40 protein-coding genes and 2 pseudogenes (1 of these 42 running past the window's edge) are annotated in these 57,671 nt (G+C 48.5%); 35 read left to right on the top strand and 7 right to left on the bottom strand.

Annotated features, from left to right (window positions below; genetic code table 11):
* From CIK99_RS06945 to CIK99_RS06835, 22 genes are all read left to right on the top strand, one after another.
* On the top strand, positions 1–1,027 hold the 3' portion of the coding sequence (locus tag CIK99_RS06945) for an MFS transporter (RefSeq protein WP_094380810.1). Its footprint begins 134 nt before the window's first position; the window shows 1,027 of its 1,161 coding nt (coding positions 135–1,161); the start codon falls outside the window, past its left edge; its stop codon occupies positions 1,025–1,027.
* A gap of 7 nt (positions 1,028–1,034) precedes the next feature.
* Positions 1,035–1,910 (top strand): carbohydrate kinase, encoded by an 876-nt coding sequence (locus CIK99_RS06940; protein WP_094380809.1) that lies wholly within the window; start codon positions 1,035–1,037, stop codon positions 1,908–1,910.
* 163 nt (positions 1,911–2,073) lie between these two features.
* Entirely contained in the window at positions 2,074–2,391 is a 318-nt protein-coding gene (locus CIK99_RS06935; protein ID WP_094380808.1) for a helix-turn-helix domain-containing protein, read from the top strand.
* A gap of 14 nt (positions 2,392–2,405) precedes the next feature.
* Entirely contained in the window at positions 2,406–3,653 is a 1,248-nt protein-coding gene (locus CIK99_RS06930) for a type II toxin-antitoxin system HipA family toxin (RefSeq protein ID WP_158215933.1), read from the top strand.
* A gap of 355 nt (positions 3,654–4,008) precedes the next feature.
* On the top strand, positions 4,009–5,346 hold the full coding sequence (locus CIK99_RS06925) for a hypothetical protein (protein ID WP_371590995.1): 1,338 nt from the start codon (positions 4,009–4,011) through the stop codon (positions 5,344–5,346).
* A gap of 220 nt (positions 5,347–5,566) precedes the next feature.
* Complete coding sequence (locus CIK99_RS06920) at positions 5,567–6,835, top strand: imelysin family protein (protein ID WP_094380806.1); 1,269 nt, start codon at positions 5,567–5,569, stop codon at positions 6,833–6,835.
* Between the two features lie 6 nt (positions 6,836–6,841).
* A complete protein-coding gene (locus tag CIK99_RS06915) occupies positions 6,842–8,509 on the top strand; it encodes a di-heme oxidoredictase family protein (RefSeq protein ID WP_094380858.1) in 1,668 nt (555 codons plus the stop codon).
* Positions 8,510–8,529: 20 nt separating this feature from the next.
* Positions 8,530–9,753 carry a cytochrome c biogenesis protein CcsA gene (ccsA, locus tag CIK99_RS06910; RefSeq protein ID WP_094380805.1) on the top strand — a complete coding sequence of 408 codons (1,224 nt, stop codon included), beginning with the start codon at positions 8,530–8,532 and terminating at the stop codon, positions 9,751–9,753.
* A gap of 302 nt (positions 9,754–10,055) precedes the next feature.
* The gene (locus CIK99_RS06905; RefSeq protein WP_094380857.1) at positions 10,056–10,565 is read left to right on the top strand and encodes an NUDIX domain-containing protein; all 510 of its coding nucleotides are present in this window, start codon (positions 10,056–10,058) and stop codon (positions 10,563–10,565) included.
* Positions 10,566–11,423: 858 nt separating this feature from the next.
* Entirely contained in the window at positions 11,424–13,154 is a 1,731-nt protein-coding gene (locus CIK99_RS06900; protein ID WP_094380856.1) for an ATP-binding protein, read from the top strand.
* A 17-nt stretch (positions 13,155–13,171) separates the two neighbouring features.
* Complete coding sequence (locus tag CIK99_RS06895) at positions 13,172–14,167, top strand: hypothetical protein (protein WP_094380804.1); 996 nt, start codon at positions 13,172–13,174, stop codon at positions 14,165–14,167.
* Positions 14,157–18,044 carry a DEAD/DEAH box helicase family protein gene (locus CIK99_RS06890; RefSeq protein ID WP_094380803.1) on the top strand — a complete coding sequence of 1,296 codons (3,888 nt, stop codon included), beginning with the start codon at positions 14,157–14,159 and terminating at the stop codon, positions 18,042–18,044. The genes CIK99_RS06895 and CIK99_RS06890 overlap by 11 nt, the downstream gene beginning before the upstream one ends.
* Before the next feature lie 10 nt (positions 18,045–18,054).
* On the top strand, positions 18,055–18,480 hold the full coding sequence (locus CIK99_RS06885; RefSeq protein WP_094380802.1) for a hypothetical protein: 426 nt from the start codon (positions 18,055–18,057) through the stop codon (positions 18,478–18,480).
* Between the two features lie 239 nt (positions 18,481–18,719).
* Positions 18,720–19,112: a hypothetical protein gene (locus CIK99_RS06875; RefSeq protein ID WP_094380800.1), complete on the top strand. Its 393-nt coding sequence runs from the start codon at positions 18,720–18,722 to the stop codon at positions 19,110–19,112.
* 2 nt (positions 19,113–19,114) lie between these two features.
* Positions 19,115–20,038, top strand: a complete 924-nt coding sequence (locus tag CIK99_RS06870; protein ID WP_094380799.1) for a DUF262 domain-containing protein — start codon at positions 19,115–19,117, stop codon at positions 20,036–20,038.
* Between the two features lie 116 nt (positions 20,039–20,154).
* Entirely contained in the window at positions 20,155–20,415 is a 261-nt protein-coding gene (locus CIK99_RS06865; protein ID WP_094380798.1) for a hypothetical protein, read from the top strand.
* Positions 20,416–20,436: 21 nt separating this feature from the next.
* On the top strand, positions 20,437–20,676 hold the full coding sequence (locus CIK99_RS06860; RefSeq protein WP_094380797.1) for a hypothetical protein: 240 nt from the start codon (positions 20,437–20,439) through the stop codon (positions 20,674–20,676).
* A gap of 216 nt (positions 20,677–20,892) precedes the next feature.
* The gene (locus CIK99_RS06855; protein ID WP_094380796.1) at positions 20,893–24,822 is read left to right on the top strand and encodes a response regulator; all 3,930 of its coding nucleotides are present in this window, start codon (positions 20,893–20,895) and stop codon (positions 24,820–24,822) included.
* Positions 24,823–24,980: 158 nt separating this feature from the next.
* Complete coding sequence (locus tag CIK99_RS06850; protein ID WP_094380795.1) at positions 24,981–26,162, top strand: glycoside hydrolase family 5 protein; 1,182 nt, start codon at positions 24,981–24,983, stop codon at positions 26,160–26,162.
* A gap of 16 nt (positions 26,163–26,178) precedes the next feature.
* Positions 26,179–29,358: a SusC/RagA family TonB-linked outer membrane protein gene (locus CIK99_RS06845; protein ID WP_094380794.1), complete on the top strand. Its 3,180-nt coding sequence runs from the start codon at positions 26,179–26,181 to the stop codon at positions 29,356–29,358.
* A 39-nt stretch (positions 29,359–29,397) separates the two neighbouring features.
* Entirely contained in the window at positions 29,398–31,155 is a 1,758-nt protein-coding gene (locus CIK99_RS06840) for a SusD/RagB family nutrient-binding outer membrane lipoprotein (protein ID WP_094380793.1), read from the top strand.
* A gap of 72 nt (positions 31,156–31,227) precedes the next feature.
* Complete coding sequence (locus CIK99_RS06835; protein WP_094380792.1) at positions 31,228–32,238, top strand: hypothetical protein; 1,011 nt, start codon at positions 31,228–31,230, stop codon at positions 32,236–32,238.
* A gap of 260 nt (positions 32,239–32,498) precedes the next feature.
* Here the strand turns inward: CIK99_RS06835 and CIK99_RS06830 are convergent, their stop codons facing one another.
* The 3 genes from CIK99_RS06830 to CIK99_RS06820 all read right to left on the bottom strand — a co-directional run bounded on the left by CIK99_RS06830 (position 32,499) and on the right by CIK99_RS06820 (position 35,603).
* Positions 32,499–33,947 (bottom strand): family 43 glycosylhydrolase, encoded by a 1,449-nt coding sequence (locus CIK99_RS06830; protein WP_094380791.1) that lies wholly within the window; start codon positions 33,945–33,947, stop codon positions 32,499–32,501.
* Positions 33,948–33,951: 4 nt separating this feature from the next.
* The gene (locus CIK99_RS06825) at positions 33,952–34,644 is read right to left on the bottom strand and encodes an acetylxylan esterase (protein WP_094380790.1); all 693 of its coding nucleotides are present in this window, start codon (positions 34,642–34,644) and stop codon (positions 33,952–33,954) included.
* Positions 34,645–34,742: 98 nt separating this feature from the next.
* Complete coding sequence (locus CIK99_RS06820; protein ID WP_094380855.1) at positions 34,743–35,603, bottom strand: AraC family transcriptional regulator; 861 nt, start codon at positions 35,601–35,603, stop codon at positions 34,743–34,745.
* Between the two features lie 204 nt (positions 35,604–35,807).
* Between CIK99_RS06820 and CIK99_RS06815 the strand changes: the two genes are divergently transcribed.
* From CIK99_RS06815 to CIK99_RS06770, 10 genes and pseudogenes are all read left to right on the top strand, one after another.
* Positions 35,808–36,743, top strand: coding sequence for an aldo/keto reductase (locus CIK99_RS06815; protein ID WP_094380789.1), 936 nt, complete (start codon positions 35,808–35,810; stop codon positions 36,741–36,743).
* A gap of 28 nt (positions 36,744–36,771) precedes the next feature.
* On the top strand, positions 36,772–37,659 hold the full coding sequence (locus CIK99_RS06810; protein ID WP_094380788.1) for an amidohydrolase family protein: 888 nt from the start codon (positions 36,772–36,774) through the stop codon (positions 37,657–37,659).
* 5 nt (positions 37,660–37,664) lie between these two features.
* Positions 37,665–38,684: a zinc-binding alcohol dehydrogenase family protein gene (locus tag CIK99_RS06805; RefSeq protein ID WP_094380787.1), complete on the top strand. Its 1,020-nt coding sequence runs from the start codon at positions 37,665–37,667 to the stop codon at positions 38,682–38,684.
* Positions 38,685–38,733: 49 nt separating this feature from the next.
* A pseudogene (locus tag CIK99_RS06800) lies at positions 38,734–38,994 on the top strand (L-fucose:H+ symporter permease); the annotation flags it as partial.
* A gap of 15 nt (positions 38,995–39,009) precedes the next feature.
* On the top strand, positions 39,010–41,301 hold the full coding sequence (locus tag CIK99_RS06795) for a TIM-barrel domain-containing protein (RefSeq protein WP_094380786.1): 2,292 nt from the start codon (positions 39,010–39,012) through the stop codon (positions 41,299–41,301).
* Positions 41,302–41,303: 2 nt separating this feature from the next.
* Positions 41,304–43,169: a glycoside hydrolase family 97 protein gene (locus CIK99_RS06790; RefSeq protein WP_094380785.1), complete on the top strand. Its 1,866-nt coding sequence runs from the start codon at positions 41,304–41,306 to the stop codon at positions 43,167–43,169.
* A 7-nt stretch (positions 43,170–43,176) separates the two neighbouring features.
* Positions 43,177–43,521 (top strand): L-rhamnose mutarotase, encoded by a 345-nt coding sequence (locus tag CIK99_RS06785; protein WP_094380784.1) that lies wholly within the window; start codon positions 43,177–43,179, stop codon positions 43,519–43,521.
* Between the two features lie 96 nt (positions 43,522–43,617).
* Positions 43,618–44,203, top strand: a pseudogene (locus tag CIK99_RS06780) (alpha-L-fucosidase); the annotation flags it as partial.
* 223 nt (positions 44,204–44,426) lie between these two features.
* Entirely contained in the window at positions 44,427–46,733 is a 2,307-nt protein-coding gene (locus CIK99_RS06775) for a glycoside hydrolase family 2 TIM barrel-domain containing protein (RefSeq protein WP_094380782.1), read from the top strand.
* Entirely contained in the window at positions 46,730–49,705 is a 2,976-nt protein-coding gene (locus tag CIK99_RS06770; protein WP_094380781.1) for a glycoside hydrolase family 2 TIM barrel-domain containing protein, read from the top strand. Before CIK99_RS06775 ends, CIK99_RS06770 begins: the two co-directional genes overlap by 4 nt.
* A 121-nt stretch (positions 49,706–49,826) precedes the next feature.
* On the opposite strand, the gene CIK99_RS06765 is transcribed toward CIK99_RS06770, so the two are convergent.
* Both CIK99_RS06765 and CIK99_RS06760 read right to left on the bottom strand, forming a co-directional pair.
* Positions 49,827–52,214, bottom strand: coding sequence for a beta-L-arabinofuranosidase domain-containing protein (locus CIK99_RS06765; protein ID WP_094380780.1), 2,388 nt, complete (start codon positions 52,212–52,214; stop codon positions 49,827–49,829).
* A gap of 194 nt (positions 52,215–52,408) precedes the next feature.
* On the bottom strand, positions 52,409–54,289 hold the full coding sequence (locus CIK99_RS06760) for a M13-type metalloendopeptidase (protein ID WP_158215932.1): 1,881 nt from the start codon (positions 54,287–54,289) through the stop codon (positions 52,409–52,411).
* A 533-nt stretch (positions 54,290–54,822) separates the two neighbouring features.
* Between CIK99_RS06760 and CIK99_RS06755 the strand changes: the two genes are divergently transcribed.
* Positions 54,823–55,143, top strand: a complete 321-nt coding sequence (locus CIK99_RS06755; protein WP_094380778.1) for a transposase — start codon at positions 54,823–54,825, stop codon at positions 55,141–55,143.
* Positions 55,144–55,187: 44 nt separating this feature from the next.
* On the opposite strand, the gene CIK99_RS15295 is transcribed toward CIK99_RS06755, so the two are convergent.
* A complete protein-coding gene (locus tag CIK99_RS15295; protein ID WP_158215931.1) occupies positions 55,188–55,331 on the bottom strand; it encodes a hypothetical protein in 144 nt (47 codons plus the stop codon).
* A gap of 91 nt (positions 55,332–55,422) precedes the next feature.
* Between CIK99_RS15295 and CIK99_RS06750 the strand changes: the two genes are divergently transcribed.
* Entirely contained in the window at positions 55,423–55,641 is a 219-nt protein-coding gene (locus CIK99_RS06750; RefSeq protein ID WP_158215930.1) for an integrase core domain-containing protein, read from the top strand.
* A 368-nt stretch (positions 55,642–56,009) separates the two neighbouring features.
* Positions 56,010–57,389 (top strand): arginine deiminase family protein, encoded by a 1,380-nt coding sequence (locus CIK99_RS06745; protein WP_144007926.1) that lies wholly within the window; start codon positions 56,010–56,012, stop codon positions 57,387–57,389.
* A gap of 7 nt (positions 57,390–57,396) precedes the next feature.
* Here the strand turns inward: CIK99_RS06745 and CIK99_RS15290 are convergent, their stop codons facing one another.
* Entirely contained in the window at positions 57,397–57,561 is a 165-nt protein-coding gene (locus CIK99_RS15290) for a hypothetical protein (RefSeq protein ID WP_158215929.1), read from the bottom strand.
* Between the last annotated feature and the right edge of the window lie 110 nt (positions 57,562–57,671).

Below are 57,671 nucleotides of genomic sequence, written 5' to 3'. Positions count from 1 at the left end.
ACTACCGTCGTTGGTATTCTTTTGGTTCCTGATATTCTCGGTGCCCACAGGAATGTTGATGAACCGCATAGGCCGCAAGAAGACGGTCCTTCTCTCCCTGATAGTGACAGTTGTATCACTTCTGTTGCCATTGTTTGGTGAGAACTTCCCCCTCATGCTAGTGTCCTTCTCTCTTCTCGGCATCGGCAACGCCTTAATGCAGACATCCCTCAATCCCCTGGTGTCTTCAGTAATCCAGGGCAACCTTGCCTCTACGTTGACCTTCGGCCAGTTTGTCAAGGCGATCGCCTCTTTCCTGGCTCCTTATATCGCGATGTGGGGTGCGCTTGCCACCATCCCGAGTTTCGGTATGGGCTGGCGTATCCTTTTCCCCATATACATGGTGATAGGCATCCTTGCCTCACTTCTTCTAGCCTCCACACCTATCAACGAGCCTGCGCCCGAGGGCAAGGCATCCTCTTTTGTTGACTGTGTTAAGTTGCTCTCCCGCCCCATCGTCCTTCTTTCCTTCATAGGCATCATGTGTCATGTTGGAATAGACGTGGGTACCAACACCACCGCGCCTAAGATATTGATGGAGCGCCATGAGATGACTCTCAACGACGCCGCCTTCGCCACCTCGCTTTATTTCATCTTCCGTACCATCGGCTGCTTGACAGGCTCGTTCTTCCTGCGTGTGATGAGCAACCGCCTGTTCTTCATCATCAGTGTCGTGATGATGGCACTCTCGATGATAGGTCTTGCCTTTGGCACGTCGAAGGAGATACTCTATGTCGCCATCGCCCTCGTTGGCTACGGTAACTCCAACATCTTCTCACTGGTGTTCACCCAGGCACTGCTCTCCGACAAGTCGCGTCAGAACGAAATCAGCGGCCTTATGATTATGGGACTTTTCGGCGGAACCGTCTTCCCGTTGTTCATGGGCTTCGCCAGCGATGCCATGGGTCAGGCAGGAGCAGTGGCAGTAATGGCACTTGGTGTCATCTACCTCTTCACTTACATATCGAAAATAAAAACATCTAAATAACGTATATATGGACAACAGAATAATAGTAGGATTAGGCGAGGCACTATGGGACTGCCTCCCCGAAGGAAGAAAGATTGGCGGTGCACCAGCCAACTTCGCTTATCATGCGTCGCAGTTTGGTTTTGACTCTTATGCGGTAAGTGCCGTGGGCAACGACCCATTGGGCGACGAGACAATAGAGGCTTTGAAATCCAATGGCCTGAAACTCGAGATGCCACGCGTGGATTTCCCCACCGGCCAAGTGCAGGTGACACTTGACGAAGACGGTGTTGCCACCTACGACATCAAGGAAGGTTCGGCATGGGACAACATTCCGTTCACTCCTGAGATAGAGGCGTTGGCAAAGCAGTGCCGTGCCGTGTGCTTCGGTTCATTGGCACAGCGCAACAAGGTTTCGCGCGACACCATCTATCGTTTCCTCGATGCCACCCCTAAGGACTGCATGCGTATCTTCGACATCAACCTCCGTCAGAACTTCTACTCCAAAGAGATTATCCAGGAGTCGCTGAAACGTGCCAATGTGATGAAGATAAACGACGAGGAACTGGTCATCATCGGTCGGATGTTTGGCTATCCAGGGATGGATTTCGAGAACAAGTGCTGGCTCATCCTCGGCAAGTACAATCTCGACATGCTCGTGCTCACCTGCGGTGTCAACGGCAGTTATGTCTTCTCCAAGGGAGCCATGAGTTATCTTGAGACCCCGAAGGTGGAAGTTGCCGATACAGTAGGAGCCGGCGACTCGTTCACCGGTTCATTTGTTGCCTCCGTCCTTGCAGGTCAACCCATTGCTGAGGCTCACCGCATCGGTGTTAATGTAAGTGCTTATGTCTGCACTCAGAATGGTGCTATGCCAGTGATTCCCGAGGAATTGAAGAAATAACAATTGTAATTGTTTTATTGATAAAGCCTGTCGTATTATTATTACGGCAGGCTTTTGTCGTATATAAGTGGCACATTATTTGAATTAATTACAAAACGTATAATTTGTGATATTTTAACGCAAAACATTTGGTATTACGGATTATATTTCATACTTTTGCACCATGAATTTGATTTATGGAGATACCAATGCGCAGATTATCTCACGAATGGGGAGTAACTGCAAGCGTTATCGCATTGCCGCCAATCTCACACAACAGGAATTGGCTGACAATGCGGGTGTAGGCATTGCCACAGTAAAAAACTTCGAGAATGGAAAGTTGCGTAATGTAACCCTAGAATCCTTGTTGAGGATTATGAGGGCTATTGGCATTTTAGAACAAATCGAGGGAGTGCTCCCCGAGTTACCCCTGTCGCCATTTGAAATGGAGGACATACAAAAGAAACTAAAGGGGAAGCAAAGGCAGAGAGTCAAACATTAAGGAAAGGGATGAGTATGAATAACGTTTTGAAAATCACACTATGGGGGTATGATGTTGGAAGATTGGTATGGGACGACAAGGAGAGAAGAGCGTTTTTTAGCTTCTCGCCGTCGTTCCTGTCAACTGGATATGACATTGCCCCATTGACTGCATCTATCAGCAAACCGTATCTTCGTCAAGGTGGAATATACAAGGGCAACATACAACAGAAGATATATAAAGGGTTGCCGGAATTTCTTGCAGACTCGCTACCTGACCGCTGGGGTGAAAGTCTTATTTCAAGATGGCAGCATGAAAATATGCCCGACGTGAAATTCACTCCAGTTGATGCATTGGCGTTTATGGGTAAGCGTGCTATGGGGGCGCTGGAGTTTGAACCATGTTTCGACCAATGGGGTGCTCCGGTAGATTTGGAATTGTCCTGTCTTTATAAGATAGCAGATGATATTCTCAACGAAAGGTCAGTGGCGGTGGATAATCTGAATAGTGCAAGTATGCAGAGTCTGTATCTCGTTGGTACATCAGCCGGAGGTATGCAGCCCAAGGCAATTATTGCCATCAACGAGGATGACGGCACAGTGAAATCCGGGCAAGTCCACCTTGAGGGCAATTTTAAGTATTTTATTTTAAAATTTGACAGAGTCGGGCATTTTCCATATACTCTAATGGAAAAGACTTATTATGATATGGCTTTGGCGTGTGGAATAAAGATGATGCCATCAAGGCTGATTACTATAGATGGGCATAGCCATTTTATCACTGAGCGTTTTGACAGGGTTGGAAATGACAAATTGCATATCCAGACACTTGCTGCCTTATCTCCTGACGCAGATTGTTATGAGGACTTGATGAAGACTGCCCGTCTGTTGAGAATACCGGACAACGAGCTGACGGGAATCTTCCGCATAGCCGCATTTAATGTTTTTGCGGCAAACGTTGACGATCATAACAAGAACTTCTCATTCTTGATGGGAAGAGATGGACATTGGCATTTTGCTCCTGCATACGACTTGAACTTTACGATAGATTTGCATGGTTCGCCTCTGTATCATCGCCATGAATTGACGTTATGCGGCAAAGACAGGAAAATCACCCGTGACGATATTCTCAGGTTTGGTGACGACTCCTGCATCAGAAATGCATCTTCTATCATTGATGATGTAGAATACGCCGTGAGTCATTTCCCTGACTTTGCCGCAGCCAATGGCATTGACAGAAAATTCATCGATGAGATTGGCGGATACTTAATTGGACAAAAATGAAGTGTTTTTGTAAACCTGTCCATATGTTTTAACGAAAATTGATAAGAAAACATACGATAACTCTTGTTGTTTGGATAAAAATGTGTGACTTTATATAAAAACTCGGTATTAAAACGTGCAAGACTATGTATATAAGGAAGATAGAATCGGTATCTTTTTCATAACTTACCCATGCTTCCATACCCTTTTTTATGACATATTTTGGGTATATTCTTTTGTTCTTTTCATACGTATTATCCCCATTTATTAGTAATTAGTCTCCAAATTTCACTAAATTTAGGTATTGCTAAATTAGTGAAATATATCTACCTTTGCACCGAATTTTAGCAATAATAGATAATTACGATTGAATTAAATGATGAAAAGAACATTTTTAGGTTTTATTATTCTGACTTGTGCCACAGCGGCCTCCCTGGCGCAGACAGCGTCATCAGATAGTGTCGCACAGCGAGGCAAGAGTAGCCGACTTAGTGTGGGAGGCTATGGTGAGGTGGCTCTTACACGCAATTTTTATAGCGACAATGTATATCGCTATAGCGACCCGAAGAAGTATGCCAACGACCCGAGTCACGGACGGTTTGACATACCTCATGCTGTGATTTATCTGAGTTATGACTTCGGTAAGGGATGGCTTATGTCATCGGAGATAGAGTTTGAGCATACCGGTACGGGATGCGCCCAGGAGAAGGAATTCTCCGAGGGTGGCGAGTGGGAACAGGAGATTGAGAAAGGTGGCGAGGTGGAACTCGAACAGTTCTGGATTCAGAAGACTTTCTGCAAGGAGTTTAACGTGAGGGTGGGACATATCATTATACCCGTCGGTCTGCTCAATGCCCACCACGAACCACTCAACTTCTTTACCGTTTACCGCCCCGAGGGTGAGGGCACTATCCTTCCTTCCACATGGCATGACACAGGATTTAGTCTTTGGGGACGTTCGGGCGATTTCCGCTATGAGTTGCAGATGATAGCCGGACTTGATGCCTTTCAGTTCAATCGCGAGAACTGGGTGCAGAATGGTGCCGGTTCGTCGGCGGAGTTTAAGGTGGCCAACAAATATGGCTTTGCCGCCCGTGTGGATAACTACACCATTCCCGGAGTGCGCATCGGAGTGAGTGGCTATTACGGCAAGGCGATGCACAACTCCTTCCCCCACGACCTTGAGGGCGACAAATATAATTCGGCAGGAGAATATGAGGGAGAAAAGCAATATAATAACATAAAAGGTGTGGTGGCAATAGGTGCATTAGATTTCACCCTCAATCGCAACAACTGGATTGTGCGTGGCAATCTCGATTATGGATATGTGGGCGATGCCGCCACGATAAGTAGCATTAAGCGCAATCTCACTGCCAACAATGCCCCGTACAAGAAGACTCCCGTAGGCAAGAATGCCCTGGCTTATGGAGTTGAGGCTGGCTACAATGTTTTCTCGCAGATTGACAGGATGAAGAAGGATAATCAGAAATTCTATGTCTTCGGACGCTACGAATATTATAATTCCTATATCCCTTCTGCCGAACAACAGCAATATGAATACACTAAGAAAAACCGTATGGCTGTAGGTGTCAACTGGATGCCTGTTCCGCAGGTGGCGGTAAAGGCTGAATACTCCAAGCGTTTTCTCAATAGCCAGTATAACGACGAACCGTCGGTCTCGATAGGAGTGGCTTATCAGGGATTCTTTTTATAAATGAATTAAGTTTCGCATGTGCTCAACTCTAAGAAGTTAAGGAAGTTAAAGAAGTTAAAGACAATAGTCTTTTCGCTTCCTTTCGGGAGTTTTCTGGGCTTTGACATACGTCTTTAACTTCCTTTTTTCGCTTCGCTCAAGGAAACTTCTTCTTTAACTTCCCTTTCCTGGGAAAGTTGAGTAAATGAATAATGAAGTCAAATTAAAAATAATTATAAGGATGAATAATGTTTTGAAAAAGACGGGAATGATGATGGCTATGGCTGCTATTATTTCCCTGGGAGCATCATGTAGTGATGACAACAACGAGAATCAGAGTGGGGACAATGCCCTTAGTGTGAACGAACAGAAGATGGAGGCCATTACCAATCAGTATGTCACGAATACCATATACCAGACATATGGGGCAATCGCCGATGCCACCAATCAACTGTATGAGAATCTTGCAGCTGTCACTGAAAAGTTTAAAACCGATCCACAAAGTGTCAGTCAGAGTGACATCGACAATATCTGCCAGATCTTCCTTGAGGCACGCGAAGAATGGGAGAAGAGTGAGGCGTTCCTTTATGGTGCAGCTACCGACTTCGGTATCGACCCGCATATCGACACTTGGCCTCTTGATGCCGACGGACTTGCCACTGCCCTGAAGAATGCCGACCAAGTGGCTAAGCTCGAAGGGGAGGACGGTATTGCTTATGCCGGAGGTAAACTCGGACAGGAACTTCTTGGATTCCATGGCATTGAGTTTATCATCTTCCGTGATGGAGCCAACCGCAAGATTGCCGACCTGAGAGCCGAGGAGACCAATGAGGCGTTCACCAAGATTGGCGCTCACGTCACCGGACTACAGGAACTCATCTATGCCACTGCAGTAGCCGGCGACCTGCGCGACCGTTGCTTCCAGATGGAGGTGGCATGGAATGCAGATGCCCCTCAGAGTCATATTAACAGAGTGGAGGAAGTAGAACTTCCCTTCACCGTGAATGGAGGATCGAAGTCGTATGGCGAGAATATGCTTGCCGCAGGAAAAGCCGGTAGCACTTACGCCTCTTGGCAGGAAGTGATGGTGACTATCTTGCAGGCTGGATGCGAGAATATCGCCAATGAGGTTGCAAACACCAAGATCGGCAATCCCTATTCAGGCGAGGATGTCAACTATATCGAGTCGCCCTACAGTCACAAGTCATTTATCGATTTCCACGACAATATTCTCAGTATCGAGAATTCCCTTTACGGCGGCAGAAAGGCTGACGGAAGAGATACCTCGAAGAGTATCATCCAATATATGAAAGACAATTCCTATCCGTCTCTCGCCTCGCTTGAGACAGCCGTGGCAGAAGCTATTGCCGCACTTGAGACATGCCAATCCACACTTGGCAGCTTTGTGCAGAATGTCAACAATACCCTTGTAGGTGAGGCTCAGAAGAAGGTGCAGATTCTTGATGATGAACTCGTCAAGGCTGCCGGATGGTTTGCAACTCAAAAGTAAATGATTATGAAAAGAATATTTGTTATTATGATGGTAGGTCTAACTGTAGCATCGTGTAGCGACAGCAACGATGTGGCAGGAGAAGAGGGCGGACAGGCTTCCGCCTTCGAGGCCGACTATATTGGTAAGGCAGTAGGTAATTTCTCTGCTGATGAATGGTATCCCGGTGGCTTGCTCGGCACTACTGATAATGTGACCGCCGGATGTTATGAGGATGAGGCTCCCGCCGTCACCCAACAGGGACTTGACGCGGAGTTCAATCTCGGAGAAACATTCTTTGAGCGCAACTTCAACTCTGCTACAGCTCCGTTCAACGGACTCGGTCCGGCATCGCTCCGTCGCTCGTGTATCGACTGCCATCCAGGTTATGGACACGGCAAGCGACAGACGAGCTATAAGTCGCAGTTTGGCAATGGTTATCTGCTTGCCATCTATCATCCTGTTGATGGTCAGAACAGTAACGATGGGCCGTATATCTCCGAGGTGACGGGTATGCCGCAGACACAGGCATCCTATCCTTTCCTGCCTCCACTTGACGAAGACCAGATAAGAATCTCGTGGCATGAGGTGACAGCAATGGAGAGCGGATTGCCTATGGAGTTTGAGGACGGGGAGAAATATTCGCTCATCTATCCCGAGGTGTATATCCCCACCACGGCATTCAACACAAAACCCCAACCGGAGAACATTGCCGTGCGACTGGAATCAACAATTGGTATTATGGGTACAGGTCTTCTTGATGCCATCACCGAGGACGACCTGAGGGAGCAGTATCGCCAGGAGGCTAAATATGTGGAACTCAATCCCTCGATGTGGGACAAGGATGCCAATGACTTCGCCTCTACGGCATGGTACACCCTCGCCGACGGACAAAAGGCGGTGAAGAGGTTTACTTATGCCCTCACCCGTGCCTCACTCCAGGATGGTGCCGGAGCTAATGCCATCTGGAACATCACCAACGTTACACGCAGCGACCGACCGAAACTCTATACCACCACGGCATGGGCCGACAAGATGGCCGAGACTCCTTCGGTGATTGAGGCGATAAAGAACGACCAGCTGTCGCCTTATTTTGCAGATGGAACAGACGATGGTATTGCCGATGCAGTGCGCAACCTGCTCAGTCCCGCCACCAACCAGTTTGACAATCCGTGGTATCGCTTTGAGGCTGAGATGAGCGACTACAACTACTATGCCTTCCTTGTATGGCATCGCGGACTGTCTATTCCCCGTGCCCGCAACCTCCAAGACCCAGTGGTACAACAGGGCAAGAAGGTGTTCAAGGAGATTGGATGCGCCACCTGCCATCGCCCCTCTTGGACTACAGGCGAAGACAATTATTGGGCTCCCGCCATTATCGGAAGTCGCCCATTGCCCAAATATCCCAAGCAGACTATATATCCATATTCCGACATGATACAGCATAAGCTTTCCATGAAGAATGACATACATGCATCGTGGTGCCGCACCACTCCATTGTGGGGACGAGGACTCTCGCTTGTGAACACCGGAGCGGAAGACCGACTGCACGACTGCCGTGCGCGCAACGAGATAGAGGCCATCATGTGGCATGGATACAGCAAGGACAGTCAGGCCTACGAGTCAACCTTGAAGTTCTATCACCTCAGCAAGTCCGACCGTGATGCCGTTGTCAAATTCCTACGGGCAATATAATTGTCAACTAAATATATAACATGAAAATCCCTTTAGCCATACTTTATGCCGCAATCGTGGTGCTCTTAGGAGTTGCCACGATTGTCGGCGAATATTCAGGAACAGATTATGCGCGGGAAGAATGTTACGGTGCTACATGGATGATTGTTCTATGGTTCTTTCTCGCCCTGTTGGGCATATACCATATATTGCGCAGTCGTGTGCGCCGATTCTCCTTTTTCCTTCTCCATGCCTCGTTCGTAGTTATTCTTCTCGGCGCATTTCTCACTCATCTCTTCGGCGTGCAGGGCACTATCCATCTGCGCAAGAGCAGCTTTGTCTGTCGCTTTATGCCTTCAGCCTCCAGTGCAGAGGGCACAGGGCAGTCATTGCCTTTTGCCGTGCGACTTGATGATTTCTCGGTGGAACTATATTCCGAAACCGGTAATGTTGCCGACTACAAATCCACCATCACCATAGCCGATATATCCTCGCATGATGTCATCTTGCAGGAAGAAGTGGCGATGAACAAGATAGTGGTATGTCGCAACTGGCGCTTTTATCAGTGGTCATACGATGACGACGGAATGGGAGCCACGCTCATCGTCAATCACGATCCCTGGGGCATCACCGTCACATATATTGGCTATTTCCTCCTGTTTATAAGCATCTCGTGGGAGGCATTCCGTGGTTGCCGCCATCTCCTTAGGCGCAAGCGCAGGGAGGGCGGTTTCACTTCGTTTGAGCGTGCGATACTTATGATTGCCATATCGCTCAGTTCTTTGATTATTCTTTTCGGGGCATGGTTCTTCATCACCCAAATGACAGAGACGAATCCCTGGATTGCCGACATGCAACCGATTCTCAACTCGCCATTCCTCAGTTTGCATGTGGCGATAGTGTCGGTGGCTTATCTGTTGTTGCTCCTTGCCTTTATAGTCTCCATTCCCGGCATCATAACAGGCCGTTATCTCCTTCTCTCGCGTCTTATGCTCTATCCCTCAGTGGCATGTCTTGCCATTGGCATCTTTGTGGGAGCGATATGGGCAAATCTCTCGTGGGGCGAGTATTGGAGTTGGGACCCCAAGGAGTCGTGGGCATTGGTGTCTATGATGGTCTATGCCGTGGCTCTCCATGATCGCAGCATTCCCTGGCTTCGCAGTGCCCGCCACTATCATCTCTTCATAGCCTTGTCCTTCCTTGTGCTCCTCATGACTTGTTTTGGAGTTAACATGCTTCTCAGCAGTCTGCATTCCTACGCATAATTTTTATACATGCTTTATTTAAACCACAGAGATAAAGAGAAATAGAGTTTTTTGTTTTATAGAGTAGGTCGCAAGCGACGGAGGACACAGAGTTTCCATGCGGCAAACATAATGCGCAGCCCTCTATGAGCTCTAAATGCCTTGGCATTCACCCTCTTTCATTAGTATAAATACTCTATATCTCTTAAACTCTGTGGTTCAAAATCATTTGAGAAAGTTGAGTCATTAATTTGGTTGTTTCGATATTTTTCAGTATCTTTGCACCCGATTTTCACATCAGGTCGCATTTTTTTCAGATATTGATTAATATGGATAATAAACAAGAGATATTTCCTTTAGTGGATGAAGAGGGAACGGTGATTGGTTCAGCCACCCGTGGCGAGTGTCATAGTGGCAGCAAGCTGCTTCATCCCGTGGTTCATCTGCATGTGTTCAACTCTCAGGGGCAAGTGTATTTGCAACGGCGTCCTGACTGGAAGGACATCCAACCGGGGAAGTGGGACACTGCCGTAGGCGGACATATCGACTATGGCGAGAATCCCACTGATGCTCTGCGTCGTGAAGTGCGTGAGGAACTCGGCATTACCCATTTCACTCCCCGCAGCCTGGGCAAGTATGTATTCGAAAGCAAGAAGGAGCGCGAACTCGTGTATGTCAACACCACTATCTACGACGGTGTTATCTCCCCATCCACAGAAGAACTTGCCGGCGGTCGTTTCTGGACTATCGACGAGATACGCGCTGCCCTCGGTAAAGATGTATTAACACCAAATTTCGAGAGTGAGTTCTCCCGTTTCTTCCTAAATAATTAAATGGGTTACTTCTTCAAGTTAGATTACGACTTGTCAATCATTAACAGCAAGGGTAACGTATTTATATACTTATACATTTCAGATTTTATCACTTAGGCTATTATATATTAATGTGAAGCCCTTGTTTGTTTTATATTCCGCACTGCGGTATGTACGTTCCGCAGTGGGGAATGTACGTTCCGCAGTGGGGAACGTACATACCGCAGTGCGGAACATAGAATAGATACCTGTTCTTACAAAATTATAATAGCTTTAGTGAATACTTTACGACAACTGTTATCTCACATTCACTACTACTATCCACATACTATAATAATACCCATTCTCTCACGCGTACGAGCGCACGCGCACGTTCTATAAATTTTCAATTTCTTCTATCACTTCTATCACTAATGGGGTTAAACTCCACATTCTCAGTTGTTTAATTAGTGATAGAAGGTGTGATAGTAGTGATAGAAGATGTGATAAAAGTGACAGAAGAGAGGCATTTTTACGCAAAAACACGCTAAATTAACATATTTTCACTTGATTTTCCCCTCGTTTCAATACTATGCAGCCCTAATCTACACTTGAAACCCTATCTATGTTGAATACATATCGGACGTGATTAACAAGGCGGCAGCCTTGCCGCCAAACTAAATTATGCTCGAAGAGGGAAGTGATTACGTTGTCAAAATGACTTGTTTGTGCAAGTAATGACGCCAAATACATGATAAAAATATCAAATTTTCACTACAAACAATAAAAAATTAAGTGTATTCTGCTGAATTATGAATAATTATTTGTATCTTTGCCCTCGAACAAGAGAAAGAATCTTGATTGCAGATGAACGTATCTAAAGCAAAGACCGCAACAAAAATGAACAAATTCACAATACAGCAACTCCAGCAGATGCGAGAATCCGAAGACCGCGTTGAGTTCAAGGCGGGCGAAGGAGGCAACGTTTCCTACGATGGTCGAGGCAAGACCAATCCGAAAGATCGTCGCCGCTGCATCCTTGGCTACGTCATCGCCCTTTGCAACGAAGGTGGCGGTCGCCTCGTAATAGGTATGCACGACAACTATCCGCATCGTGTCACAGGCACTCGCCAGGCGCAAGATGCCATCGGACGGCTGGAGTCGGACATCTATCGAGATACAACTATTCGCCCTGAGATTTACGAACTCTATGATGAAGAGAACCGTCGTGTATTGGTGATAGAGGTTCCTTCACGCCCTATCGGCAAGGTCTTCAAGTTCGAGGATGTGCCTTTGATGCGTGTTGGCGAAGAACTAAAGCCAATGTCCGATGCCATGTATCTCAAGATACTTCAGGAGTCAGAGCCAGACTTCTCAGAGAAGATCTGCGAAGGACTCTCGCTTGAAGACCTTGATGAAGAAGCTATCCGTGTGATGAAGAAAAAGTATGCTGACAGATGGGAGAAACCGGAATTCAACAACATTCCAACCAATCAGGTACTGAAGGATTTCATGCTGATGGATAATGATGGCCATCTCAACTATGCTGCCTTAATCCTGTTGGCAAAATCAGAAGTCATCTATCGTTATTTGCCATGTGACAATGTAGTTGTTGAGTATCGCCTCTATCACCACATGATAGAATACACGGCAAGAGCCGAGTTTCGTGAACCACTATTCTTGCTTGTCGATCATGTATGGGATTACATCAACCAACCCGCAAGTAACCCCCTGCAGCATTATCGCGATAAGTTTGCACGATATGCGTTGCCTGCGTTCAACGAAGATGTTGTACGAGAAGCTGTCCTCAATGCCATTTGTCATAGAGTGATGTTCATACAAAGCGATATTGTCATCAAGCAATATCCAGATATGCTTGTCATTACAAATGCCGGCGGTTTTCCTGTGGGTGTAGATACAGACAACATCTTGTCTGTTAACAGTATGCCAAGAAGCAGACGTATCTGTGAAGTACTTCAGAAGACTGGTCTTGTAGAGAAAAGAGGACAAGGCGTTGACCGCATGTTTGCTATCAGCATCTCAGAAGGAAAGCCTATTCCCGATTATTCTCTGACCGATGAGTGGCAGGTATGCCTTCGCTTGCATGGCACAATCCAAGACCCCGCCCTCCTGCTCTTGATACACGACATTCAGCGCAACCGTGCCACAACAGAGCAACTTAACGCTTTCGATCTTCTTGCCCTCTATCGAGTATCAAGAGGCGAAAGCATCCGCAATGTCGATAGTGTTACTCTCAAAAAGCTGCTTTCACAAGAACTTCTGATAGAGACTTCTGATGGAATCAAACTCACACCTCTCTACGATGAAATGAAACTACGAGCAGGTGTAACTGACAAAACAGAAGACAAGAATATCCAAGTAAATGATACGGCAAAAACATCGCAACTTACTGAAAGACAGAAAAAGATTTATCATATCATAAAAGATGGTACGATAAATGATACCGTAAATGATACTGCAAATGATACTGTAACCGCCAAAACATTATCAGAAGCATTAGGTGCCAGCATTATAACCATAAAACGTGATCTTGCTGCCATGCAATCCGTGGGTGTCATAAAGCGTGTCGGAAGTGACAAAACCGGGCATTGGGAAGCAATCGTAAAATAAACATACAAAGATTTAGAATGCCATTCGGAATAGACATAAAGGAAGAAGAAATTCGGTCTTGGGGACATGGAATCCTTGAGACACTACTTCGTGACCGTAGCACAGGCGAAAACATCATCTGGGCAACCGATGACTATGCTGAACGTGGCGAGGGTTATACTTTCTATGACCAGATAACGGCAGAGAAAATCTGCTGTAATGAGAGTCGTGTGATAGTGCCAAGAGTCTTAAAGGACAAGGATAGTCAAAAGAACAGAGCACGAAAGATGGCAGAGGTGTTCACCCCTTCTTGGTTGTGCAACCAGATGCTCAATGATGTTGATGAGCGTTTGTTTGGACGCAAGGATGTGTTCAATACTTGCACCGAAATGGGTAAGGTTTGGCAACCAACAGAAGCACCGGTGTTTAAAGAAACTGACACATTGAAATGGAAAGAGTACATCACCAAGACAGTGATGGAAATTACTTGCGGCGAGGCTCCTTTCATTGTCAGCCGTTACGACACTGTAACAGGACGTTTCTTTGATAATGTTAATCAACGAATTGGATTCCTTGACCGCAAACTTCGTGTAGTTACAGAGAATGCCAAGGAGAAAGAAGAGTGGATACATTGGGTAAAAATTGCCTATAAGTGTTCTTTCGGCTACGAGTGGCAAGGCGATAACTTGCTCCTGGCAAGACAAAACCTGCTGATGACTTTCTTTGACTATTACGAAACGGTTTGGAACGAGCAACCATCTTGGGAGTTAGTTGCAGAAATGGCAGAGATTATTTCTTGGAACATCTGGCAGATGGATGGGTTGAAGTACGTACTGCCTAAAAGTTGTAAGACACAAGTCATCGAAGAATCTGACATCTTTGGTGAGATTACTCGCAAGGAAATTCCATGCGAAGGCTGCCTAAAGGATTTGAAGCATAAGCACAATGGAATCTATGCCAAGATGATGGATTGGTCAAAAAATGAGGTTGTTGATGCAATAACATTCTTAAATCAAAAGGACAATGACAAATAGTGCTATCATAGAAAAATTCATCGTAGGACGCGTAGAGCCTCACATTTATGCGTTCGAGACAGGCACTGTGCCAAACTATTTGAAGATTGGTGACACGTATCGTCCTGTTGAAACGCGCTTGAATGAGTGGCGTCGTTATTTTGTTGACCTACAAAAGCGATACGATGAACCAGCAACCGCTGGTGATGAATACTTCCGTGACCTTTCGGTTCACGAATACATCATCCGCGAGAAGGGATGCAAACGTCTTGAAAAAACAACCCTTCCGAACATCCCTTATTACTCCAACGAGTTCTTCGAAAATGCGACAACAGATGATGTGAACGAAGCCATTCAAGACATCAGAAAGAGTGCAACGGATAAAGATGGACGTTACAAGCTCTATTCGATGAAGGATGGCAGAGTGCCGGTTGACTTCCATTACGAAAGAGGTGAAGAACCCATAATACTGCGTCCTAACCAAGAAGCGGTAGTCAAAAGGTTTATAGAAGCTAAGAACCATCGTCGAACCCATTTGCTCATGTATGCTGTAATGCGATTCGGAAAATCCATTACAGCCATGAGTTGCGCAAAGGCTATGGAAGCCCATCTTGTAGTTGTGGTTTCTGCCAAAGCCGACGTCAAGACAGAATGGAAGAAGACTGTAGAGAGTTTCAAGAACTTCGAAGGCTATGAGTTTGCCGACAGCGATGATTTGAAACGCAACGATTCGTTGGTAAAGCAAGCAAAAAGGGAACGCAAGAACCTTGTTGTTTGCCTTACGCTCCAAGACCTCAGCAGCAAGGAGGTGAAGGCACGTCATAAGGACTTGTTCCGTCAGAGCATAGACCTTCTGATTGTTGACGAGACACACTTTGGAGCTCGTGCCGAACATTACGGAAAGGTTCTTCCTTCTGTAGGCTCAACATCTAAGCAGGAGCACAAATATGATGCAGAATCTGCTGATGATCTGGATGCTCATGTCAAGCAATTGAATGCCAAGATGCAATTACACTTGTCCGGAACGCCTTACAGAATTCTGATGGGTAATGAGTTTACGGACGAGGACGTTATCTGCTACTGCCAGTTCTCTGACATTGCTCAGGCAAGCGAAGAATGGGATAAGGAAAATCTTGACACCAAGGACGAATGGGAGAACCCTTATTATGGATTCCCTCAAATGGTGCGTTTTGCTTTCAATCCTAATGAATCATCCTTGCGAAAGCTTGCAGAACTACAGAAGAATGGCATAACGGTTGCTTTCAGCGAATTGTTTAAGCCAAAATCCATCACTAAGTCACCCGATGGGTTGCACCAGAAGTTTGAACACGAAACAGAAATACTTGATTTCCTTCATGCAATAGACGGGACAGAAGAAGATGGAAACATACTTTCATTTCTTGCCAACGAGAGGATTCAAAACGGCAAGCTCTGTCGCCATATTGTTTGTGTACTTCCTTTTCGTGCTTCATGCGATGCAATGGAACAACTTCTTGTCAATCATGCCAAGGAGTTTAAGCATCTTTCTAACTACACGATACTGAACATCTCTGGCGTTGAAAACGAGCGACTTTTCCCAAATGTGGATTCTGCCAAGAAGCGAATCGCAGATTATGAAGCAAACGATCAGAAGACTATAACGCTTACCGTATCAAGAATGATGACAGGCGTTACGGTTCCGGAATGGGACACGATGCTCTATCTGAAAGATACGGCTTCTCCACAAGAATACGACCAAGCCATCTTCCGTCTGCAAAGTCCTTACGTCAAGACCTATAAGGATGAGGAAGGTAACGAAATAAGGTACAACATGAAACCTCAAACGCTTCTTGTTGACTTCGACCCAAATCGTATGTTCATTCTCCAGGAGTTACGCGCTCACATTTATGACATTAACACAGATTCCAATGGTAATACCAATCTGGAAAAGCGTATAGAACGCGAGTTGCACGTATCACCTATCATCTGGATGAAAAAGCAACGCCTGCAAGAGGTTACTCCCGCAAACATTCTTGATGCAGTTCGTGCATACTCCAACGAGCGGAGCGTTCTTGATGAAGCAAAGGAAGTACCTGCGGATTTGTCGCTTGGTGACATTGACGAACTGAACTCTATAATCATGCGTCAGCAACCAATCGGTGCACGTGGTGGCTTGAAACTGAAACCTGCTGCAGAAGATGGTGACGATGATTTGGATGTGCCAGACGTACCCGACTCGGGCGAACCATCCGAAAAGAAACCCAAAGAAGAGAACGAAGCAAAGGAAGACAATAGTTTTGAGAAGCGTTTGCAAACTCTCTATTCGAGGATTCTTCTTTACGCATTCCTCACAAACGATGAGGTCATCTCGCTTGAAGCTATGGCACTTTCTGCAAATAGTGGCAGTAACAACAAACGAATACTTACAAATCTTGGATTGGATGTAAAGACGTTGAAACTCCTGTTCAAGCACCTGAACCCAAACGTTCTTCATCAGCTCGACTACAAGATTCACAATATCAATTCACTTGCTCATGATGAATCACTTTCGCCTATTGAGCGAGTAGAGAATGCCATGAGGAAGTTCGGTCGATGGTCAACTTCTGAGATTGTTACTCCGAATCACTTGGCAATACAGATGTTGTCGGAACTCCCTCGGGAACAGATCACAGCCGACACCAAGTTTATGGATATTGCATCGAAGGAAGGTGAATTTGCATACGCCATTATCCAGACATTTGGTGAGCAATACAAGGACAAGATTTATTCCATCCCGACATCAACCATTGCCTACGAGTTCACACGCAAGGTTTACGAGGCACTTGGAATGCCCATAGAGAACATAGAAAACGAATTTAATTCATACGACCTCATCGGTGAAAACGCTGAGGTTCACATAAACAAGATAAAGAGTATGTGTATAAACATAGCAGTAGGAAATCCTCCTTATCAGGACGAAGGCGGTTCTGGCGGAACCAATGATGCGCCTATTTATCAGAAATTTTGCAAGGTAGCAAAGGAAAACACTTCAAGTATGTCATCGCTTGTAATTCCAGCAAAGTGGTTTACTGGAGGTCGTGAGCATTTGCTTGGAGAATTCCGTAGAGACATGCTCAGTTCAAATGAGGTGTCATGTCTAACTGCATATCCAAATCACAAGGAATTGTTCCCTGAGGTTGAATTGAAAGGTGGAGTATGTTATTTTGTGCGAGGAAAGAAATATGATGGTGCTTGTAACTACTCTACAATTTCAAACGGAGTCATTGAAACAGCAGAGGTTAATCTTAGCGAAATGGATGTCTTTGTTAGAGAACCATTGAAGGCTAAAATCGTGGCAAAGGTCCTTGCTGTAGCCAAAAACGAAGGGCAGAAATTTGTCAGCGAGATACTATCTGCAGATACACCATTTGGCGTTCCTACAAACCCTACCAAGAATAAGAAAATTGTTTATGAGGTTAAAAATGATAAAGACGACGAGTTTGTTGTAGAACTTCATTATCTTATTAACAACAAAAGGCATTCGGGTTACATTAAACGAGATTCAATCAAGAAAAATCCAGATGACATAGATAAAATAAAAGTTTATGTGCCTGCAGCCGGTGGTTCTGGTAATGATAAATTAGTGTTAGGTAAACCTATAATTGCTATGCCTCCATCTGTTTGTTCTCAGACATACTTGTATGCTACATTCTCAACACTCAATGAAGCTGAAAATTTCGTTTCTTATCTGAAGACACGATTCTTCCGCTTCCTTGTATCTGCCATAAAGATCACCCAGCACGCCCAATCTTCTGTTTACAAATTCGTTCCTGTTCAAGATTTCTCCGAAGTATGGTCGGATGAGAGACTTTTCGACAAATATGGAATAACTGAAGACGAGAAAGAATACATTATGGCAGGAATAAACATCATGGAATAAACAATAATCTATGGGTACAGATTCTTTTGACAAATACAATTACAAGGTAGAAGGACTTGTCTGTAGTAAGCCAGAAGGCTATCAAGTGTGGCTTGGTTACAGAACAGAAATCTTCTCATTGCGAGATTGGACAAGGTTCTATAATTGGGACGAAGATGAATGGCATCAAATCGAAGAGAGTAATTTATACAAGAAGGATTACCCAATAACATTTGAGGTCTTTGGTCACATGCCAGAAGATGATTTCTTTATCAAGTGGGAGTGCTTGAATGTAAGTATTGTTGAAGATGGTGGCTGGAAATCCGACTTGGATTCTGTGCCATCAGATTATCATCGTAAACAATACAAGAAAACCTTCCGGGAATTTATCCGTGAGACAATCGAAAAACCAGAACCACGTCTTGATGATTGGACATGGCTTACACGAGAATATTAAGAATAATGTACTAGCTGGTGTTTATCACTACGTTCCGATGCAAGACTTCTCTCACTCTTGGACGGACGAAATGCTATACGAAATGTACGACATTACAGACGATGAGAGAAAATACATTGAGAGTATGATTAAGCCGATGAAAGACGAAGAAGCTGGTCAATTGACAATCAACTTCTCGTAAGACCACTTAAGTCTTTAGGTTAAATGTGATTTCTCAGAGTGTAAAAATCATAATATACATGAATAATAATAACCGCACATGGCTTGCCTTTGCCAACCGAAAAAGGTGCAGACATGCTGATGCTATCCATGCCCTTGGATTCATCAGTTGGAGAATGGGAAGAGCACGCTTCGCCATTGGTGATGTGGTGTATCTCTTCATGTCCGATGAGCGATGCGTACGATTCAAGTTGATTGTAACAGCAGAGAATTGCAAACGTGAAGATCAAGCATTTTGGGAGGAGGCGTCTCCAAATGATATTACTTACAAGCTTGAACTACTCGAAGAGTATGATGGTGCTCATCTTTCTGAACAAGAGTTGTGTAAACATGGTTTCAAAGGAGGTCGAGCACTTGAGGTTCCTAATTGTAATAATACAGAACTTATTTCTTACATTCAAACCATATTCTAAATATGAAAGGTGACGCACAACCACTAATCAAGTTCTTTGATGGATCAGACAAGAGATTCATCATTCCATTATACCAGCGTAACTACGACTGGAAAGAGAATAATTGCGAGCAGTTGTTCCAGGACCTGATAAAGCTCCATAATAGTGACCGAAAGAGTCACTTCTTTGGCAGTATAGTTTCAAGCATACTGTCAGGAACAGAAGACAGATTTATCATTGATGGACAACAGCGAATTACTACTGTTTCGTTGTTGCTCATTGCGATGGTGAATGCCAAAAAAGAAGGACTGATTGAAGCTACAGATGCTAAACTTGTTGAGAAAATCTTCAAGCGTTATTTGGTGGATGAATACCAAGAAGACGAACGAAAGGTGAAATTGAAACCTATCAAGAAAGACATGCAGGCTTTTGACGCTTTGCTGTATAAGCCTAAGGAGCAATATATCAAAGAGTCGAATGTTACCCGCAACTACGACTTCTTCTATGATAAGATTATTCATTGCGGATTGACTATTGACGAACTTTTTGAGACCATCAAGAAACTGGAGGTCATCAATATTCGTCTTGACGAAGATGATGACCCGCAGTTGATATTTGAGAGTCTGAACTCTACAGGTCTAGATTTGAGTGAGGCAGACAAGATACGTAATTACTTGTTAATGTCACTCGCTCCAACTGAGCAGGATGACTTGTATACTCGATATTGGAATCCTATCGAAGAGTTCACAAAGTATGACCCATCTTCTTTTGTGCGCGATTACCTTACCATGAAGCAAGGAAAGATCGGTCGTATCGACAAGATATACTTTATCTTTAAGGAGTATGCCGAAAATATAAGTGTTGACAGGGGAACACTCTTGAAAGATATGCATCACTATGCCAAGATATATAGCCAAGTGGATTGTGCTACGATAGGTACAGATTAACTGAATAGGAAGCAGAATCTGCATCGCTTGATGATGAGGACTATGAGTTCACTGGCAAGAAGCTGCAAGCATATATGCTTCATGGGGTCAGATATACGGTTAACACTTGGAAGGAAATGCTCATTCAGGTTTGTGGACACATCCTACTTGAGAAGCGTTCTACCATTGAATGGCTTTGCGCAAACGAAAAGTGCAGTTTCTCAACTACACCGGAAGAATGGAGACGCGAGCTTGCACCGGGAATGTATGTATGGACGGACAATAGCACAGCCACCAAGATCAACATTTTGCATGGAATGTTTGAGGAATGCAATATTCCCGCATCGGAACTCGTTTTTGAATTCCGTTCAGAACAGGAGGGAGAAGACGAAGAGTAATTTCAAATTATAGAAAAGAAAATGGCAACATTTAGGTCGATAAAAGAACTGACACGTGCACTTCAACAGGGATCAAAACTGCTGAGCAAAATGTTCTTGCAGCGCAAGACGATTGCTGTGAAGTATGACGATGCCCTTGACACCCAACCTTCCAGGGCTACGCTTTGTTATGAATCTTTTGAAATCTCGTTAATAAGGAGTTTTACATCGGCTTCGGTCATGCCTGTAGCTATGGCAATAATTGAAGTGAACCCAACATAACGAAACAAAGAGAGGGGAAGCCAGGCTCCCGCCTCGCTTGTTCCGGTTGTCCCAATGTGGGAAAAAGCCTGCCTGAAAATCAATCACCGCAGTTTTTTTCCTTCCTTGACACAAATATTACATACACCCACGATTTTTTTTCTAAAAACATTTGTCAGTCTCGATTTTTTTCGTAAATTTGCAGTCAATTAACGAATACGACACTAACAAACGACAATGAGAATACGAATATTGACACTACTATATATGGTGGCGTGGATCTTTTCTGCATCTGCCATCAACATAGAACACAGAGACTTTATGTACGACCACGTGGGAGCCGAACAGGGACTGCCCAGCCAGCGCGTGTATTCGCTCGCAGAAGACTGCAACGGTGCCGTATGGGCAAGCCATAAGAACGGCGTGACACGATGCAACGGACGAATACTCGAAAACTATACGCTCGACAACGACGACAAGGCCATCGATACTGGCGGACTCGTGATAAAGCTGCTCAGACTGCCCGGAGAACGGCTCATGGCCTACGACAACAAAGGCAAGCTCTTCGTCTATGAGGAGGCACTCGACCGCTTCATCACAACCTTCCCCGAATTCACCCAGCATCTGGCAAAGATAAACAAGACTCAGGGCGACGTCATCCTCAAAGACATCAGTATCGACGGCGACAACACACTATGGGCCTCGACCAGTAAGGGCATGTTTCGCATCAGCGCCGACGGAAAGACGTTTAAGCGGTATCACAACAACCTATACGTCAACTCCGCGACTATTGCCGACAACCACATTGTGCTCTGCTCCACCACAGGCTCGCTGCTCATCGACCGCAAGACGATGAAGACCGTGAAGAAGCTGTGCAACTGCAATACCGAGATGGCCTTCTACGACGACAAGGCAAGGAAGCTGTGGCTCGGCACGTTTAACAACGGCGCTATAGTGATGAGCACCACAACATGGCAGCCCCTGGAAGTGGATCACCGCCTGAAGGAGATACACAATCCCATAAGAGCAATAGAACTGCTCAACAACGACTATATCCTCCTCGGCATCGACGGCGGCGGAGTGTATGCCGCCACACGCGACGCCGACGACTCGCGGCTGCTGTTCGTGAGCGACGAGAAGACCGACTACGTGCTGCACGGCAACGGCATCTACGACATACTCCGCGACGCCTACGGTAATATCTGGATAGGAAGCTACACGGGAGGCATCGACGTGGCTTACCTCACGGGAGAAATAATACAGCCCGTAGGACACAAGACTGGCAACGAACAGTCGCTCATCTGCAACGGCGTCAACGCACTCATAGAAGTTGGCGAGACGATGGTCTATGGCACCGACCGCGGAGTGAGCTTTTATGACAGGAAGAAAAAGCTGTGGACCCACACGCTGCAAGGCAAGGTGGTGCTCGCCCTGTGCAAGCATAACGGAACCATACTCGCAGGCACCTACGGCGAAGGCGTGTTCGCAATATCACAAGACGGGAAAAGTACGCAATTGTATTGCGCCGAAAACAAGAAGATAGCCACCAACTACGTGTATAGCCTGTGGCAAGACCGGAAAGGAGGACTCTGGATAGGATGCCTCGACGGCGACCTTGTGCATATAGCGTCCAACGGAACACACAGACACAAGATACAGACCGTACAGAGCATCTCAGACATGCCCGACGGACGCGTGGCGGTGTGTACGGCCAACGGCTTCTATGCCATCAACCCGCAAGACGGCACGACCAATTACTACTTCTCGCCCGAAGAATTGCAGGGACGCAACATCAACAGCTATGTCACCGGCGCACTCTTCACTGGCAACAACACGGCATGGGTAGCCACCGACGGCGGAGGCATATACAAATACAACCTCTCGTCGAGACAGCTGACTCCCATCAACCAAGCCAACGGACTGCCATCAAACAGCGTCAGCGCACTATGTCTCGACCCCAAGGGACGCATAGTGGTGAGCACAGACCACGGACTCGCCATCATCATCCCCTCGTCAAACGAACTGTATAACATCAACTTCATCAAAGGCGCGAAAAAGGAATACAATCGCAGCGCAGTGGCTGCACTCGCCGACGGACACATTGCCTTCGGAAGCAACAGCGGAGCCGTGATCATCAATCCCGCACTCATCGACAAACTGCAATACGAGACCCGACTGAGGTTCATGCCACTCAACGTGGAAGGCGACAAGGAACTCGGCGACGCCGAAAAGGAGGACATCTACAAGCAATATATCGACGGCAGCGTGGTGCTCGACTACACGAACAACTCGTTTCAAGTGTCGTATGAGAGCATCTTCTACCGATACAACGACGACATCCTTTACCAGTATAAGCTTCAGGGCTTCGACAACGTATGGAGCGAACCTTCGAGCGAGTCGTCGGTGAGATTCTCCAACCTCGAACCCGGGAAATATATTCTCACCGTGAGAAGCATAAGCCGCAACGACGGACGTGTGCTCGACACCAAGACGCTCGAGATAAGGATAAGACAACCTTGGTGGAACACCATCTGGGCATGGATAGTGTATCTCGCCATAGCGTTATATGTGGTGTATCTCGCCTTGAAAAACTATCAGGGCAAACTGGAACGGCGATACTTCAACGAAAAGATCGACTTCTTCGTCAATGCGGCTCACGAGATACGCACGCCGCTGAGCCTCGTGCTGGCTCCGCTCAACGACGTCGCCGCTGACAAGGGATTAAGCGACAACAGCCGGAAGATGCTCGACATAGCGAAAACCAACGGCGACAAGCTCTACGGCATGATCAGTGAACTACTCGACTTCCAGAAGGCCGACATCCTCGGAAACTCGCTGAAACGCATACCTATGAAGGTGAACGACCTGCTGAAGGTGAACGCCGAGAGGTTTGCGTCGCTCGCCAAGGAGAAAGACATCTGTCTCGACGTGGAACAGACTGACGACGACGCCGTGGTAGAGATGGACGTGCGACTCGCCGACAAGCTGTTTAACAACCTCATCTCTAACGCCATAAAATACACGCCCGAGGGCGGAAAGGTGGTGCTGAAGGCATGGACCGAAGACAAAAAAGTGAAGATCGAAGTGAGCGACAACGGCATGGGCATTCCCAAGGCCGACCAGAAGAATATATTCAACAGTTTCTACAGGGCTGAAAACGCCGTGGAAAGCAACATCACCGGAACGGGCATAGGACTGATGCTCGTGAGACGTATAGTCAACATCCATGGAGGAAAACTCTCCTTCAAGAGCGAGGGAGAAGGAAAGGGTGCCTCATTTGTGGTGACACTCAACAGGTCGGAAGCGCATCGCACCTCCAATGCCAAAAACGAACCTACAGAGATAAAGGAGGCTTATATCGACAACAACGGCAAAGAGACGGCCGAGAAGCAAAACGACATCATCCTCTTTGTGGATGACAACGCCGACCTGCGTCAATATTTTTCAATCACTTTCACCGACTCCTTCCGCGTGGTGACAGTCGATAGCGGCGAGGCAGCACTCGAATATCTAAAGGACAACGTATGCGACATAGTTGTCTCTGACGCGATGATGCCGGGCATGCAGGGCGAAGAACTATGCCGAATGATTAAGGACGACGCCGACACGTCGTGGATGCCAGTCATTCTGCTCACCGCAAAGGCTGGCAAGCAGTTTATGATCCAGGGACTGGACTGCGGAGCTGACGACTACGTCACCAAGCCGTTTGACACCGAGGTGCTGAAAAGCAAGATACGCTCAACGCTCATCAACCGCCGACGCATGAGCCAATATTATCTCAAAAGGGTGGAAGCCATCAACCAAGGCACGACGACCGAGACGGCTGACGTGGCTGCCAGCGACGACACCGGCGACAAGAAAGACATTGCCTTTATAGACGACGCCACACACATAGTGCTCAATAACCTTGCAGACACGGAATTCGGCATCGACGAACTATGCCGTGAGATGGCCATGAGCCGCACTCTGTTCTACGGGCGACTAAAGACGCTGACCGGAAAGACACCGCAGGACTTCGTGAGAGGCATACGTCTCGACCGCGCCGCGGCTCTACTCAAGCAACAGACACCGATTATCGACGTATGCGCCATGACGGGATTCCAGAACACGAAGCATTTCAGCACCGTATTTAAAAAGCATTTCGGCGTGTCGCCAAGCAAATATTGACTCCGTATCAGTTGTCTTTCAGCCGAAATGACAGAATACAAATCCAAAACAGTTGTCTTTCAGCCGAAATGACAGAATACAAACCCGAAATGATAGTATAAGAACCGTTGATTTAGGTTTTCGGCGTAACTTTGCAGCCGAAAACTTAAATTAACATTATGAGACATTTTTTCCTTTTACTGCTGGCAACCATCATAGCCGGCAACACAGTAGCCCAACCTACGGCTAAAGAATGGAACGACAACGTCGTAGGATGGAACCTCGGCAATCAGTTTGAATGTTCAGCTCCAGGACAAGACGGCGAGTCGATGGCCATAGGCAATCAAGACAACGCCGACAAGGCAGAGACAGCATGGGGCAATCCCACAGTGACAAAAAAAACCATCAAGGCCATCAAGGATGCAGGCTTCAACGCCATACGCATACCCGTGCGCTGGCAGTGCCACATCACCAACGACAAGGCGATGAGCGTCAGCAAGACATGGATGTCTCGCATCAAGCAGGTGGTGGATTGGTGCCTTGGCTGCGACCTGAAGGTGATCATCAACGTGCATCACGAGAAATGGCTCGAGAGCACACCTTATTATAAATATAAGGACAACAACTGCCAGAAGCTCGCGCTACTTTGGATGAACATCGCCAACGAGTTTGCCGCCTACGACTATCGGGTGGCATTTGCCGGAACCAACGAGGTGCACGAACCAGGCAAGTGGGGAGCTCCCGAAAAAGAGAACCTCGACGTGCAGAACGCCTACAACCAAACGTTTATCGACGTGGTGCGTGCCACCGGCGGCAACAACCTCAAGCGCAACCTCCTCGTACAGACTTACGTCTGCAATCCTGACTTCGGCATAGGAGGCGAGTTTGTCGTGCCTACCGACGCCGAAGGCAACGGCAACGACTATATGACTGTGGAATTCCACTACTACAATCCATACGACTACTGCGGAGAGTGTAAATATTTTTGGTGGGGCGAACCATATAAGCAGTATGGCGAGACCTCGCCCAGCGACGAAAAATCGCTCACCACATTCTTCGACAAGGTGGTCAACACATGGGCTTCACAGGGCCTAGGCATCTGCATCGGCGAATGGGGCGTGACCGACCATTATAAAGGCAATATCGACCTCCAGCACGAGAACATGACATACTATTGCAAGACCTTCGTCAGCGAGGCTCTCCGTCGCGGCTTCTCAACCTTTATCTGGGACAACAACAAGTTTGGAAGCGGACCAGAGATGTTTGGCATCTTCGACCGCGACCGTGGCATGAAGGTGAAGGCCACATGGATTCTCAAAGGAGTGATGGAAGGAAAAGAAACGAAAGCTCTTAATTTATAAACGTATAATCAAGGAAATGAAAAAGAAACAAGTACTAATATGTCTGCTGTTAGCAGGCATGGCATGGACTCCAGCCATGGCTCTTGCAGCTGCTGACGCAGCCAAGGGCACAAGTATTGTAGCTGCACCTGACAACAACGTGGTCAAAGGTACAGTGACCGACGCCGATGGTCCGCTCATCGGTGCGACAGTGAAAGTGGCCGGAACGACAAGTGGCACAGTGACCGACTTTGACGGCAACTTCTCCATCCAGTGCAAGCCAGGCGCAACGTTGGAGATATCTTACGTAGGATACAAGACCATCAGCGTAAAGGCGCAGAACGGCATGAAGGTGATGATGGAAGCTGACGGAAAGGTGCTCAGCGAAGTGGTTGTCACCGCGCTCGGCGTGAAACGCGACCGCAAGGCGTTAGGATATGGCCTCGAAGAGGTGAAGGGCGAAGACCTCACCAAGGCAAAGGAGACGAATGTCATCAACTCGCTCTCGGGTAAGGTGGCAGGTCTCGTGGTACAGAACACCGCTGGCGGCGCATCGGGTTCTACACGTGTGCTGCTCCGTGGTAACACCGAGATGGCCGGCAACAACCAACCGCTGTATGTAGTGGATGGTGTGCCTTTGGACAACACCAACTTTGGCAGTGCAGGCGAAGGCGGCGGCTATGACCTCGGCGACGGCATCTCGGCCATCAACCCCGACGACATCGAAACCATGACCGTGCTCAAAGGTCCAGCCGCATCGGCTCTCTACGGTAGCCGCGCCTCTCACGGTGTGATCCTCATCACCACCAAGAAGGCCGAGAAGGACAAGATCAGCGTGGAGTATAACGGCTCATTCACCATCGACAGTCAGCTCGCCAAGTGGGACGACATCCAGCAGGTCTATGGTATGGGCTACGGCGGCAAACTGCCCACATCGAGCACCTCGGGCACCAACTCCAGCTGGGGACCGAAGGCCGACGACTTCGTATATAAGTATTTCGACGGCGAGGAACACGCGTTTATGATGCATCCTAACAACGCGTCGAACTTCTTCCGCACGGGTTTCACCACGCAGAACTCTGCCATCCTCTCTGTCAACTCTGGTAAGACTGGCATGCGCTTCTCGCTCACCGACATGCGCAACAAGGACATCCTGCCAAACACTAACATGAGCCGCGATAACTTCAACCTCCGCGTAAACACTTCGGCGGGTCCAGTTGACTTTGACTTCACCGCAAACTACACACGCGAAGATGTGAAAAACCGTCCAGCACTCGGAGACTCGCAGAGCAACGTCGGCAAAAACCTCATGACACTCGCCGGCACATATGACCAAGCTTGGCTCAAAAACTACCAGGATGCCGACGGCAACTACCAGAACTGGAACGGCAACGACCAGTATAACAAAAACCCTTATTGGGACCTCTACAAGAACAGCAACACCTCGAAAAAAGACGTGTTCCGCTTTACCGGAAAGGCTATATGGAACATCGACGAGCACCTGAAGATTCAAGGTACCGTCGGTACGGATATCAACAACATGACCTTCCAGGACTATATAGCAAAGACCACTCCTGGAACACCAGCCGGTAAGCTCACCGACCAGATATTCAACAACCGCACGCTCAACGCCGAAATTCTCGCACTCTACAACAACTCGTGGGGCGACTTCGACGTCAACGCCACTGCCGGCGGCAACATCTTCAAGGTAAACAACAAGACCATCACCAACATCGGTCTCAACCAGCAGATGGATGGCATCGTCAACATCATGAACTATCAGGAGCAGAACGTGCGCGAGAGCATGTACCAGAAGCAGATCAACTCGCTCTATGCCAGCGCCAGCGTGGGCTATAAGCACACTTACTACCTGGAAGGCACCGTGCGCGGCGACAAGTCATCCACTCTGCCTATCGACAACAACACTTATGTTTATCCTTCTATTTCGGGTAGCTTGGTGTTCTCTGAGTTTATCAAAAACAAGAATATCATCAACTACGGTAAGGTACGCGCCTCGTGGGCAAAGGTGGGTAGCGACACCGATCCTTATCAGCTCGCACTCAACTATGCCACTGGCAAGTACAGCTATTCGGGCTATACCATCGGTATGATCAGCAACGCCACACAGCCAAACAAAGACCTCAAGCCGACGATGACCAGCTCGTATGAACTGGGTCTTGAGATGAAATTCTTCCACAACAGACTGAGCCTCGATCTCACCTATTATAATCAGACATCAAAAGACCAGATCCTCAGCCTCGCCTCTACCACCACCTCTGGCTACGCCTATCGTCTCATCAACGCCGGCCAGATACAAAACAAGGGTATAGAGATCGCCCTCAACGGACGAGTGCTGCAGATCAAGGACTTCGCATGGGATGCTGGAGTGAACTTCTCAAAGAACACCAACAAGGTGAAGTCGCTCGTCGATGGCATGGACTACTTCGAACTCGCCAAGGCTTACTGGTGTGGTGTATCTGTGGGCGCAAAGGTGGGCGAGAACTACGGCGCTATTCGCGGAAAAGACTTCCAGCGCACCGACGACGGACAGATCATCATCGACGCCACCAGCGGCCTGCCACTCGTGGATAAGGAGGTGAAGACCATCGGCAACTCGTCGTGGGACTGGACAGGTGGTTTCTACTCTACCTTCACATACAAAAACTTCCGTCTCTCTGCAGGCTTCGACGTGAAGGTGGGAGCCGACATCTACTCCATGTCGATGCGCTCGGCTTACCAGACTGGTAAGGCAAGCCAGACTCTCGAAGGGCGCGACGAATGGTATGCCTCTGAGGAAGCACGCGAGGCTGCCGGCATGACTGACGAACAGTGGCGCGCATCGGGCAACTGCAAGGGCTTCATCGCTCCGGGCGTCATAGCCAACGGCGACGGTACCTATCGTCCTAACGACATCCCCGTCAACCCCGAGACTTACTGGAAGGCCATCGCCAACAACGTGCAGAGCGCGTTTGTCTATGACAACTCGTACGTCAAGTGCCGCGAGATCACCTTCGGCTACAACTTCCCAGAGAAGATGCTCGGCAAGTGGGCAAAGGCTCTCAGCGTATCGTTTGTGGCGCGTAACCCGTTCATCGTTTGGAAAAACATTCCAAACATCGACCCTGACTCAAGCTACAACACCTCTGGTCTCGGTCTTGAATACGGTTCGCTGCCTTCACGCAAGAGCTACGGTATCAACGTGAATGTTAAGTTCTAAATAAACAAATACACAACATTATTTTTTTCAACAGACAATATGAAAATTCACAATATATTGGGTCAAGGCTTGATTGCCGCCATGGCATTCACCCTTTCTGCCTGCAGCGACAGCCACATGGAAGAGATCAACACCGACGAGACCAAGGTCACCAACCTCGATCCTAACGCCCAGCTGACCACTTCACTGCTGCAGACATACGGCGATTTCAGTCTTATGGATACCTATCGTAACTATATCACTGGCTTCACACAGCACTTCGCCGGAGGATGGAACGTTACTAACTATGCAGGTGCCGTACACCACGAAGACGACATAGCACGACGCATATGGGACCGCTACTATGAGGTAGCCATAAAGAATCTCGTCGATGCCATTCACAAGTCTGAAGACAAGGCTAACCTCAATGCCGCACTGCGCATTCACCGCGTCTTCCTGCTCTCTGTGCTCGCCGACACCTATGGCGACATTCCTGCATCAGAGGCTGGACTGGGCTACATCTCTGGCATCTCAACTCCAAAATACGACACCGTAGAGGAGATCTATAACTGGTTCTTCGAAGAGCTCTCGGCTTGCGAGGCTCAGCTTGGCACTGGATCAGATCGCATCTCGGGCGACGTCACCAGTCTCGGCGGCGAGGTGGCAAAATGGAAAAAATACGCCAACTCACTCCGCATGCGCTACGCAATGCGCATCTCTGATGTCAACCCGCAGAAGGCACAGAAAGAGTTTGAGGCTGCCGTCGGCGCAGGCTATATAGCAAGCGCTGCCGACGACGCTTACATCAAGTATTCTGACTCGCCTTTCACTTACTACGACGGCGCCAACGACTACGACTTCCGCACTAACGCATTAGGAGAAATCCTCTACGGACAAGACCCGTCGTCGCCTACGTTCGTAAGCTCGACGTTGTTCTATCAGATGCAAAACACTTCCGACCCTCGACTCTACCGCATATGCCGCCACTACTACAACATCAAGCGCAGTCAGGTAAAGCCTGACAAGGAACAGAACATCGACCTCACCGACGAGGTATTGGCTTACTTCAAACGTGCTGGCATCGGCGAGGAACCTTGTAATACCGGCGCTGCATGGTACGAGAACTGGATGAACGTGGCTGAGACAAAGGAGTTCCCTACCCTGCAGAAATGGGCTGACAACGACGCAAACACTTACGACAACTCTGACTATCGCGCACGTCTCATGCGCCCGTGCCTGAACATCGACTTCGAGATGCCTTCATGCCCTGGCATCCTCTTCACCTATGCCGAAGCTGAACTGCTGCTCGCCGAGGCCAAGACAAAGGGATGGAACGTCGGCGGCGAGGCTGAGAGCCACTATGAGGCTGGCGTGCGTGCTGCCATGGAGATGCTCAACAACTACTATCTCACGTCAAACAAGATCTCTTCTGACGAGATCGACTCCTTCCTCGCACACAACCCATTGAGCGACAATCCTAAGGAGGCCATCAACACACAGGCATGGATACTCCATCTCATGAACCCGTCTGAGGCTTGGGCAAACATGCGCCGCTCTGACTATCCTGCAGTGCTCGACAGATCGCGCCTCGGCACCTTCCCCGGCGACGGCTTCGTATATGACGACCCCGACCTCTCGATGCCTACTCGTCTGCGCTATCCTGAACTGGAAGGACAGTACAACAGCATAAACTACCACGCCGCCATCGAACGCATGGGCGGAACCGACGACTGGCACAAGTCGCTTTGGTGGGACAAGGGCACACTCAACGTGCAGTCTGAGTTTAATCCTCCTTTCGGAAAGGGATATGTAAAGTGAAAAAGTTGACAAGTTGACACAATTTAGTTGACAAGTAAAATGATTATATAAACGACATTCAACAACATCATTATGAACAAGATAAAAACATTATATAAAGAAAAGGTAGCAAAGGCCTTGACGATGCTGCTCGCCGTGGGCTTCACACTCACCGCAGCCACCACGCTGACGTCATGTTCAACTGACGATGACCCTTATTTCACCGTCACCGAAGACGACAGTCCACGCATCCTCAACACCGACCTTGCCGATGTGAAGATAGACCGCAAGACAAACTTCAAGTTAGAGATTAAGGTCACACCTGTTCACTACACCACCGTGACATGGCTCCTAGACGGAACACAGATCTTTGAAGGTCTGCTGATAGACCAAACTCTGCCCGTGGGCAACCACGAACTGAAGATTGTGGCTACCACAACCAAGGGTAAGATCACATCGCGCACACTGAACGTCAACGTAACACCTGCCGCTGACGACCCTGCCCTTGGCACCAACGCCCTCGAACTATGGGTTGCTCCAGGCGCGACAACTCTCATCCACAAATGCTCGCATCTCGACAACATAGTCAAGGTGCTCGTAGGTGGCAAGGAGGCAGCTTTTGAAGTACTCGACGAAGGCACCACACTCCGTCTCACCGCTCCCGCCGACATGGCTAACGGCGACTATGCCATCTCCCTCGTCACCAGCGACGGCATCGAGTTCCCTGGCGGCACCATCAAAGTCACCACCGAGCCAAAACCTTCTATGGAGAACGTGCTGTGGGAAGGCGAGCACTACGTATCGTGGGACAAGGGCGACGACGACCCGAACAAGACCTTCAACCTCATCCCCAAGGCGGAAGTGGCTAAATGGAAAGAAGGGCAGGTGCTCAGAGCTTACCTCAAGGTGAATGACGCCGACGCTTACCATCAGGCTCAGATGAACACCGCTTGGTGGACTGCCATCTCTGAGAAGATTGAATTCTCTGCCGACACAGTCCTCGAACACACCCTCACACAGGGCGACATCGACAACATGGCTGCTCAAGACGGCTTCATCATGACTGGTCACGGTTACTACGTCGTGAAAATCACAGTTGAATAATACATACTCATTCTTCACTAACTTTTCGCGATGGCGGCAACTGTATCGCCCATCACTGAGCGCTACAGCCCGCCGTCACAATTCACGCAAAAAAAAGACAAGTAATAAGTTGTTAGGTTAGTTTGTTTTACACTAAACATTATCATAGTGTTATTTTTAGATTAGTAGGTTTTCAACCAATAAGGGTGCCCGCATGCGAATGTAGGCACCCTTTTATTACCCGTCACGTGTTGACGACTGAATGTTCAGTTAGCACATCGTCATCTGAAGTGCCACTTTGAGTTGTCGGTATTGAAATCGTATTCGGCAAGCGTTGGCGTGCTGTCGGCTACGGAATAGATGCAGTACTTGGTATTGACACCTGCCATGCCAGGAATGGTCTTGGGCATGATGCGGAAGGTGCCGTCGGTGAGCTGTTCTATACGCCACAGCTGCTCTGACGCTCCAGTATATTCGGGAACGGCGACGAGTTCTTTAGTAGCTGTGGCGGCAAGGGCACGCTTGGTCCCCTCGATAGTGATCTTGAAATAGGGATTGCTCAGATAGCCGCCTGCCTCGGGTACAGCTGTAATGGTCCAGCGCTGATGCGGACGGAACATATTGTCGCCAGCACGCACGGCGATGGTGTCTGAAGGCCATGTTGACTGCACGTCAGCAAGACTCTGAAGTGGCAGCGGATGGGTCGGCTCAGCGGGATCGAGCTTCCACCACATCTTTCGCTCTTGTTCTATACGAACGAAATCGACGGCGAGTTCGAGAGCATAGCCACGACGCTCTGACTCGATGGAGAGTGTTCCGCCCTGGAACTGCTCGCCTGCCTCGGGCCAGCCATTGCGCCACAATAGCGGACGAATAGCGAGGACGCTGCGTCCGCTGCGGTCGAAGTCGGCCTCATAGTGGAACGACGTCAGTTCGACTCCTTCGTCGAGGATGGTGCGTCCAAAATGTCCTGCTCCCACGGCTCTCTGCATTGCTGGCACGACCATCTTTCCTCCGCCCTTGACCATGTCGCGTCCAACATTATCGAGATATGGTCCTGTCACCTTACGCGAGCGTCCTGCCACAATATTATATGTAGAGTTGACGCCGTCGCAGCAGGTGCCGTGTGTGCCAAGGAGATAATACCAGCCGTCGCGGTATATAAGGTCGGTGGCTTCGCAGTCGATGGCAACGTCGAGTGCCTCGTTGCCTTCCACACGTCGTCCTGTCTTTGGGTCGAGCTCGATGAGACGGATGAAACCAAAATAGGTGCCGTAGCTCACCCAGAGCCGTCCTGTTGTCGGGTCGAGGAGCAGTCCTGGATCGATGGCGTCGTTGTCTTCAAGGTCGGCTGAACGAACCACCTCTACGGGTTCGCTAAACTTGAAGTCGGGCGACGTGGGATCGAGGGTCTTGTTCCACATGGTGTAGATGATGCCGCAGTGTCCGCCGCCAAGGCCGCCGCCTGTCGCTCCGTAGATGACGAGATAGCGGTCGCCTATCTTTATCGCGTCTGGTGCGGCACCGCCGCCGGGACGCACTGCTCCGGGCTTCCACGACCATCCGTCGGCGGTGATGAGTCCGCCGCCTCCTGTGCCGAAGGTGTAGTATTTTCCGTCACACTCCACGAGTGTCGATGGATCGTGTATCCAGGGTTGTCCTATCTGTGCCTTTGTTGATGTGGTGGCAAGGGTAAGTGCCGCGAGGGCTATGATATGTTTTGTTGTCATGGGTTTACTTAATTTTGATGTTTGTTACAGGATTGCCTTTCTCGTCGATGAAGCGAACACAGAAGTCGCTCATTCCCGGACCGTTGATGACGGCTCCGCGTAGGATGTTGATGCCTTTCTTAAGTGTGGTGCGGGGCGACATGCAGTCGTCGGCCACCATTCGGCGGTCGCCTGAGAGCATAAGGGGCTGGTCGTCGTTGAGCCACCACATCGAGGCGGAGTTGCTGCCTACTGAGAGTCGTACGCCGGGAATGTCGGCATCACACTCGATGACTGTGATGGCAAGGAAGATGATGCCGTAATACTGCTTGTCGAGTCCGGTGGCGAAGCGGAAGAGCTTGACGTTGTAGAGCTTGCTGTCAAACTTATGCCACTGCAGTTTCTGCTTGCCTATCTTCACTTTCTGCCCATCGGTGGGAACGGTGGCAAACTGCCCTTTGTAGAACTCTACGGCGAGGTTGTCGCGGAGGTACGAGTCGGTGAAGACGGTGTTGCCGCGATTGGGCTTGTCGATGGGTTCAAGCAGGGTCCATCGGCGAATGAATCCTTCGCCATCGACATTAGCTGGCGTGTCGGTGGCTGGTGTGAAATAATTGGATAGCGAAGGTCCTTTGTCTTTCACTGTCCATTTCTCTCTCTGTGCGGTCATCGTCATGGTGAGCATGACCGCAAGAATCGTAGTTAGATACTTTTTCATACAATGATTATTTATTTGGTTCAAAAATGTCTTTGTATAATGACGGATAATGTCTATGTTTTATTACGTTTATGTCTTTGTCCTATAACGAAAAAGACTTATTCACGATGTTGCTCACGATAGGTGGCGGGAGTGACGCCAGCAAAGGCCTTGAACGCCTTGTTGAAATGCGAGCAATCGTCGTATCCCACCATTCGCGCTATTTCTTTTATGGGACGGTCGGAGGTGACGATGAATTGCTCAGCTGACTCCATCTTTTTCTTTATGACGTATGCCTTGGGTGTGTCGCCTGTCTCTTGGCGGAAGACGCGTATGAAATGGTCTTTCGACATGCAGGCGTCGTGGGCGAGAATGTTCACGTCGAGTGGAACGTTGAGGTGTCGGCGTATGTATGCCACCGCCTGAAGGATGCGGCTGTCTGAGGTATCGGCTTTGGCCACGGCGCGCTTGAGAAATCGCGAGAAGAGGATATAGAGTATGCCCCGCGACTCTACCTTGTCGCAAAACGGACGACGGAGATTTAGTTCGATATTGCTGATGAGCGAGGGCTGGTTGTCGTATATCTTTGGATTGGAGGCAGGCAGTTTGAGAAAGGGATTGATATAGAGCAGACGTTTGAAAAGGTCGATGTCGTGGGGCGAGGCTGGCGTCTCTACTGGGAAATCAAACTCTTCGAGTATGCTCGGCGAGGTATCGTTTTTCTCGTATATATGTATATAATAATGTGTAAAGAGCGAGTCGCACTGGTAGCTGTGTGTGACAAATGGAGGTATGAAATAGAGATTGCCTGGTGTGAGTTGGTAGTCACCTTTGGGCAATGATATGCGTGCGGTGCCTTCGGTGACGAGGTAGAGACGGGCGAAGGGGCTTCGCACATCTTTCCAGTTCCAGTCGCCATTATGACAGGCATACCCCACGTTGAGGGTGAAGAGTTGCAGTTGTTCGATAGAGATGTTCATTATTCTTGGTTTGAAGAGCATGTAGGTTTTGAACGGCACAAAGATACGATATAATATCGATATTCTACTATAATTATTGTAAGAAAAATGGCGAAATGTACAAAAATGTCGTTATTATACATGATTATATCTATTTTATAACATTAAAATAAGGATAATAGTGTTTATTTTTGCATCGTAACCAATCGACAATATATTACAGATATGCAATACAACGAAATCGGAAAAACGGGATTGAAGGTGTCGAATCTCGGATTTGGCGCCTCATCGCTTGGCGGTGTGTTTCACGGAATAAAGGAAGAAGAGGCCATCGCCGCTGTACATGCGGCAGTGGATGGAGACATCAACTTTATCGATGTTTCGCCATACTATGGTCATCTGAAGGCTGAAACGGTATTAGGTAAGGCTCTGAAGGAGATTGATCGTGACAAATATATTCTCTCGACAAAGGTGGGACGTTACGGCAAGGACGGCGTTAACTTCTGGGACTATTCGGCTAAGCGTGCCAAGGAGAGCGTGTATGAGAGCATGGAAAGGCTGAACATTGACTATATCGACCTTATCAACGTCCACGACGTGGAGTTTGCCGACCTGCAGCAGGTGGTTGATGAGACGCTGCCAGCTCTCGTGGAACTGCGCAAGGAGGGTGTTGTTGGTCATGTGGGCATTACCGACCTGCAGCCCGAAAACCTCAAGTGGGTGATTGAGCACTGTGAGGAGGGTACGGTGGAGAGCATTCTCAACTTCTGCCACTACTGTCTGAACGACAATCTGCTTACCGAATATTTCGAGTTTTTCGAAAGTCGCGGCATAGGCATCATCAATGCCTCGCCTTTCTCCATGGGATTGCTCTCGATGCGTGGAGCTCCCGACTGGCATCCTGCCACGGAAACGTTGCGTGAGGCGTGTGCCAAGGCTGCAAGATATTGCGACGAGCAAGGTTATCCTATCGATAAACTCGCCATACAATATTCCACATCATGCAACGACCATATCGCCACGACTCTCTTCAGCAGTGCAAATCCAAAGAACGTGCTGAAGAACATCGAGTATGTCAACGATCCTATCGACTGGCAGTTGGTGGAGAAGGTGAAGGAGATTATAGGTGACCAAATGGGAGTGAGATGGAGGAATAGTTAAATGATTAAGAGTTGACAACTAAAATATTATGATTATAGATGCACATTCGCATTTGTGGCTTCGACAAGACACGATGGTCGATGGTCAGGCGATAAGGACATTGGGAAATAACGGGTCGAGGTCGGTGTTCTTCGGTGAGGAGCGACAGATGTTGCCGCCCTTTATGATCGACGGACGGAATACGGCTGAGGTGTTCCTGAGTAATATGGATTATGCCCAGGTGTCGGCGGCCGTAGTTGTACAGGAGGTGATTGACGGTTGTCAGAACGACTATCTCACTGAGGTACAGAGCAAGTGGTCCGACAGATTTTTCTGTATGAGTATGTGCCGTGCGGAGGATGAGGCTGCGAAACAGAAAGCTGCCGGACTCAAGGGCATTGCCATTCCCGGTCATCGCATATCGACACCGCTTCACGACATGATGCCGATGTTCAAATATATGGAGCGCGAGGGCATGGTGCTGTCCATGTGCTTAGGTGAAGATGAGAGGCAGATAGCCGAGATGGGGGAGGTTATTGAGGAATGTCCCCATCTGAAGGTTGCGATAGGGCATTTCGGTATGGTCACCACATCGGCATTCGAGAGCCAGGTAAAACTCGCCCTGCGTGGGGAGAACGTGATGATTGAGTCGGGTGGCATAACATGGCTCTACAACTATGAGTTCTATCCATTCCCCTCGGCAGTACGCAGTATAAAACAGGCAGCCGATTGGGTGGGAATCGACCGATTGATGTGGGGAAGCGATTATCCTCGCACCATCACTGCCATAACCTATCGCATGTCATACGACTTCATCTCGAAGTCGCGCGAACTGAGTGATGCCGACAAGGCCGCATTCCTTGGTGGCAATGCCAAGAAATTCTACAGTTTTGATAAACTCGTGGAATTACCTTATATAAAAAATATGAGTGAGTAAAGAATATGAAAGCAATACAGATAACAGAGGAGCGCAAGATGGCGCTCGTGGAAATAGACAACGTGAATGAACTGAAGCCCGGAGAGGTGCTTCTGAAAATGGAATATGTGGGATTCTGTGGCTCTGACCTCAGTACATTCCTCGGTAAGAACCCGATGGTGAAGATGCCCGTGATACCTGGTCATGAGGTGGGCGCAACCATCGTGGAGGTGGGCAGCGAAGTGCCTGAGGGACTCAAACCAGGCATGACCGTCACCCTCAATCCCTATACCAACTGCAACAAGTGTGCCTCGTGTCGCAATGGCCGACCGAATGCCTGCAAGGACAACCAGACGCTTGGTGTGCAGCGCGACGGTGCCATGCGTGAGTATCTCGTTATGCCGTGGGAGAAGGTCATTCCCGCAGGACTGCTCACTCCCCGCACCTGTGCACTTGTTGAACCGATGAGTGTCGGTTTTCATGCTGTGTCGAGAGCGCAAGTGACGGACATCGACGTGGTATTGGTGATTGGATGCGGTATGGTGGGCATGGGTGCCATTGTGCGCTCGGTGCTCCGTGGCGCGACAGTGGTGGCTGCCGACATAGACGACGACAAACTCGCCTTGGCACGCCGTATGGGTGCTTCATACACCATCAACAGTATGACCGAGGATGTGCATACCCGACTGTTGGAGATGACTGGCGGATTTGGTCCCGACGTGGTGATTGAGGCCGTGGGCAGTGCGCCTACCTATCAGATGGCTGTTGACGAGGTGGCATTCACAGGTCGCGTCATCTGCATCGGATATGCCAAGACCGACGTGTCGTTCCAGACGAAGTTCTTTGTACAGAAGGAACTCGACATCCGCGGTTCGCGCAATGCCATGCCTTCGGATTTCCGTGCCGTTATCCACTATCTTGAGCGTGGCACATGTCCTGTGGATAAGTTTATCAGTATGGAGTGCTCGCCCGAGGAAGCGCCCAAGGCGATGGAGAAGTGGGTGGAAGCACCAGGGAAGGTGTTTAGGGTGCTGGTTAGGTTCTAATTAATATTGGGAAGTTAAAGAAGTTAAGGACGTATGTCCGAGCCTCGATATGATAGCCGTGTCGTTCTTCATGTCGATAATGTATCCCACACAGTTCTCCCTCGCCCTCGAAGGTCTTGGTGACCAGACCAAGAGCGGTGCTGCCTTCCTCGTGATGGCTATAGTGGGCAACGCCTGCGTGCCGCAGTTCACGGCTTACGTCATGCACCAAAATGAGGCATTCTATCAGATTGCCTACATAGTGCCTATGATATGCTTTGCAGTGTGTGCCGCATTTGGTATAAAGGTAATGAAAGACAAACATGTTTGAAATGATATTGCAAATATGAAAAGAATGTTCTCGATCTTGGTGGCAATGGTCATATCCACTATTGCCATCTCACAGGTTAGTTCTCCAAAAGTTAAGGTAGAATTTATCACCCCTAAGATTGTCAGGGTGCAATGGTCGGCTGACGGAGCATTGCCTGGCAATAACACCAGTGTCTGTGTATATGAGAAACAGCAGGTGAAATCGCCTGAGATTATCGTGAAGAACGAGGGTGGCTGTATCTCGTTTATCGACCGAAAGACGGGCAGAATCTTATTGAAGGATGTTGCCCGCAAGGCTGAACCAGTGGTGCAGGAACGCATCGTATATGACGATGCCACGGCACACATGGAGGAGACCGCCAACGGAAAGGTGACGGTGAAGGACATCGTGCGCCGCGACACCATTGGCGAGAGTACAAGATATATCTCACGCTTCTCGTGTGAAGGCACTAAGGCGTTGTATGGTCTTGGTGCACACATGGAAGACTATATGAACCTCTTGGGCAAAACCCTGTGGCTCACGCAGCATAATTTGAAGGTGACTATCCCGATGCTCTTGTCGCCACAAGGTTACGGTCTGCTCTTCGATGCCGGTTGCGCCATGAAGTATTCGTCTGACGGTAAGGGCTTTACAATGCAGATGGAGGCAGCCAAGCAGATTGACTACTACTTTATCAAAGGTGACAGGATGGACGACATCGTCGAGGGCTACCGCTATCTTACGGGCAAGGTGCAACTGCTTCCCCTCTATGCCTTCGGATATATCCAGTCGAAGGAACGTTATGTCTCTTCTGACGACCTCATCAATACCCTGAGGGAATATCGCCGTCGCCATGTGCCCATCGACATGATTGTGCAGGACTGGAACTACTGGCCAGAGGGTTGGGGATATATGAAGATGAACCGCAAGTATTATCCCGACCCAAAGGCTCTTGCCGACTCCATACATGCCATGAACGCCAAACTCATGGTGAGCATCTGGCCCAATCCGCAGTATTGTCCCGAGGAAAGGGATTTCCGCAAACGTGGATTTATGCTCGAACACTCGGTGTATGATGCCTTCAATGCCGATGCCCGTCGCCACTACTGGAAATATGCCAACGACGAGTTCTTCTCTAATGGCTTTGATGCCTGGTGGTGTGATAGTAGTGAACCCCTCGACGGCGACTGGAACCAACTGCCCGAACCTATCGGCGGCAAACCATACGGATGGAACGACCATGAGCGCCGTTGGCACTTAAACAAAGACATTCTCAGCGATGCCCTCGGAGCGGAGCGCAGCAGTCTATACTCACTCTATCATTCTATGGGACTATATGAGAACCAGCGCCTTACATCCTCCGACAAACGAGTGCTCAACCTCACCCGTAGCAGTTATGCCGGACAGCAGCGTTATGCCACTGTGGTGTGGAACGGCGACACTCATGCCTCGTGGGAGTCATATCGCCAACAGATACCGGCTGGACTGAACTATATGGCTACGGGTAATCCCTATTGGACTGTTGACGTGGGTTCTTTCTTCGTAAAGAACGACGGACGACGATGGTTCTATACCGGTGAGTTCCAAAACGGAGTGAATGACGAGGCTTATCGTGAATACTATACCCGTATGTTCCAATGGGCAACATTCCTGCCTATGCTCCGCAGTCATGGTTCCGACACTCCACGCGAGATATGGCGCTTTGGCGAGGCGGGCACTCCTTACTATGATGCCATCCTGAAGATGATCAACCTGCGCTATTCGCTCCTACCTTATATATATAGTATGGCGGCGGCACAGTATTTCTCTGGTTACACCATGGCGCGCCCACTTGCCTTCGACTATCCCGACGACGAGGCTGTATATGACCTCAAGGACGAATATCTCTTTGGCAATATCCTCGTATGTCCCGTCACTCGTCCGATGTCAGAGGCTACATCGCGCAAGATATATCTGCCACAAGGCAACCGTTGGTATGACTATTGGACAAATAAGACATACGACGGCGGGCAATGGATAGAAGTGCCGGTGAGCATCGATCGTATGCCTCTTTATGTAAAGGCTGGTAGTATCATCCTCACATCAGATGTGGTGGAATATTCCGCCGCACAATCCGACAGACCCATAACAGTGAATGTCTATCCCGGTGCCGACACTACGTTCTCGCTCTATCAGGACTCCGGCGACGGCTATGCCTTCGAACAAGGCGACTACTCCATCACCAAGTTTGAGTGGAACGACCGTAAGCAGCGGTTGAAGACAATAGCGGATAAGAAATCAAAGAAACATTGTAGAAAGATAAAGGTGAGTGTTTTAACCCCCCAATAATTATGAAGTTTATTACAACGATATTGGCAATGGCCATTACATCCATTGCCTCGGCACAAGTCATTTCGCCCAACGGTAAGGTGGAATGGAGAGAAAAAGGTAAGGGTTTTGCCGTGGTATATCACGACGGCAACAACGAGTGTGAAGTATTGGACATCACAAATGTCGGGATGCTCATGAAGGACGGAGGTGGAAAGGAACTGACACTTAAGGCGAAGATGCCTGTTGAGGCAATAAAGGACTCCTATACGATGGTTGGAGGTAAGCGCCACGAGTGCTCCAACGAGGCCAACGAGGTGACATATCTTTATATTGACAACATCGGAAGACAGCAACAACTCATTGTGAGGGCTTATAACGATGGTGTAGCCTTCCGTTATGCCTTAGACGGATTGCAACACACTCGCCCTACAGAAGAGCTGACCGCTTATCGCATCGCGGAAGGAACAAAGCGATGGATGCAGAAATGGACTGAGCCATACGAGGCGTTCTTCCCTCTATCCACAACTGGCGAGAACGAAAACAAGCGTTGGGGCTATCCGGCTTTGATTCAGTCTGCTGATAATGTCTTTGCACTTATCACCGAAGCCGGCATAGAGAGATTCAATAGTGCGTCGTCGCTCTACAACGACCGCAACAAGGAGGAATACCGAGTGGTGTTGGATGAAAACCAGCAGAATACAACTGGCCAATGGCTCTCGCCTTGGCGAGTGGTAATAGTGGGCGAGCTGAAAGACGTGGTGGCTTCCACTCTTGTCACCGATGTCAGCGACCCTTGCCGCATCGAGGACACATCGTGGATAAAGCCAGGCTCTGTGTCGTGGATTTACTGGGCATATAACCATGGCAGCAACGACTATCAGATAGTACGTAAATACGTGGATATGGCAGTGGAGATGCACTGGCCATACGTGCTCATCGATGCCGAATGGGACGAGATGAAGAATGGCGGAAATATAGAGGATGCCATACGTTATGCACACGACAAAGGCGTGAAACCAATACTTTGGTATAACTCCTCTACGGCATGGATAAAGGCTTGGGGCGCACCTGGTCCTCATGAGCGACTCAATGCCCCCGAAAACCGCGAACGTGAGTTTGTGTGGCTTGAGAAGATGGGGGTGGCTGGAGTGAAGATTGATTTCTTTGCCAGTGACAAACAGGAGACTTTGGAGTATTGTATCGACTTGCTCGAATCTGCCGCACGTCATCATCTTATGGTCAACTTCCATGGAGCGACAATTCCGAGAGGATGGCAGAGAACATATCCAAACCTCGTAAGTGTTGAAGCTGTATATGGAGCGGAGTGGTATAACAACAATGCCACACTCACTCCCAAGGCTGCCGCCCACAACGCTACTTTGCCTTTCACACGCAATGTGATCGGTCCGATGGACTACACACCCTGTACCTTCTCCGACTCGCAGCATCCTCACGTCACTACCCATGCCCACGAACTCGCCCTGCCTGTGCTCTTCGAGTCGCCGCTGCTGCATTGGGCGGATAAGCCCGAGAGCTATCTCGTGCAGCCCAAGGAGGTGAAGGACTTTATGTCTGCCCTGCCCACCACATGGGATGAGACCCGATTGCTCGGCGGTTATCCCGGCGAATGGGTTGTCATTGCCCGTCGTTGTGGTAACAAATGGTATGTTGCCGGCATCAATGGTAAGGACGAGACTCAGACCCTCTCTTTCAACACATCCTTCCTCCCCAAAGGCAAATACACTCTCTTTACAGACAAGCCAGGGTATAAGGGCGAACTGCCTGCCAACAATCCAACCCCGTGGAGCATAAAGAAGGGTAAAGGTAAAGTACCCTCTAAGGTGACTTGTCAGCCAAGAGGCGGATTCGTGTATGTTATAAATTAAAAAGGTTATGAGCAAAAGATATTGTCAGACATTAGAATTGAAGAATGACCCCGAACTCATTAAGAAGTATGTGGAGGCTCACGACCGTGATCACCATTGGCGCGAGATTCGTGAGGGCATCCGCAGTGTGGGCATCAAGGAGATGGAGATATACATCCTCGGCAACCGCCTGTTTATGATTGTCGAGACTCCCGACGACTTCAACTGGGACGAGGCCATGACACGCCTTGCCACCCTGCCCCGACAGGCAGAGTGGGAGGCATACGTCGCCCAGTTCCAAGGTTGTGACGCCAATGCTACTTCCAACGAGAAATGGCAGATGATGGAGCGAATGTTCCATCTGTATGAATAGTAATATATTGCATCTTAAGATATGAAGAAAATCTTTTTGTCTTTATTGTCGCTGACATTCAGTTTATTGTCAGGCGCACAAACCATCAGTCCTGTAATGCCTGTCCCGTCGGCTGACCAACTGCGATGGCAGGATATGGAGATGTATGCATTCATACATTACTCTCTGAACACTTATACCGACGAGGAGTGGGGATTCGGAAATGAAGATCCAAAATTGTTCAATCCGTCGAGCCTCGACTGCCGACAGTGGGCAAGGGTTTGTAAACAAGCGGGAATGAAGGGCATCATCTTCACTGCAAAACACCATTGCGGATTCTGTATGTGGCCGTCGGCTTATACTGAGTATTCGGTAAAGAACTCTCCATGGAAGAACGGAAAAGGCGATGTGGTGAAGGAACTGGCTGAGGCTTGCCGCGAGGAAGGACTGAAGTTTGCCGTTTATCTCTCTCCCTGGGACCGAAATCATCCCGAATATGCCCGACCGGCTTATGTGGAATATTTCTGCAACCAACTCCGTGAACTGCTCACCAACTATGGTGAGATATTCGAGGTGTGGTTTGATGGTGCAAATGGTGGAGACGGCTGTTATGGTGGTGCAAACGAGACAAGGAAGATTGACGTGAAGAAATACTATAACTGGCCTGAGACATACAAGATGATTCGCCAACTGCAACCGCATTGTCTGGTCACCCATTACACCTTATGGGGATCGACAGATTGGAATAAATGGGAAAAACTTGCTACAGGCGAGTTCTCAAACATCGTCAACAACCCTATTTGGCAAACCATCAAATTCCCCACAGCCAAAGTACGAGTTCTTCGCTTCGAGGCTGACCGCCTGGCAGAAGGTTAGCGGTTGGGATATAGTGACTTGGATATTTACTAATATTATTAATTACCGATATGAAACATCTCTTTTTATCTACCATTATGCTGGCGGCCTTCTCATGCGCCTCGGCTCAAACCAAACAATTGTTCAATAACGACTGGCAGTTTACCCTTGAGGGTAAGACCATGAATGTTGATTTACCTCACGACTGGGCAATATCCTATGCCCCAGATCCTGCAACTGGGGCCAGCGGTACCGATGGAGGTTGGTATCCTGGCGGTAAAGGTGAGTATCGCAAGAGGTTTGCCACTCCCAAGGGCGAAGTGGTAAAGCTGCTCTTTGAGGGTGTATATCAGAAGGCTGTCGTTTTGGTTAACGGACAGAAAGCCGGTCAGCATGCTTATGGCTACACACCGTTCACAGTGGACATTACACCTTTCCTCTATAGAGACAAGCGACTGAATGAGGTAGTGGTAAAGGTTGACAATTCAGAACAGCCCAACTGCCGATGGTACACCGGCTCTGGCATCTATCGCCATGTTTGGCTGGAGACGATGCCTGCCCTGCATATAGCTGAGAACGGTGTTGTCGTAACAACCCCTGAAGTCTCCTCCGACAAGGCAGTGGTAAAGGTTGAAACTACCATTAACAACGAGTCTAACCGCGACAGAAACGCAATGGTAGTCATAGGCGAAAGTCAGATGGTGGTGAGTGTACCTGCTCATCAACAGAAGACGGTTTCCACTTCGTTCTCAGTCATGAACCCGAAACTTTGGTCGCCAGATAATCCTTTCCGCTACGAAGTGAAGGCGGAACTGAAAGAAAATGGAAACGTCATCCATCAACAATCGGTTGACTATGGCATTCGTACGTTTACCTGTGATGCCGAAAAAGGCTTTGTGCTCAACGGTAAGCCTCTGCTCATCAATGGAGCCTGCGTACATCACGACGATGGAGTGTTGGGAGCAATGGCATTCGACGCTGCCGAGATACGAAAGGTGCGCCAGATGAAGGATGCCGGTTTCAATCCCATCCGTACCTCACATAATCCCACCACACGCGCCTTCCTCGATGCCTGCGACTCGATAGGTATGCTGGTCATAGGCGAAGTTTTCGACGGATGGCGCACAGCCAAGAAACCATACGACTACTCTACACTCATCGACTCATGTTATCAGGAGGATATCCGTGCCATGGTTGAGCGCGACCGCAACCATCCCAGCATCATCTGCTGGAGCATAGGCAACGAGGTGATAGAGCGCAAGGACATCCGAGTGATACACACTGCAAAGATGTTGAAGCAGGCTGTCCTAGATTACGACAAGACTCGCCCTGTAACTGAGGCTCTTTGTGCTTGGGACAGCGATTGGGAAATCTTCGATCCGCACTTTGATGTACTCGATATCGGTGGTTATAATTACATGATATTCAAGCACGCAAGCGATCATCAGCGAAATCCCAAACGTGTGATGTGGCAGACCGAGAGCTATCCGCGTGATGCGTTCAGCAACTGGAAACTTGTTCGCGACTATCCATACATCATCGGCGATATCGTGTGGACAGGTCTTGACTACCTTGGCGAATCCGGTATCGGACGCAACTACTACGATGGCGAGACGCCAGGCGAACACTGGCGCGAAGGCGGTGTGCCCGAGTGGCATGGTGCCTATTGCGGCGATGTGGATGTCACAGGCTGGCGCAAACCCATCAGCCATTATCGCGATTTGCTGTGGAATGATTCAAAGAATCTGTACATGGCAGTAAAAGAACCCGATGGCTATCGCGGCAAGATAAACATGACAGCCTGGAGTGTATGGCCCACTTGGGAGAGTTGGAACTGGCAAGGATGGGAAGGCAACCCCATCGAGGTAGAGGTGTACACCAAGGCTCCCGAGGTGACACTATATTTGAACGATAAACAAATAGGGAAAAAGAATGTTGGTCTCAGCACAGAATACAAGGCTGTGTTCAATGTGCCCTATGAGGCAGGAACACTGCGTGCCGAGGCAGGAGGCAAGAGCGTGATGCTGGCTACTTCCGGAGAGCCTGCCCGTTTGCGCCTTACTGCGGACAAACCAACTCTCAAGGCAGATGGCCTGGATCTTGTTTACATCACTGTCGAGGTGGTTGATGCCCAAGGGCGTGTATGTCCTGATGCTGCTGTCCCCTGTGAGGCAGTCGTTAAGGGACAAGCCCGACTGATGGCCTTTGCTTCAGCCGACCTCCAAGACCGCGAACCTAAGACCTCCTCCTGCGTAACTACATGGAAAGGCCGTGCTCTGCTGGTTGTCCGCAGCAGCATGAACAAAGGAAAGACAACTGTTAGCATCAAAAGCAGTCTACCTACTGCTATACTTAACATCCAATCGAGGAAATTATGAAAAGAATACTCTTCATATTGATATCATTGCTGGTCTTGCAGACGCAGGCACAGACAACCCACGACTGGGAAAATCCCTCCGTACTGAGCATAAACAAACTTCCATATCACGCCACGCTGCAGCTGCCGTCTAAATGGAAAGAGTGTAAGGAAATCGTGAGCCTTGACGGACAATGGCTGTTCCACTGGAGTCGTAATCCTGAGGAGCGTCCAACAGACTTCTATCGAGAAGACTACGACTTGAGCAACTGGGATAAGATTGCTGTGCCAGGCAACTGGCAGTTGCAAGGCTACGGCACACCTATCTATATAAACATCAACTACCCGTTTGTGCGCAACCGTCCCAGCGTGACTACCGAGCCACCAAAGCACTGGACAGCCTACGGGAATCGCAACCCGGTAGGCTCGTATGTAACATTTCTCGATGTAACCAAGGAGATGCTCAAGCAAAACTTGATTCTGCATTTCGGTGGTGTGCATTCGGCATTCTATGTATGGGTGAATGGGCAGCGGGTTGGCTATAGCCAGAACTCCATGTCGCCAGCAGAGTTCGACGTAACAAAATACATGCGGGCCGGCCGAAATAAAATAGCTGTCGAGGTCTATCGTTGGTCTGACGGCAGCTATCTCGAAGACCAGGACATGTGGCGACTGAGCGGCATCTTCCGTTCGGTGCAGTTGTGGGTGCGCCCGCTTGTGCATATTGCCGACTATCGGGTGAAGTCAGAGCCCAATACCGACTTTACCAAGGCTTCTGTTACTGCCGCCGTGAAGATATGCAACATGGGCAGTAAGATGTCGAAAGGTATGGGAGTACGACTTAACATCGATGGAAAAACTATTGAGGGCAAGGTAATGGATATAGCTGTGGGCGATACTATTTCTGCCTCGTTGGAATACACTATCGACAATCCCCATCTGTGGTCTGCCGCCAAACCGGATCTCTATCCTTTCAGTATAGAACTTCTTGACAATAAGGGTAGTATCTCTGAACACTTTGACTATCATCTCGGTGTGAAACGAGTGGAATGTGTGGGAGAGGTGTTTAAGGTGAACGGCAAGAACGTGAAACTGCGCGGAGTGAACCGTCACGACCATCATCCTCGCACAGGACGATATGTGGATGACGCAACATACGAGAAGGACATAGCCCTGATGAAACAGGCCAACATCAACTTCCTACGCACAAGCCACTATCCCGACCGTGAGTATCTGTATGAGCTATGCGACCGCTATGGTATGTATGTAATGGACGAGGCAAACCAGGAGAGCCATGGCTATGGATATGCCAACAAGGACATGGGTGAAGACCCTGCATGGAAGGAGGCACATGTTGACAGGGCTACATCGCTCGTGGAGCGCGACAAAAATCATCCGTGTGTCATTCTCTGGAGTCTTGGCAATGAGGGAGGCGTGGGACCGAATATCCAGGCTATGTACGACAAGGTGAAGAGTTTCGACTCGTCGTTCCTGCCTTTCTACGATTGCCATCCTCGTTATTCCTCACTCTACGACGAGGGCTATCCCACACCAAAGATGATGAAGGATAATGCAGCAAAGGTAAAGGACAAACCATATATCGCCCGAGAATATGCCCATGCCATGGGTAACTCGATGGGCAATATGAAGGAGTATTGGGATGTGATATATGCAGACTCCTCGATAGCAGGAGCAGCTATTTGGGATTGGGTGGATCAGGGTCTGGCAAAGCCCAAAGACGGCAGCAAGATGCGCCTGTCAAGCAGTCTCGAACTCATGGATGATGAGTTCTGGGCTTACGGCGGTGACTTTGGCGACAAACCCAACGACGGCAATTTCTGTATCAACGGACTTGTGGCTCCCGACCGCAAGCCTCATCCTCACTACTATGTGGTGAAACATGTCTATCAGCCCATACATTTCTCTATGATTGACGGCAAGATAATTAAGAAGAGCATGGACCCGACGGTTGATGTAGATGATTTCGACTATGCTACCGATACTACTATTGTATCTAATGAGAAGACCATCATTGTGAAGGCTATGTTGAAGGACGATACGCCATGGGCAAAGAAAGGTTTTGTGATGGCATCAGAGCAGTTTGTTGTCGAACTGTATTCTTTCCCTGTGTTTACTGCAACATCTCGCAAAGCCCCGAAGGTGAAGAAAAGGGAAGACTATGAGGTGTTGACAGAGAAAGGCTCTGTGGTGATTGATGACAAGGGGTCTATTACCGAGATAAACGTCAATGGACGCAATATCCTCAAAACTCCTCTCGAACCGTATTTCTGGAAGCCAGAAAATGACAACCAAGAGAAGGCAGGCTTTGCCAAACGTGTGGCTCCATGGGAGAAGGTTGGAGAGAACCGACAACTGAAATCTATCAAGGTTTCCTCTTCCAAAGGCATCACTTTTATAAAATGTGCATATACATTACCAGTAGGTGCTGATTACGAACTTTGTTATAGCATCAACTCTGTAGGAGATATAAAGGTTGAAGCCGACTATCGTCCAACGCAAGCAGATATTCCGCTGATACCTAAGTTTGGTATGAGAATGCGCTTGACATCCGATTTCAACAAGGTGGAGTATTACGGTCGCGGTCCTTGGGAGAATTATCCTGACCGCAAACTGGGATATGACATTGGTCATTACACCATGCCGCTCGCCGATTTTCAAGTTGATTATGTCCGTCCGCAGGACAACGGCAACCGCTGTGATGTGCGCTGGCTATCATTGTCATCAGATGACTGTACATTGCGCATCGACGGCTGCCAACCGCTCTGCCTACATGCATGGAACTATGGTGAGGAAAATCTAAACGTAAAGCATCCCCATGAGTTGAAGAGAGGCGAGTTTGTCAATCTCAACATCGACCTGAACATTCATGGAGTGGGAGGTGCCGACACCTGGGGCAAGCGCACATTGCCCGAATACACCATCGACGGCAACCAGTCCCACCACTATTCGTTTGTCATTTCAGTAGAACAATAAGAATAATAGGGACAGGTACCAATGATTCTCGATAAACTAACGAACCAACGTACCTGTCCCTATGAACCGGAACAAACAAATTAGACCTCAACTATTTCTTCGGTTGTCTGAATTTCATTTGTTATTTCTTTAGTCTTACTCCGTAAATCTGTCCTACTTGGCGTCCTTTGTGTGCCACAAACTTCACTCTTACCTCGCTCTTGCCTTCGAGCATTGAGGCGGGAATGGGGTAATCAACGGTCTTGAACTGGGTGGTGCGCCAGCGGTGAGAGTTGTTGACACTTGTCAGCAATGCGTCGTCAATATAGATGTCGAACTCCGACGTGCGCCACTCGTCCTGTCCCCAGAAGGTGAGTTGTAGGGTGAGGGCTGTCTCGCCCTTGGTCTGCATGAGATAAGAGAAATAGTGACCGTCGCGGGCGTCGCGATAGAACACACCTTCGGTACTGCCCTTCTCTGAGTTGTCAGTCTCCATGCGGTGGTCGGTTTCAGGCTGCTGCTCTCCCGGCATCACCTTATCCACTGTGGCAGCCTCAAGAGCCTGGCGTGCGCTTTCCTCGTCGGCGAGGCGTTGGGTATATGCCTTATAGTCGGCATCGCTCAAGGCAAGCCAGTACATCATATAGCGAGAGTCGTGAATCTCGAAGAAAGGCTGTAGCTCGCCGCCGGGAATGGCGTTTTCCATACGAGTGGCAAGGGTGAAGTGAAGCGGTTTGCCTGCTACGGGGCGAAGGTCTTTTGCAATGTCGCTGATTTCCTTAGGCAAGAGGATAGGCGCCTTGTCGAGAGGCAGTTTTCGGCCGCCTGCATACTGTCCGAAACGGCTGTCATCAGCGATGAGCGAACGCATGTCCTCAGTGCCGGTCTTCATGCCGAGAACGATGGGACCATACATTATTGCCACATACTGAGGTACGTTGGGCATACGCTCCACACTGCCGTGCATAGGCATGGAGATGGCAATGCGGTCGCCCTTCTTCCATTTGCGGGAGATGCATACAAAGCCATCTTCCTCATATTGCTTGGCGTCGAAGCCGATGCCTTTCACCTCAAACTTGTCGCACCATGCCGGTTTCCTTATCTTCATGGTAAACACTCCCCTACCCTTTGTCACGGCTATCTCCGATGTCTCGCCGTAAGGGAAGGCTGTCTCTTGCTTCAAGATGATGCCTCGCTCGCGCCAGTTAAGCTCCGAAGCGACAAAGAGGTTGACGTAGAGAACGTCGTCAGATGCTTTTGCTCCCTTCTTTCGGGTCCATGTCCACTGTCCATACTTGCCATGGTTCTCCATACCCGTACCTACGCAGCACCACATTGCCATGTTGGGGGCTGAGTAGTTGCGGTAGTGGCGTGGACGTGCCGATGTGAAATATACATATCCTCCGTGTTCGGGATGTTGTGTTGAGAGGATATGGTTAAACATGGCGCGCTCATAGAAGTCGCCGTAGGCGGCATTGGGGTTGGCACGATTAAGGAACTCGGTGAGTTTAAGCATGTTGTATGTGTTGCACGATTCAGGTCCATCGATGTCGTTTACATAGTCTATGCATGTTTCCTTGGTGGGGAAATGCTCGCGTCGGCTGTTTCCGCCGATGGCGAGTGAGCGTTGCTTAGTGACAAGCTCCCAGAAGTATTGGCTTGCCTCATGCCATTTTGCGTCGCCGTCGAGTTCGGCTATACGCTGAAAACCAATCACCTTTGGTATCTGTGTGTTGGCATGCATATTGTCGAGGCAATCCTTATGATTCTCCATAGGAGTGAGCAACTGTCGGTGGGCAAAGCGACGGGCACAGTCGAGATAGCGGCGGTCGCCGGTCATGGCGTATGCGTCGGCTATCACCTCGTCCATACCTCCGTGCTCATTGCCGAGCATACGTTCCATCTGCTCGTCACTCAACTCGGATGTGATATCCACTGCCCAGTCGCAGAACTTGAGAAAGAGCAGGCGCGCATCTTCATTGCCGCAATAGAGCCATGCGTCGCGCAGTCCGGCATACATCTTATGGAGATTATAGAACGGAGCCCACGAACCGAAATACTGTCCAAAGTCGCCTTTGCGGAATGTTGACCACAGTTTTGCACTATGTGGGAAACCACCCACATAGTTCTTCGCCCAAGCCTCTCCACGCTTGTCGTTGGCCTCAGCGCACAGTTTAAGTTCTGCAATCATATACTCCATACGCTGACGACATTCCTCGCTGCCTGTCGCGGCATTGATGGCAAGAGCCGAGAGATAGTGTCCGCCCACGTGTCCGTCGAGTCCGTCCCAGTTAGGATAGGTAGGCTTGCGCGGTGTGAGTCCTGCTTCCTTGCGATAAGGAGCGAGCATACGGTCGCAGTCATACTTCAGTAGGTTTTCAACGTTTAGGTCGCGTGCGTGTTTCAGCGGACCGTCGAGCAGAGTGATGTCGCTCAATGGAAACTCGTCGCTATAGAGCTTGTCTTGTGCCATCATCGTGCATGGCATCATCAGGCATACGAGTCCCGAAAAGATCAGATTTCTGTTCATTGTTTTTAGTCTATTTTTATAAATAATTTAATTTCTGCGTGCAAAGTTACACAAAAAAGACAATAACCCTCATGAAAAATGTTACACATAACATTGTTTTTGTTTCAAAATCATCGTTTATGCTCTTTTTGTTATCACAACAGTCATCTTTCACACGAGTCGATCTGGTTTCTTTCAGATACTGATGTTCAGCGCTACCATATACGTGCCCTCGTCTCAGGCGTGAGGTAGAGGATGTTGCCAAACTTCACGTCGTAGAGCTCATACCAACGGTCAATATTCATCACGATACCGTTTACGCGCTCACGAGGGAGTGAATGTTCATCGATTTCCTTCATTTTTTTTGCATATTCCGGCGTGTATTTAGCACGCCACTGCTCGGCATAAGCCTGAAACAGTTTGCGCTCCTGCTTCGTCATTTCCTCTCTGCTGTAGCCCTCGCGCTCGAGTTTTTCCATATACGCCTGCCTGCCCACCAAGAGTCCGCCGAGGTCAGCGGTGTTCTCGCCAAGGGTCTTGGTGCCGTCGGCATACACGTTGGGCAGAGCGTCGGGCATTATCTCGAGTAGGTTGAAACAGTTGACCAGTTTCTGCTGCCTTGTGTTAAACTCCATCTTGTCAGCCACGGTCCACCAGTTGCGGTTGTTGCCCACGGCATCATATTTCGAGCCATCTATATCGAGGGCATGAGTTATCTCGTGACCCAATGTAGAGGAAAATGTAGAATAGTTGAACGCGTCGGAGTAGTCTTTGCTGTAATAGGGTTCCATCAGGTATATTGGCAGTATGGTTATACTGTTGTCGATCGGTTCGTAGAACGCATTGTCAATCATAAGGCTCAGGTCTCCGTATAAAAGCCATATGTTAAATGAGTTATCATCCTCTTCTATTTGCTTGCCTATCAATGATTTCAAACCGTCGAACCAGGCAATTCTTATCTGCATCATATCCTCCACGAGCGACGAGCCTGTGAGTTGTGGCAGTGCCGCATCAACCCATTTGTCGGGAAAGCCGATGTTGAGAATCATCTTGTCGAGTTTCTCCTTCGCCTGTGCCTTTGTAGGCTCGCTCATCCAGTCGAGCGCATCCACTCGCCTCTTCAGCACGTCGATAAACTGTTTGCATATCTCTGTCATCTCAGCCTTTGCCGACTGCAAATCGAGACTGGCTATATAGTCGTGCGACAGGATATAAGCCATCGGAACATCATAAAAATTCTGCATGGCATCATCCATAGTGCCACGAATCCCATACAGCGACTTGTTTTCTTCAAAGTCCTTGTTCGATGCAAAGCAGATGTCTCTCATTATGCATTTGTGTATCTCTTCCTTTATTTCCTCCGGCGACAGTTCCTGCACCCGTTTGTACCAATCCAACACTTCCTCGTCTATCGTAGCTTCCGACTCCGGTATGCCGAGTTCGCTGAATATGCAGTCGAGCATTGCGTAGCCAGTAGATCGTGTCTTCATCTTGGCAAGCGGCACGAAGTCGTCGAGACGCTCGGGGTGAGTGCTTAGATAGCGTAGCGAATAAGGGTTCGCCAGCTTTCCCGTTTCGTCATCCGAGTCGTCGCTCTTGCCAAGACAAGCCTTCATCACCCTTGACCTTGGAATGAGAGTGAACTTGAAAAACGGTTGGTAGCCCATCTTCAGGGCTTTTCCTATAGCCCGCCATGCGTCTTCATTAGTCTCAATGCCTTCGGTTATCTGCAGCGCCTTGCCGATGGCAGCGAGTGCCGCATCGGTGGAGTTGTCGATATTGCGGATGTCGTCTTTTATTCTATTCAGGGCAGGAGAATTCATCTTTTTCTTATAATTCTCAATATATTCTTCAGTCTCATAAGCACAGAATCCCCAATAATCATTTCCGTTAAGGTCGTAGTTTTTCCACCAGGTGCCGTTGCAGTACATGAAGAAGTCGTCGCCTGGCGAAACAGTGGTGTCCATGTTGGCGTCGTATGGCCAAGGTTTGGTGTCGGTTGCCGATTCCGCCGAGTTGTCGTCCGAACACGATGTGGCGATGAATGCGAACAGCATTGTCATGCCCAATGTCAATAGTTTTTTTGTCGTTGTCATAATCATAGTTAATATAATTTGGTGCAAAGTTAGTGATTATTTTTGTAATAATCAAATAAAACTTCCTTTTTCTTAAATGCTTTTTCTATTTCATTTGGTGGATTTCATCCTTCCTTTTCTCGCCATGGCTATGAATGACCAAGCTTGTCATTGCTCTTTTGGCTTAACAAAATCGTTTCCTTATTAGCCATAAGTGTTTTCATCATACTATAAGATTATTAACCTTAACGCCACAAGGTTATTGTTCTTATGACTTAGACTAGAAAAAGTTGTCACTTTAGGAGGTAAAAGAAGTGACAACCTTTTTCAGTTGAGGTCAACTGGGTCAGTCCTCTGTTCATAAGTTTTGCCCAAATCTATACTTTTTACCCCACATTTGGGCAAAAATCAGTCGGTTTTTGCCCAAATCTATACTTTTTATCCCATATTTGGGCAAAAATCGCTTGTTTTCTCAGATTAATTTTGTATTATAATACTCCCATTTTTTCGAACCAGTGCATAAGTCAAATAAATTTTGTAACTTTGCACTCGCAATGAATACTCAAACAACTCGTAGAAAACTCACCCCTGAGTTCAAAGCAAAGGTGGTGATTGAAGCTCTCAGAGAGCAGTCAACCTTGGTCGACATCGCCAAGAAGTATGAAATTACCCAGGCTCAGCTTAGCCGCTGGAAGAAGGAATTCCTGGCAAATGCTGCTGCCGCTTTCGGCGGCCCCGAACAGCAGCAGGAGATAAAGAAACTGGAGGCTGAGCGTGACAGTTGCCATCGCAAGATAGGCGAACTGGAGATGGAACTGGATTTTGCAAAGCGGGTATCCAAAGCATTGGGGATACCGATACCCGCAAAGGATTAGTATCCCCTTCCAACGAGCTCAGTATCAATCGCCAGCTTGAGGTACTAGGCATCAGCAAGGGCGCTTACTTCTATCAGCCAAAGAGCGAGAATGATGAGAATCTTGAGATAATGAAGGAAATCGACCGTCATATGACAGATCATCCTACAACAGGTGTAATCGGTATGCGCGATTACCTCACTTGCCATAGAGTCTCACGGAAAGCCAGAGATTATCAATTCCGACCAAGGCAGTCAGTACACATGCCAAACATGGGAAAAGGCTTGCGAAGGAATACGCATGAGCATGGACGGAAGGCGCAGGTGCCTGGATAATGTTTGGATAGAACGGTTCTGGCGAACAATCAAGCGCGAGTATGTATATATCAATCCCACGGATAATGTCAAGGAACTGCGTGAAGGCATCAAGAACTACATTGAATACTACAACACCGAGCGCCCTCATCAGGGTATTGAGCACCAGATCCCGATGACGAAATATGCCAAAATCGCTGCATGATGAAAAAAATCGCAAATTACTTGCCAGTTCCGCAAAGAATGATTACCTTTGCAGCACCCAAGGAAAGGGACTCAGGCTCCCCATTGCCTGTTGTTCTACCTGCGGAATGCATGTAAGTTTTGTCTAAGAAACTAACATCGCTGGTCTGAAAAGCGGTAGTAGTATATCATATTGGAACTACGTGGATAAGGGTCAAGTACTTTACGCTAAGATTCTACGCACTACATGACTGCCGTATCACTCGAAATGTCGGATGAACCTTTTTTTTGATCAAAAAGTATTTTCATAAAAAAAAATTTGGCAGTGTGATGATTTCTTGCTAAATTTGCACGTTAAATAATAAATCAAGACAAACATACAGAATAGTTTTGAAAAAGAAAGAACTTTTATTTGTGGCATTGTCCATAGCAATGCTTACATTGTGGCATCCACAGGTGATGGCACAAGAAAACACCAATCTGCCAAAGGCGGAATGGGATTATGCTAAGCTTATACTGATGCACACTCCCGGACAGGAACTCTTTGACGGAGTTATTCATCCAGCGGCAGGACTGTTTGAAGACTACTTCGACGTTGACAAGGCTGCGGAGGAACACCAAGACTACATCTCCATGCTCAGAAACAACGGCATCAGGGTAATCACCGTTGCCGACATACTGAAAGAGGTGGGAATTGACAGTCTGCGAGCCCTTGCCTCTAACGTGCTGACATACGACATCAGCGGACTCAATGAACCTGACGAGGAAATGTCGGAAAATGACAGGCAGTATGTGCTGTCAAGGATGAGCCGTGCCGACCTCGTGAGATGTATCTTGCTGCAGCCAACTGTTCACCTGAGGTCAACCGACAACAACACCGGTTATGAGGCCACCTATGAACACGAGCCGCTCATGAACCTTTATTTCACACGCGACCAAAGCATAACGACACCACGCGGACACATCATCTGCAATATGAACTCAACGCAACGCTCGCCTGAAACAAGCCTCATCAACCTATGCTATGAGCATCTTGGACGCAAACCAATCCTTCACATCACCGGAGAGGGAAGGCTTGAGGGAGGCGACTATATCCCCGCGGGGAAAATCTCGCTCATCGGATGCGGTATGCGCACTAACGACGAGGGCATACGCCAGATTATGGAGGCTGACGCATTCGGACATGACACCGTGGTAGTGGTGCGCGACCACAAGTTCTGGCAGATGCAGATGCACCTCGACACCCACTTCAACATCATCGACTCCGACCTGTGCACCATGGTGGAAAGCCGTCTTAATGCCACTCCTGCCGACCCGGAATACGTGACCTGCGACATATACGGACGCCAGCCTGGCACCAAGGAATATAAACTGGTGGAGCGCGACAAGTCGTTTGTAGAATATATCAAGGGACGCGGCTTCAAGATTATCCCAATAAAGGAGGAAGACGAACTGCATTACGCCAACAACTTCCTGGCAATAGCCCCACGCCACATCATGGCAGTGGGAGGACAGTCGGAGGAGCTGCAGACGAGATTCCGTGAGGCAGGCGTGACAGTGGAGTGGATACCACTGGAAAGCCTAATCGACGGCTACGGTGCGGCACACTGCATGACACAAGTGCTCGAAAGGCAAACTGCCACACCCACAAACACCATAGCCTTAAAAGCCGTTCAAAGCCAAACAGAGGAAGCCTACACCCTCGGCGGAGTGAAAGGCGCAAAGACAGGCGTGGCAGTATATAAGGGCGGCAAAAGGTTGGCAAGATGACGCAAGTTCATATTCTTTCTATCTTGCAAGTATGCTGCTTCGTCTCTTTATCATAGTTGACGCCGACAAGGAGTATGTCGCCGGTGTATTCGGCTATCTTTGCGGGATATTGCTTGCGCTTTATCTGGTCGATGGCGGTGTCGGCTGAATTATTTATTAAAGTTTCCCACACCTAAAAGAAGTGGTTGAAATTGCTGCTAAGCCTTTATCCCATTTATTGGGAACAGACTTCTCGTTCTTTGAAATTATTGAAAAAAAATCTGAAGATAAATAACAGATTGT

The sequence above is a fragment of the Prevotella sp. P5-92 genome, assembly GCF_002251245.1.
Taxonomy (GTDB): Bacteria; Bacteroidota; Bacteroidia; order Bacteroidales; family Bacteroidaceae; genus Prevotella.
Note: the sequence above shows the minus strand (reverse complement) of the source record. Positions and strands in the feature narration are given on the sequence as shown.

Bases quoted from the DNA above. Each gene is read 5' to 3' on its own strand.
- CIK99_RS06790 (WP_094380785.1), top strand. From the start codon at position 41,304: ATGAAGTTTATTACAACGATATTGGCAATGGCCATTACATCCATTGCC.
- CIK99_RS06940 (WP_094380809.1), top strand. From the start codon at position 1,035: ATGGACAACAGAATAATAGTAGGATTAGGCGAGGCACTATGGGACTGC.
- CIK99_RS06830 (WP_094380791.1), bottom strand. From the start codon at position 33,947: ATGACAACAAAACATATCATAGCCCTCGCGGCACTTACCCTTGCCACC.
- CIK99_RS06925 (WP_371590995.1), top strand. From the start codon at position 4,009: ATGATGAAAAGAACATTTTTAGGTTTTATTATTCTGACTTGTGCCACA.
- CIK99_RS06760 (WP_158215932.1), bottom strand. From the start codon at position 54,289: ATGACAACGACAAAAAAACTATTGACATTGGGCATGACAATGCTGTTC.
- CIK99_RS06845 (WP_094380794.1), top strand. From the start codon at position 26,179: ATGAAAAAGAAACAAGTACTAATATGTCTGCTGTTAGCAGGCATGGCA.
- CIK99_RS06785 (WP_094380784.1), top strand. From the start codon at position 43,177: ATGAGCAAAAGATATTGTCAGACATTAGAATTGAAGAATGACCCCGAA.
- CIK99_RS06895 (WP_094380804.1), top strand. From the start codon at position 13,172: ATGCCATTCGGAATAGACATAAAGGAAGAAGAAATTCGGTCTTGGGGA.
- CIK99_RS06890 (WP_094380803.1), top strand. From the start codon at position 14,157: ATGACAAATAGTGCTATCATAGAAAAATTCATCGTAGGACGCGTAGAG.
- CIK99_RS06765 (WP_094380780.1), bottom strand. From the start codon at position 52,214: ATGAACAGAAATCTGATCTTTTCGGGACTCGTATGCCTGATGATGCCA.
- CIK99_RS06900 (WP_094380856.1), top strand. From the start codon at position 11,424: ATGAACAAATTCACAATACAGCAACTCCAGCAGATGCGAGAATCCGAA.
- CIK99_RS06750 (WP_158215930.1), top strand. From the start codon at position 55,423: ATGAGCATGGACGGAAGGCGCAGGTGCCTGGATAATGTTTGGATAGAA.
- CIK99_RS15295 (WP_158215931.1), bottom strand. From the start codon at position 55,331: ATGGCAAGTGAGGTAATCGCGCATACCGATTACACCTGTTGTAGGATG.
- CIK99_RS06810 (WP_094380788.1), top strand. From the start codon at position 36,772: ATGATTATAGATGCACATTCGCATTTGTGGCTTCGACAAGACACGATG.
- CIK99_RS06835 (WP_094380792.1), top strand. From the start codon at position 31,228: ATGAACAAGATAAAAACATTATATAAAGAAAAGGTAGCAAAGGCCTTG.
- CIK99_RS06855 (WP_094380796.1), top strand. From the start codon at position 20,893: ATGAGAATACGAATATTGACACTACTATATATGGTGGCGTGGATCTTT.
- ccsA (WP_094380805.1), top strand. From the start codon at position 8,530: ATGAAAATCCCTTTAGCCATACTTTATGCCGCAATCGTGGTGCTCTTA.
- CIK99_RS06935 (WP_094380808.1), top strand. From the start codon at position 2,074: ATGAATTTGATTTATGGAGATACCAATGCGCAGATTATCTCACGAATG.
- CIK99_RS06870 (WP_094380799.1), top strand. From the start codon at position 19,115: ATGAAAGGTGACGCACAACCACTAATCAAGTTCTTTGATGGATCAGAC.
- CIK99_RS06840 (WP_094380793.1), top strand. From the start codon at position 29,398: ATGAAAATTCACAATATATTGGGTCAAGGCTTGATTGCCGCCATGGCA.
- CIK99_RS06865 (WP_094380798.1), top strand. From the start codon at position 20,155: ATGCTCATTCAGGTTTGTGGACACATCCTACTTGAGAAGCGTTCTACC.
- CIK99_RS06825 (WP_094380790.1), bottom strand. From the start codon at position 34,644: ATGAAAAAGTATCTAACTACGATTCTTGCGGTCATGCTCACCATGACG.
- CIK99_RS06815 (WP_094380789.1), top strand. From the start codon at position 35,808: ATGCAATACAACGAAATCGGAAAAACGGGATTGAAGGTGTCGAATCTC.
- CIK99_RS06930 (WP_158215933.1), top strand. From the start codon at position 2,406: ATGAATAACGTTTTGAAAATCACACTATGGGGGTATGATGTTGGAAGA.
- CIK99_RS06755 (WP_094380778.1), top strand. From the start codon at position 54,823: ATGAATACTCAAACAACTCGTAGAAAACTCACCCCTGAGTTCAAAGCA.
- CIK99_RS06770 (WP_094380781.1), top strand. From the start codon at position 46,730: ATGAAAAGAATACTCTTCATATTGATATCATTGCTGGTCTTGCAGACG.
- CIK99_RS06885 (WP_094380802.1), top strand. From the start codon at position 18,055: ATGGGTACAGATTCTTTTGACAAATACAATTACAAGGTAGAAGGACTT.
- CIK99_RS06850 (WP_094380795.1), top strand. From the start codon at position 24,981: ATGAGACATTTTTTCCTTTTACTGCTGGCAACCATCATAGCCGGCAAC.
- CIK99_RS06875 (WP_094380800.1), top strand. From the start codon at position 18,720: ATGAATAATAATAACCGCACATGGCTTGCCTTTGCCAACCGAAAAAGG.
- CIK99_RS06915 (WP_094380858.1), top strand. From the start codon at position 6,842: ATGAAAAGAATATTTGTTATTATGATGGTAGGTCTAACTGTAGCATCG.
- CIK99_RS06820 (WP_094380855.1), bottom strand. From the start codon at position 35,603: ATGAACATCTCTATCGAACAACTGCAACTCTTCACCCTCAACGTGGGG.
- CIK99_RS06805 (WP_094380787.1), top strand. From the start codon at position 37,665: ATGAAAGCAATACAGATAACAGAGGAGCGCAAGATGGCGCTCGTGGAA.
- CIK99_RS06795 (WP_094380786.1), top strand. From the start codon at position 39,010: ATGAAAAGAATGTTCTCGATCTTGGTGGCAATGGTCATATCCACTATT.
- CIK99_RS06860 (WP_094380797.1), top strand. From the start codon at position 20,437: ATGGCAACATTTAGGTCGATAAAAGAACTGACACGTGCACTTCAACAG.
- CIK99_RS06920 (WP_094380806.1), top strand. From the start codon at position 5,567: ATGAATAATGTTTTGAAAAAGACGGGAATGATGATGGCTATGGCTGCT.
- CIK99_RS06775 (WP_094380782.1), top strand. From the start codon at position 44,427: ATGAAACATCTCTTTTTATCTACCATTATGCTGGCGGCCTTCTCATGC.